General features: G+C 30.0%; 52 protein-coding genes and 3 pseudogenes. 39 read left to right on the top strand and 16 right to left on the bottom strand.

The window, feature by feature from the left end; all coding sequences use genetic code 11:
- Nucleotides 1–209: 209 nt before the first annotated feature.
- From ACF91D_RS25795 to ACF91D_RS25780, 4 genes are all read left to right on the top strand, one after another.
- A complete protein-coding gene (locus tag ACF91D_RS25795) occupies nucleotides 210–590 on the top strand; it encodes a plasmid mobilization protein (RefSeq protein ID WP_119605236.1) in 381 nt (126 codons plus the stop codon).
- Nucleotides 572–1561, top strand: a complete 990-nt coding sequence (locus tag ACF91D_RS25790; protein ID WP_107545149.1) for a relaxase/mobilization nuclease domain-containing protein — start codon at nucleotides 572–574, stop codon at nucleotides 1559–1561. The genes ACF91D_RS25795 and ACF91D_RS25790 overlap by 19 nt, the downstream gene beginning before the upstream one ends.
- Before the next feature lie 28 nt (nucleotides 1562–1589).
- The gene (locus ACF91D_RS25785; RefSeq protein ID WP_318758374.1) at nucleotides 1590–2042 is read left to right on the top strand and encodes a DUF334 domain-containing protein; all 453 of its coding nucleotides are present in this window, start codon (nucleotides 1590–1592) and stop codon (nucleotides 2040–2042) included.
- A gap of 310 nt (nucleotides 2043–2352) precedes the next feature.
- Entirely contained in the window at nucleotides 2353–2721 is a 369-nt protein-coding gene (locus ACF91D_RS25780) for a hypothetical protein (RefSeq protein ID WP_119605234.1), read from the top strand.
- 195 nt (nucleotides 2722–2916) lie between these two features.
- Here the strand turns inward: ACF91D_RS25780 and ACF91D_RS25775 are convergent, their stop codons facing one another.
- The 3 genes and pseudogenes from ACF91D_RS25775 to ACF91D_RS25765 all read right to left on the bottom strand — a co-directional run bounded on the left by ACF91D_RS25775 (nucleotide 2917) and on the right by ACF91D_RS25765 (nucleotide 5043).
- Entirely contained in the window at nucleotides 2917–3126 is a 210-nt protein-coding gene (locus tag ACF91D_RS25775; RefSeq protein ID WP_142921741.1) for a hypothetical protein, read from the bottom strand.
- Between the two features lie 626 nt (nucleotides 3127–3752).
- Nucleotides 3753–4055, bottom strand: a pseudogene (locus tag ACF91D_RS25770) (protein rep); the annotation flags it as partial.
- 16 nt (nucleotides 4056–4071) lie between these two features.
- Nucleotides 4072–5043: a replication initiator protein A gene (locus tag ACF91D_RS25765; RefSeq protein WP_119605232.1), complete on the bottom strand. Its 972-nt coding sequence runs from the start codon at nucleotides 5041–5043 to the stop codon at nucleotides 4072–4074.
- Nucleotides 5044–5451: 408 nt separating this feature from the next.
- Between ACF91D_RS25765 and ACF91D_RS25760 the strand changes: the two genes are divergently transcribed.
- Both ACF91D_RS25760 and ACF91D_RS25755 read left to right on the top strand, forming a co-directional pair.
- The gene (locus tag ACF91D_RS25760) at nucleotides 5452–6186 is read left to right on the top strand and encodes a DUF536 domain-containing protein (RefSeq protein ID WP_107548787.1); all 735 of its coding nucleotides are present in this window, start codon (nucleotides 5452–5454) and stop codon (nucleotides 6184–6186) included.
- A 347-nt stretch (nucleotides 6187–6533) separates the two neighbouring features.
- Nucleotides 6534–8390 carry a hypothetical protein gene (locus ACF91D_RS25755; protein WP_259338872.1) on the top strand — a complete coding sequence of 619 codons (1857 nt, stop codon included), beginning with the start codon at nucleotides 6534–6536 and terminating at the stop codon, nucleotides 8388–8390.
- 164 nt (nucleotides 8391–8554) lie between these two features.
- On the opposite strand, the gene ACF91D_RS25750 is transcribed toward ACF91D_RS25755, so the two are convergent.
- Complete coding sequence (locus ACF91D_RS25750; protein ID WP_107548801.1) at nucleotides 8555–10651, bottom strand: amidase domain-containing protein; 2097 nt, start codon at nucleotides 10649–10651, stop codon at nucleotides 8555–8557.
- 216 nt (nucleotides 10652–10867) lie between these two features.
- Between ACF91D_RS25750 and ACF91D_RS25745 the strand changes: the two genes are divergently transcribed.
- From ACF91D_RS25745 to ACF91D_RS25720, 6 genes and pseudogenes are all read left to right on the top strand, one after another.
- Nucleotides 10868–13717, top strand: coding sequence for a YhgE/Pip domain-containing protein (locus ACF91D_RS25745; RefSeq protein ID WP_327621105.1), 2850 nt, complete (start codon nucleotides 10868–10870; stop codon nucleotides 13715–13717).
- Nucleotides 13718–13743: 26 nt separating this feature from the next.
- Nucleotides 13744–14199: a MarR family winged helix-turn-helix transcriptional regulator gene (locus ACF91D_RS25740; protein WP_069792840.1), complete on the top strand. Its 456-nt coding sequence runs from the start codon at nucleotides 13744–13746 to the stop codon at nucleotides 14197–14199.
- A gap of 252 nt (nucleotides 14200–14451) precedes the next feature.
- Nucleotides 14452–16025: pseudogene (locus ACF91D_RS25735) on the top strand (ATP-binding cassette domain-containing protein); the annotation flags it as partial.
- Between the two features lie 57 nt (nucleotides 16026–16082).
- Complete coding sequence (locus tag ACF91D_RS25730; protein WP_392437951.1) at nucleotides 16083–16757, top strand: IS6-like element IS257 family transposase; 675 nt, start codon at nucleotides 16083–16085, stop codon at nucleotides 16755–16757.
- A 328-nt stretch (nucleotides 16758–17085) separates the two neighbouring features.
- Nucleotides 17086–17412 (top strand): hypothetical protein, encoded by a 327-nt coding sequence (locus ACF91D_RS25725; protein ID WP_392437949.1) that lies wholly within the window; start codon nucleotides 17086–17088, stop codon nucleotides 17410–17412.
- A 22-nt stretch (nucleotides 17413–17434) separates the two neighbouring features.
- Nucleotides 17435–18040, top strand: coding sequence for a hypothetical protein (locus ACF91D_RS25720; protein WP_392437948.1), 606 nt, complete (start codon nucleotides 17435–17437; stop codon nucleotides 18038–18040).
- A gap of 144 nt (nucleotides 18041–18184) precedes the next feature.
- Here the strand turns inward: ACF91D_RS25720 and ACF91D_RS25715 are convergent, their stop codons facing one another.
- On the bottom strand, nucleotides 18185–18538 hold the full coding sequence (locus tag ACF91D_RS25715; RefSeq protein WP_021339554.1) for a winged helix-turn-helix transcriptional regulator: 354 nt from the start codon (nucleotides 18536–18538) through the stop codon (nucleotides 18185–18187).
- A gap of 153 nt (nucleotides 18539–18691) precedes the next feature.
- Between ACF91D_RS25715 and nfsA the strand changes: the two genes are divergently transcribed.
- From nfsA to ACF91D_RS25695, 4 genes are all read left to right on the top strand, one after another.
- Complete coding sequence (gene nfsA, locus ACF91D_RS25710; RefSeq protein WP_021339555.1) at nucleotides 18692–19432, top strand: oxygen-insensitive NADPH nitroreductase; 741 nt, start codon at nucleotides 18692–18694, stop codon at nucleotides 19430–19432.
- A 207-nt stretch (nucleotides 19433–19639) separates the two neighbouring features.
- Entirely contained in the window at nucleotides 19640–20974 is a 1335-nt protein-coding gene (locus tag ACF91D_RS25705) for an NtaA/DmoA family FMN-dependent monooxygenase (protein WP_392437945.1), read from the top strand.
- 127 nt (nucleotides 20975–21101) lie between these two features.
- Nucleotides 21102–21464, top strand: a complete 363-nt coding sequence (locus tag ACF91D_RS25700; protein ID WP_021339557.1) for a ribosomal-processing cysteine protease Prp — start codon at nucleotides 21102–21104, stop codon at nucleotides 21462–21464.
- 232 nt (nucleotides 21465–21696) lie between these two features.
- On the top strand, nucleotides 21697–22245 hold the full coding sequence (locus tag ACF91D_RS25695; protein WP_107360281.1) for a recombinase family protein: 549 nt from the start codon (nucleotides 21697–21699) through the stop codon (nucleotides 22243–22245).
- On the opposite strand, the gene ACF91D_RS25690 is transcribed toward ACF91D_RS25695, so the two are convergent.
- On the bottom strand, nucleotides 22242–22415 hold the full coding sequence (locus tag ACF91D_RS25690; RefSeq protein WP_182475320.1) for a hypothetical protein: 174 nt from the start codon (nucleotides 22413–22415) through the stop codon (nucleotides 22242–22244). The two genes, ACF91D_RS25695 and ACF91D_RS25690, sit on opposite strands and share 4 nt — an antisense overlap.
- 251 nt (nucleotides 22416–22666) lie before the next feature.
- Here ACF91D_RS25690 and ACF91D_RS25685 point away from each other — a divergent pair, with 251 nt between their 5' ends.
- Together ACF91D_RS25685 and ACF91D_RS25680 are read left to right on the top strand one after the other, a co-directional pair.
- A complete protein-coding gene (locus ACF91D_RS25685) occupies nucleotides 22667–22891 on the top strand; it encodes a hypothetical protein (RefSeq protein ID WP_107360280.1) in 225 nt (74 codons plus the stop codon).
- Nucleotides 22892–23451: 560 nt separating this feature from the next.
- Nucleotides 23452–23982, top strand: a complete 531-nt coding sequence (locus ACF91D_RS25680) for a hypothetical protein (RefSeq protein ID WP_119609944.1) — start codon at nucleotides 23452–23454, stop codon at nucleotides 23980–23982.
- Between the two features lie 932 nt (nucleotides 23983–24914).
- Here ACF91D_RS25680 and groL read toward each other — a convergent pair.
- Nucleotides 24915–26528: a chaperonin GroEL gene (gene groL / locus ACF91D_RS25675; protein ID WP_119609946.1), complete on the bottom strand. Its 1614-nt coding sequence runs from the start codon at nucleotides 26526–26528 to the stop codon at nucleotides 24915–24917.
- Between the two features lie 53 nt (nucleotides 26529–26581).
- The gene (locus ACF91D_RS25670; RefSeq protein ID WP_107365971.1) at nucleotides 26582–26866 is read right to left on the bottom strand and encodes a co-chaperone GroES; all 285 of its coding nucleotides are present in this window, start codon (nucleotides 26864–26866) and stop codon (nucleotides 26582–26584) included.
- Between the two features lie 166 nt (nucleotides 26867–27032).
- Here ACF91D_RS25670 and ACF91D_RS25665 point away from each other — a divergent pair, with 166 nt between their 5' ends.
- On the top strand, nucleotides 27033–27227 hold the full coding sequence (locus tag ACF91D_RS25665) for a hypothetical protein (RefSeq protein ID WP_107360276.1): 195 nt from the start codon (nucleotides 27033–27035) through the stop codon (nucleotides 27225–27227).
- A 103-nt stretch (nucleotides 27228–27330) separates the two neighbouring features.
- Nucleotides 27331–27729: a plasmid mobilization protein gene (locus ACF91D_RS25660; RefSeq protein WP_107360275.1), complete on the top strand. Its 399-nt coding sequence runs from the start codon at nucleotides 27331–27333 to the stop codon at nucleotides 27727–27729.
- Nucleotides 27730–27821: 92 nt separating this feature from the next.
- Here the strand turns inward: ACF91D_RS25660 and ACF91D_RS25655 are convergent, their stop codons facing one another.
- A complete protein-coding gene (locus ACF91D_RS25655; RefSeq protein WP_157947239.1) occupies nucleotides 27822–28199 on the bottom strand; it encodes an Hsp20/alpha crystallin family protein in 378 nt (125 codons plus the stop codon).
- A 129-nt stretch (nucleotides 28200–28328) separates the two neighbouring features.
- Here ACF91D_RS25655 and ACF91D_RS25650 point away from each other — a divergent pair, with 129 nt between their 5' ends.
- Both ACF91D_RS25650 and ACF91D_RS25645 read left to right on the top strand, forming a co-directional pair.
- Nucleotides 28329–28481, top strand: coding sequence for a hypothetical protein (locus tag ACF91D_RS25650; protein WP_157947238.1), 153 nt, complete (start codon nucleotides 28329–28331; stop codon nucleotides 28479–28481).
- 142 nt (nucleotides 28482–28623) lie between these two features.
- On the top strand, nucleotides 28624–29037 hold the full coding sequence (locus ACF91D_RS25645; RefSeq protein WP_107545142.1) for an Hsp20/alpha crystallin family protein: 414 nt from the start codon (nucleotides 28624–28626) through the stop codon (nucleotides 29035–29037).
- 522 nt (nucleotides 29038–29559) lie between these two features.
- On the opposite strand, the gene ACF91D_RS25640 is transcribed toward ACF91D_RS25645, so the two are convergent.
- The 4 genes from ACF91D_RS25640 to ACF91D_RS25625 all read right to left on the bottom strand — a co-directional run bounded on the left by ACF91D_RS25640 (nucleotide 29560) and on the right by ACF91D_RS25625 (nucleotide 33554).
- Entirely contained in the window at nucleotides 29560–29655 is a 96-nt protein-coding gene (locus tag ACF91D_RS25640; RefSeq protein ID WP_002441941.1) for a type I toxin-antitoxin system Fst family toxin, read from the bottom strand.
- A 147-nt stretch (nucleotides 29656–29802) separates the two neighbouring features.
- Nucleotides 29803–30615 carry a hypothetical protein gene (locus ACF91D_RS25635; protein WP_119624644.1) on the bottom strand — a complete coding sequence of 271 codons (813 nt, stop codon included), beginning with the start codon at nucleotides 30613–30615 and terminating at the stop codon, nucleotides 29803–29805.
- Between the two features lie 1099 nt (nucleotides 30616–31714).
- Nucleotides 31715–31990, bottom strand: a complete 276-nt coding sequence (locus ACF91D_RS25630; RefSeq protein WP_232161511.1) for a helix-turn-helix domain-containing protein — start codon at nucleotides 31988–31990, stop codon at nucleotides 31715–31717.
- Nucleotides 31991–32630: 640 nt separating this feature from the next.
- Nucleotides 32631–33554 (bottom strand): replication initiator protein A, encoded by a 924-nt coding sequence (locus tag ACF91D_RS25625; RefSeq protein WP_232161510.1) that lies wholly within the window; start codon nucleotides 33552–33554, stop codon nucleotides 32631–32633.
- A 444-nt stretch (nucleotides 33555–33998) separates the two neighbouring features.
- Between ACF91D_RS25625 and ACF91D_RS25620 the strand changes: the two genes are divergently transcribed.
- The 10 genes from ACF91D_RS25620 (at nucleotide 33999) to ACF91D_RS25575 (ending at nucleotide 42534) form a co-directional block, all read left to right on the top strand.
- A complete protein-coding gene (locus ACF91D_RS25620) occupies nucleotides 33999–34769 on the top strand; it encodes a DUF536 domain-containing protein (protein ID WP_232161509.1) in 771 nt (256 codons plus the stop codon).
- Nucleotides 34770–35018: 249 nt separating this feature from the next.
- Entirely contained in the window at nucleotides 35019–35828 is an 810-nt protein-coding gene (locus tag ACF91D_RS25615; protein WP_392437937.1) for a DNA adenine methylase, read from the top strand.
- Between the two features lie 11 nt (nucleotides 35829–35839).
- On the top strand, nucleotides 35840–36607 hold the full coding sequence (locus ACF91D_RS25610) for a DNA-methyltransferase (RefSeq protein WP_392437936.1): 768 nt from the start codon (nucleotides 35840–35842) through the stop codon (nucleotides 36605–36607).
- 12 nt (nucleotides 36608–36619) lie between these two features.
- Nucleotides 36620–37477: a type II restriction endonuclease gene (locus ACF91D_RS25605; RefSeq protein ID WP_392437934.1), complete on the top strand. Its 858-nt coding sequence runs from the start codon at nucleotides 36620–36622 to the stop codon at nucleotides 37475–37477.
- Between the two features lie 101 nt (nucleotides 37478–37578).
- Nucleotides 37579–39279 carry an AIPR family protein gene (locus ACF91D_RS25600; RefSeq protein WP_392437932.1) on the top strand — a complete coding sequence of 567 codons (1701 nt, stop codon included), beginning with the start codon at nucleotides 37579–37581 and terminating at the stop codon, nucleotides 39277–39279.
- Between the two features lie 160 nt (nucleotides 39280–39439).
- A complete protein-coding gene (locus ACF91D_RS25595) occupies nucleotides 39440–39655 on the top strand; it encodes a hypothetical protein (protein WP_392437930.1) in 216 nt (71 codons plus the stop codon).
- Between the two features lie 51 nt (nucleotides 39656–39706).
- A complete protein-coding gene (locus tag ACF91D_RS25590) occupies nucleotides 39707–39955 on the top strand; it encodes a hypothetical protein (protein WP_392437928.1) in 249 nt (82 codons plus the stop codon).
- 65 nt (nucleotides 39956–40020) lie between these two features.
- Nucleotides 40021–40695, top strand: a complete 675-nt coding sequence (locus ACF91D_RS25585; protein ID WP_001105987.1) for an IS6-like element IS257 family transposase — start codon at nucleotides 40021–40023, stop codon at nucleotides 40693–40695.
- Between the two features lie 175 nt (nucleotides 40696–40870).
- The gene (locus tag ACF91D_RS25580; RefSeq protein WP_238536969.1) at nucleotides 40871–41215 is read left to right on the top strand and encodes an SdpI family protein; all 345 of its coding nucleotides are present in this window, start codon (nucleotides 40871–40873) and stop codon (nucleotides 41213–41215) included.
- Nucleotides 41216–41982: 767 nt separating this feature from the next.
- Nucleotides 41983–42534: a recombinase family protein gene (locus tag ACF91D_RS25575; RefSeq protein ID WP_002508689.1), complete on the top strand. Its 552-nt coding sequence runs from the start codon at nucleotides 41983–41985 to the stop codon at nucleotides 42532–42534.
- Nucleotides 42535–42621: 87 nt separating this feature from the next.
- Here the strand turns inward: ACF91D_RS25575 and ACF91D_RS25570 are convergent, their stop codons facing one another.
- Nucleotides 42622–43659, bottom strand: a complete 1038-nt coding sequence (locus tag ACF91D_RS25570) for a 2,3-butanediol dehydrogenase (RefSeq protein WP_002508690.1) — start codon at nucleotides 43657–43659, stop codon at nucleotides 42622–42624.
- A gap of 179 nt (nucleotides 43660–43838) precedes the next feature.
- On the opposite strand from ACF91D_RS25570, the gene ACF91D_RS25565 reads away from it, so the two are divergent.
- The 4 genes from ACF91D_RS25565 to arsC are packed head-to-tail and all read left to right on the top strand — an operon-like array spanning nucleotide 43839 to nucleotide 46515.
- A complete protein-coding gene (locus ACF91D_RS25565; protein ID WP_119605239.1) occupies nucleotides 43839–44438 on the top strand; it encodes a recombinase family protein in 600 nt (199 codons plus the stop codon).
- 60 nt (nucleotides 44439–44498) lie between these two features.
- Entirely contained in the window at nucleotides 44499–44813 is a 315-nt protein-coding gene (gene arsR, locus ACF91D_RS25560) for an As(III)-sensing metalloregulatory transcriptional repressor ArsR (RefSeq protein WP_119605238.1), read from the top strand.
- Complete coding sequence (arsB, locus tag ACF91D_RS25555; RefSeq protein WP_099265891.1) at nucleotides 44813–46102, top strand: arsenite efflux transporter membrane subunit ArsB; 1290 nt, start codon at nucleotides 44813–44815, stop codon at nucleotides 46100–46102. The genes arsR and arsB overlap by 1 nt, the downstream gene beginning before the upstream one ends.
- 17 nt (nucleotides 46103–46119) lie before the next feature.
- Entirely contained in the window at nucleotides 46120–46515 is a 396-nt protein-coding gene (gene arsC, locus ACF91D_RS25550) for an arsenate reductase (thioredoxin) (protein WP_029379010.1), read from the top strand.
- Nucleotides 46516–46679: 164 nt separating this feature from the next.
- On the opposite strand, the gene ACF91D_RS25545 is transcribed toward arsC, so the two are convergent.
- Nucleotides 46680–46886, bottom strand: coding sequence for a rhodanese-like domain-containing protein (locus ACF91D_RS25545; RefSeq protein WP_338091929.1), 207 nt, complete (start codon nucleotides 46884–46886; stop codon nucleotides 46680–46682).
- Between the two features lie 146 nt (nucleotides 46887–47032).
- Between ACF91D_RS25545 and ACF91D_RS25540 the strand changes: the two genes are divergently transcribed.
- The 3 genes and pseudogenes from ACF91D_RS25540 to ACF91D_RS25530 all read left to right on the top strand — a co-directional run bounded on the left by ACF91D_RS25540 (nucleotide 47033) and on the right by ACF91D_RS25530 (nucleotide 49169).
- Nucleotides 47033–47476 (top strand): MarR family winged helix-turn-helix transcriptional regulator, encoded by a 444-nt coding sequence (locus ACF91D_RS25540; RefSeq protein ID WP_369965484.1) that lies wholly within the window; start codon nucleotides 47033–47035, stop codon nucleotides 47474–47476.
- Nucleotides 47463–48806 (top strand): dihydrolipoyl dehydrogenase family protein, encoded by a 1344-nt coding sequence (locus ACF91D_RS25535; RefSeq protein WP_099265889.1) that lies wholly within the window; start codon nucleotides 47463–47465, stop codon nucleotides 48804–48806. The genes ACF91D_RS25540 and ACF91D_RS25535 overlap by 14 nt, the downstream gene beginning before the upstream one ends.
- Nucleotides 48807–48821: 15 nt before the next feature.
- Nucleotides 48822–49169, top strand: a pseudogene (locus ACF91D_RS25530) (glutathione peroxidase).
- 428 nt (nucleotides 49170–49597) lie between these two features.
- Here ACF91D_RS25530 and ACF91D_RS25525 read toward each other — a convergent pair.
- Nucleotides 49598–49693, bottom strand: a complete 96-nt coding sequence (locus ACF91D_RS25525; RefSeq protein WP_014287283.1) for a type I toxin-antitoxin system Fst family toxin — start codon at nucleotides 49691–49693, stop codon at nucleotides 49598–49600.
- Nucleotides 49694–49899: the final 206 nt, after the last annotated feature.

Here is a 49899-nt window from a genome sequence, read left to right as displayed (position 1 = left end):
CAAATACTCATGAGTATTTGCTATTTTTTCACAGAAAAAATCACAGGGGGCTTGGGGGATTCATCCACCAACAAGCAGGGTATCTAGGCACAAAGTGGCTAGCATTCCCATTGCTTGCCAAACCTCTGAAACGATGTGAGAAAGATTGTATTATGTTATAATACAATCAACGGAACAACGTGTCTTTCGTTAGAAAGCGAGGTGGGATTATGAGCGAACGTAAAACAATGATTGAAGGTAACGAAGCTGTCGGGAAAAACCAAATCCCCGACCGCAAGGCACCGAAACAAATTAGTTTTCGTGTGAGTGAATCCGAATATTCAAAGTTACAGGCTTCGGCTGTAACTTTGAATATGAGTGTGCCTTTGTTTGTTAAAAACAAAGCACAAGGGGCTCGATTAGTGGCGCCCAAATTAGACAAAGTCACGCGCCAATCGATGGCCAAAGATATGGGTAAGTTGGGTAGCAACTTAAACCAAATCGCGAAAGCTTTAAATACGTATGGCGAACGCGCAAATATGGAACAAATGCAACAAGATATCGCCATCATGCGTGAGGAGTTGAATCATATATGGCAACAACTAAAATAAGTGCTACGAAATCAACATCACGAGCCATTAACTATGCAGAAAAACGCGCTGAGGAAAAAAGTGGTTTAAATTGCGACATCGATTATGCGAAAAGTGCGTTTAAAGCTTCTCGCGAAGTTTACGGTAAAACAGACGGCAACCAAGGTCATGTGATTATCCAGTCATTCAAACCAGGAGAAGTGACCCCTGAACAGTGTAATGCACTCGGTTTAGAACTAGCCGAAAAAATAGCGCCTGATCATCAAGTGGCGATTTATACGCATAGTGATACCGATCATGTACATAATCATATCGTGATTAATGCCATCAACTTAGAAACAGGGAAAAAATTCAATAATAATAAACAAGCACTTAAAGACGTCAGACAAGCAAATGATGTGGTATGCCGACATCATGGTTTATCCATTCCCAACAACCAAGCAGAGATGCGCTACACCCAAGCTGAACAAAATCTCATAGATAAAGGGAAATCATCATGGAAAAATGATATCCGATTAGCCGTTGATGAAACACAAGCGACAGATATGGAAAGTTTTCAAGAACAATTACGTCCGAAAGGCATCATTGTTGAACGTGTGACGGATAAAACCATCACTTATAGACATATAGAAGCAGATAAAAAAGTACGTGGCAGCAAACTAGGTGATATTTATGACAAAGGAGGCATTACACATGGCTTTGAAACCGAGAAACAACGTAGAAGAAGAAAATACGAATCAAAATCAACAACTCCTGAACGAACTCCAACAGATCAATCAACGCATAGACAATCTAGAACAACGCTTAACTGGTCATCTTTCGACCAATCAACCCAAGCCCTCTTCAATGAACGAAAACGTCGTGAACGAGCTGAAAGAGCAGAACGCGAAGCTCGGGAACAGGATGATCGAGCTCGAGCAGCGAGAGCAAAACAGATCGAATCAGAACCAACAATTAGTAAGCGAACTAAAGGCTTCGACCTCGAACTTTAAAAACTACTTAGATAAAACAGAAACCAAAGTGATTAAAATTTCCAATCAAATGTTAGCAAAAATTGATACCAAACATATAACTGAGGATGTCGCAAAGGCGTTTAGACAAGAAAAAGATGGGATGTATGAGGATCTTAAAGGGATTCGAATGGCCAACCAAGAACATCATGAAGTATTGAACAACAGTTTAAAAGAAAATCAAAAGTTGAATAGTACGTTTAAATCAAGTATCAAAAGTATGACGCATGGTATTGGTGCCCTATACTTCGTTATTTTATTAATGGCCTTAGTTTCCATTGTGACTGGTCCGATTGGAAACGTTTTAGGTATTGATATCATGTACAGTGCCTTACATCATACGATTACACATACACAATCAGTATGGGGCTACTTATGGTATATCGCTTATATCGTCCCTTATATACTCTTTATTTTAGTTTTATGGGCTTGTTTAAGTCTTTTAAGACTATTTGAAAAGTAAAAGTTAAAAAATTATTAAGTCAGTAAATAAATAGGCATTCATCGATTTTATCGATGAATGCCTATTTCAAAAAGAACGTTATTTCTATATAATATCAAGACAAGAAGAAACTCGTTTTCACTCGTTTCAAAAAAACAAAAAGTGTATCCAATAATTGAATACACTTTTTAAATCTAATAAGTCTTAACATTTCTTAATTTATACGCTTTCGAAGAAATATTAGGTAAAGCATATGGAGCAATTATGTGAGAACCTGGATCATATATAGATTTTTTACTAGCTCCATATTTATAAGCAGGAGGTTTTAATAATGAAATACTTAAAAAGCATTATTCCCTATATATTAGCCATTTTACCTATCGAATATATAGCCTTATCAATGGACTATTACACAGGTCAAATCTGGGGATATATAATATTTACAATCATTTCAATCGGAATAGGAATATATATATATATATTCAAATTCAAAAAAATCATATACATATTATTAGTAAAAGTATTAGGTATGCTGCTTTCATGGTCATCTACAAATTTATTTATAAATATTTATAATTCAGGTAGTTACTTCAAACCATTTAACGCATCAAGCTTTTCAATATTATTAAGTATTATAAGCTTAATAATATTATCCCTTACTTCCTTGTTAATCTATTTCTCATCCTCTAAACGCGATTAAATAAAATTTAAGTAATAAATAATCTAATTGCTTTATTCCAATTGCTTTATTGACGTTGAGCCTCTGAACCCTTAACAATCCCAAAACTTGTCGAATGGTCGGCTTAATAGCTCACGCTATGCCGACATTCGTCTGCAAGTTTAGTTAAGGGTTCTTCTCAACGCACAATAAATTTTCTCGGCATAAATGCCCACACTACTTTTTATCTAATTCATGCCCAAACATCGCTCCAAATATAACACCACAAAAAATTCCTAATGATATACCAATTACAGTTCCCATTAGAAAAGTTAATATTGCAGATAATATTAACGAAAATATTATTGGAAAAATTAATGCATTTATATTTCTTTTTAATAAACCAACCAAGTAATACTCATCTCCTTTTAATGCTAATTCCTTCAAAATCATTCATTCTTTACCAATCACACACATAATAAAAATCAATATAACTGTTGTCGAAATGAAATTCTTAAAATAATAAATATCAGCCAAAAAAACATAATCCGATATAGTTAAGAGTAAAAAAATAATAATAAAAAATACAAACGCTAAAAAGAAATCCTTAAACAATAAAATCACCTAATTCTCTATATAAAATTTTGAAAATCAAAAAACTTAGCATAAATACGTCAATTTCCTTTGTCTACTCAGTAGACCCAAATAAATAATTTTAAATATCCAAGGGCGCACTTACACACCCAAAAAGGTGTGGTGCTAAAAACAAAATTTGCGTGTGATAATCCAATAACATTATTTCGCATTTTAAGGGGGCATTTTAAAGATTTAGGGGTAAATCATATAGTTTTATACCTAAAAAGGTATATAAGCTCTTAAAACGCAAATATGAGCCAAATAAATATATTTTAATTACACCAACTAAAATTTGAGCAAAACCAGTGACTAATTTTTTAGACACTGCCCAGTTATATGCAAATTTAAAAATTAACATGAAAATTGGGCAACCATGCCGATTGAACGCTATAGTTCCCGCAGGGGCAAAAAAACATAAAAAAACGCTAGCTTTTAAGCTAACGTTTCAAATCTTTTAAGTAATAATTTTGTTTTTCAAAATTCCAAATTGCCGTAATTGAATGTGCTTTTTCTTCTTCGTCTGTTGTTTTATCTTCGTCACTTGTATTAATCAAATTGCCATCTTCAGAATCGTCTAAATTTAAAATTTTATGTTTTTGTTTAAGCAAACCACCATAACTCAACATGCGTTTTCGGTATAAACCTTTTTCCAAATCATTTACGATTTCTTGATTTCTTTCATCATCATCAGTTAAAAAATCAGATGACTTAACCGAATATTTTGAGGTTTCTTTGATTGCTATAAGATTATCTAAATTATTGGTTAAAGATATTATGTTGTTTCATGTTTTGACGACGCATATTAAGTGCGTGTATTTCTTCAAGTTCAACTTTAATCGATTGCATTAAATATCCTTGCATAGCTTCAACGGTTTCATTTTTTTGTAGCAGCATCGCTTTAAAACGTTTCAACACACTTACAATTTCAAACTCAACATCTTCTAAACGATAATAGGTATCATGTGTATTATTAAATGATTTCTTCCCTTTGAGTAATATACTTTTAATAATTCGTATTTCTCTAATTTCAAATTTACTTAAATAGCCTTGAAGTTGTTGCGGCAATTCTTCAAGGACTTGGAACTTAAGCGCCTCATTATTAAATTCAGTTTGTTGATGATTTGTATGATCCGAATGATCATGACTTATTGAATTATTATATATATCATTCATATCATACGTATCATTATTCTCAGTCTCTATATAATCAGTATTACTTAAGTCAGTATCATTAGGGTCTAATTTTTGGGATTCTGGACTCCCATTTTTTGGGATTCTGGACTCCCGTTTTTTGGGATTCTGGACTCCCAAAAAATGGGAGTCCTTGCTATAACTTGATTCATCCTTGTTTACAGTGCTATTTTGTATTTCTTTTTCAATATTTATATTTGTTTCAATTTCATGAAGGTATAGTTTGTTTGGTCGATTAAAGCCAGTTTTAACTTGTTCTAATAAACCTACTTCTTGTAATTCTTTTTTAATTTTAGTTATTGTATTTTTACTTTTATCTAATACTTCTTGAAGATTTTCATTTGTAAAAATAAAATATATATCTCCATTTTGATCTATCCAATTATTTTTAATAGATAAACTTACTCTATCATTAAGAATTGCATAGGTAACTTTTGCACTATCACTTAGCTTTTTATATTTTTCATTGATAAATAATACTTTGTGTAGCATATAGAAATTTTGACTGGCCTGATTTTTTATGTTTTTTCTAGACATAATAAAAACCCCTTTCCTATTCTAATTTTGGATAGAGGTAATAAAACATTACAAGAACACATAAATTTTTTGCTTGCACTTTGATGATATAGTTGTATATAATACAGATATCAAAATATTTATAAACGTGCTGCAACGTTTTATTACCAAACCCCGACTATTACCAGTAGTTGGGGTTTTTGTTGTATTAAGGTTATTATAGCACTTTGAATAAGCTTATAAAAGAGGGAATGTAGGGTTATCAAGGGTTTATAAAATCTTGATAAATACCATCAACCTTTTATAAATATTTGACAAAAGGTTGATGGTATTTTCGTTTTTTCATTTATCAATTGCTTTATTAACAGTCATGATAAGCTTATAATATTTTAAAAAGGATTGATAAATATTTTAAAAAGGGTTGATGGTATGAAAAGTGTGAAAATGTTGAGTGAAGAATTAGGGGTTAGTAAGCAAACGATTTTCAATAACATTAAACGATTGAATATAGAGACAATAAAACAGGAAAACACTTCGTTTATTAAAGAAGATGGCGACATAGAGAAAATCATTCAAAGAGTAAATAAAAATAAAAAGAAATATGGTTTTGAAAGTGCTACTGAAGACAAACAAAAAAAAGAGTCGGATAATATTAATGTTGAATCCAAAAGTGATACTCAAATAGTAGAAATCCTTAAAAATCAGATTGATACTTTGAATGATCAAATTGAAAAACAAGAAAGTCGTCATGAAATAACAATTGAATTCTACAGAAAAGAGTTGCAGGAAAGATCAAAATTGCTTGAGAATCAGCAAGTTCTAGCATTAGAGAGTAATAAAAAGATTCAAAAGTTAGAGAATCAATTAGAGGAAGAGAGACAGCTTAATTATTCCTTTGATACATCTGTTAATGATAGACAAAACGTCGATGCACAAGAAGCAAAATATACTAATGATTCTGTAAATATTAATCAATATCAGGAAAAAGAAACAGAGGTTCCACACAAGGATATATCTGAAAGTAAAAGCGATAAAATTATGCAAGAAGAAGCACAAAAAAAAGATGTTCCATCTAATCCAAATGACAACGATACTGATATAGACGAAAAGGGTGAAGAAACGAAATCTAAAAAAGGCTTCTGGAGCCGTTTTTTTGGTGGCTAATAATAGTTTAAAAGATCATATTCATTAAATAAATGCTACAAGTTGAATAACTTGTAGCATTTATATTTGTATCATCGGAACTTCTGATAATCATTTTCATTTTTAAATGTAAGTTAATTTATCAATAAATTTGGACATAAAATTTATTTTTTAATGATATAGTATAGCAATATTGCTATTTGAATAAAGTTATATAACCTATATAATGAGGATGAATAATTAGAAGAAAGGTGAATTTAATGAAAAAGTTAAGGTATAATAATTTAAGTAATAAAACCAGATTAAATCATCAATTTAAATTTTCTACTATGGCCCTCATTATTAGCACTTCTTTGATGGGGTATAGTATGACTTCGACACCATCAGTAGAAGCAAAAGATAAGGCTGATTTAAATATTGAGACACATTCGAATAGTGAAAATACGCTAGAAAAACGCATTCAAGAAGGTAAAGAGAAAATTGATAAATTAAAAAACATCAAAGATAGTCAGAAAGATGCTTCTATTAAAGAAATTACAAAAGCTAAAAGCATAGAAGAAGTTGAAGCAATATTGAAGAAAGCAAAAAAAGTTGATAATAAAACCATTGAACAGAATAAAGTGCAGAGTCGTTTAATTGAAAATGACAAAAAGGAAGTATCTGAAGATAAGAAAAGTGTGAAAAGTGAGTTAGATAGTAAAAAATATATAGCTTCTTCTGTTAAAGAAAAGTCTAACCATATTAAAGAACAAGATAGTATTGACTTGTTCGATCAAGAAGGCCTGCAAGATAATACGTTTGATGCTAATTTAAATCAAAGAGATACAAAGCAAGATATATCTCATTTAGTTGATATGGGTAAACTAAATGAAGAAAGTAAAGATATAGCAGATATGAATGATAGTGAAGAAAATAAAAATACAACTTCAGAAAATGACAAAAGCGCTGTTAAAGAAAACAACCAAGACGGTTTAGCATTTAAAGATACATCTAATACTGAGAGTAATCAAATGCAACAATCAGACGAAATTAAAAAAGACATCGATAAAGTTACGACAAACCATTCAAAAGTAAAAGATAATTTAGATTATTATGTCGAAAATAAAGAAAATAATTTAAAGATATTGGATTCAAAGCTTTCTGAACGAGACTCAATATCTGCTAAAAACAAAGAAAAATTGAAAAAAGAAATAGAAAAAACGCAACAAAGTCTAAAGAAACAAAATGACGTTGTATTAAATCATTTACAATCTGTAAATAATAAAGAACAAGCTGTAAAAGATATTGTTAGTGGTACTTTTGATGAAAAGAGTGCACAATCTATTTTAGAACGTATAGATACAAAAGGTAAAACAGATCAACAAATCGCGAGTCAAGTTGTTAGTGAGTTAGATAACTTATCTACTACTACGAGTGATGATATTTTAAAATCTATGTTTGATAAAACATCTGATAAGCAAGACCTTATTAAAACGATACTATTAACTAAATTTGATCATATAGATACATCAAAAATCGTTGGTGAAATAATGCGTAAAAATCCGAGTAACGAACAAATTGTAGCTTTAATCAAACATCATTTTGGGGACAATGTTACAAGCGATGATATTTTAGAAAATATATTGGACCAATCTCATGATAAACGTAAAGCTTTAGAAACAATGCTAGCTACGAAATTAAATGATGCTAAAGCTAAAGCGCTTGCTGACGTTATTGCCAAAAAAGAAGATTCTAAGCATAACTTATTAAATCTAATGAAATCGGGAATTAATAATGAGTTGAATGATTTATTAAAGGCTGATAAAGATATAAGTAAATTTAAAGATGATATGCATGGTTTGTTTGAACCATTAAAATATACGCCAAGTTTATCAAATAAATTTGATGGGAGTTTGTTAGACAGAGATGAACAGATGCGAAAATTAAGTGGAAATTCAAAATTACTTGGTACACCAAGTCTATTTGACGATTTATTCAATAGAAATAGTATATTAGATGGAATTAAGGATATATCTAATCCTTCGCCTGGGCGTGCTTTATCTCTAGGTGATTCCTCGGGTAGCTTTTTAAGTGGTTTATTTGACAATAATGGTGATTTTTCTTTACCTGATACAGGAACAGTAGTAAAAAAATCAACGATTCCATTAGGGATTCTACTTTTCATTATAGGTGGTGGATTAATATGGTTCACCAAACGAAATAAATCGAAAAATTGTAAATATTAAATTATAACGTATTTAGTACGAGTTAATTCATATAGTATATTTAAAATGCTCCATTCAAAGTTCCACTTACTAGTGTTCACTTTGAATGGAGCATTTGTATTTTGAATGATTAAAAGTTAAATTAAACACTTTAATAAATAAAATAAAGGGAATATTTAAATTTACTAGTTATTACCTGTAATGTAACTCAATTCAGTTGCAGCATCTGCATCAATTGTTCTATAAGAAACGATACCAAGTCCTTTAATGTTTGCTTCTGATATAACGATAGAACCATCATCGTTAACTTTTTCTACAAAAGCTACATGACCGTAGATCTGGTCTGCTCCTTGTTGACCTGCCTCAAATACAACGGCAGTGTGAGATTTTGGTGTTGAAGAAACAGCATAATCTTTTCTTTCTGCTCGATTATTCCAGTTTCGTGCGTCGCCTAAATCACCACTCACATATTTGTCGAACTGTGCCATGCGATTATAAACATACCATGTACATTGCCCATGAGGATAAGGAGAGTCATTTGTTGTTTCTGAAAATGGTTTGAAAGCTGAATCATAATCATCGTTGTTCGCTTTGTAGTTATCTAAATCAGGCATTTTTTTATTATCAAACTGTGTTAAGTCATAGTGGTTGATAATACTATTTAATTTGTCCGCGTATTGTGAATCAGTCGCGTATGTGGTAGCCAAATGCATTGTTGCTGAACGGTAACTATAAGCTTCACTTTTCCATGTTGGTTTATAAATGTCCTGATTACCATCGATGCCCTGTTTGATTAAATTGGCATAATCTTCCAATGATTCTTTTTTGCTTGGATAGCTACGGAAGTTTGCTGGAATTTGGAACGTATGGTTGCCATTATCTTCGAGTGTATTAAATGTAGCCGACTGACCTTCATAAGCTCCTTTTATTCCAAATAAATTGAAATGTGGTGAACTAGCAAGATCGCTAGTGCCTGAGTCAGATTCTAATATGGCTTGGGCAATCATAACAGATGCATAAATATCTTCATCTTGACCTATGTCGTGAGCGTCTTGTGCAACTGTTTTAATAAAATCTCGTGTATTTTTACTTTCAGTAATTGTTATATCGTTAGAATTGTTATTATCATCCGATAAATTTGGCAATTGTTGGAAAGTTGCAGTAGATCTGATGTTTGATTGGTTTATGTCGTTTTCAAATGATTGAGCGGGCTTTTCTTTTTTAGCTAATTGTGATTCAGAAGGTAATTGAGGGTTAGCATTTGTATTCGATGCCTGTTTCTCAGAATTATTTTCCTTACTTTTACTATTTCCATTTGATAAATCATCTTTTTTAGCATCATATTGTTTTTTGTTATTTTTAGCATCTTCACTATACTCGTCTAAAATTGCATCTAATACTTTATCGTCAGATTTTGTATCTGATTTATCAGCATTTTCGTTATCACTGTTGGCATTATCGTTTTCAGTAGCAAGTGTGTCATTATCTTTGTTGTCTAAATCATCAGCATCATTATTTGCTTCTTCATAAGATTGATCTTGTTGGGAGGATTGTTTTGACTCACCATCATCTTTTTTTTGATTTTTATCAACTGGAAGTTTGTTTGATTCAGATTTATTATCTATATCATCGTTCTCTGACTTCTCAGATGACTGTACATCATCAATGTCATCTTGGAGTGAACCCTTATCACTATTTTTTTCTAAATTGTTAGTATTTGATTCGTCACTATCATCCGAATTTGTCGTTTTTGGATTTATTTGATCTATAGATGTATCATCATTTTTACTCTCATTCTTCTCGTTTTGTACATTGTTATTCTCTATAGTAGAAGTTTGTTTCACTTTATTATTAGAAAACAGTTGATTTAATAATTCAGATAGCCCATCCTTGTCACTCTTAAAAGGTTCTGGCTTGAAAACATTCAAACTATCATAAGACGATGAATCATTAAATGAATTTTCAAATGAACTCGGTATTTTTTCGTTGGATGATTCATTATCAGAAGTTTTGTGTCTTTTATTATTAATATCTTCTGTAGTCCTTTCATCTTTTGTACTATTTAACTTACTCTTACGGTCACTATTTTCCTTTTCATCATTTCCATTTTTTGATGAATGTGATTGCTTAGCTTGCTCCTCATCTTTTTCCTTATACACGTCATTTGATTCAGAATTTGTGGCACTTTTTTCTAAAGATTCGGCACTAACATCGTTGATAGAAAATGATGGAATAAGTAAAGATGTTGAAAGTAAAAAGACTAATAATTTTTGTTGCTTCATGAAAATACCTCTTTTCTAAAATAGATTACTTTGCTATGTACAAACTATGGTTTGTCTTGGTACACTATAGACAGACTTGGACTTAGTTGATACTTATCAACCATGAAACGGATAGTCTTTGCTAATGGTTTCAGTATATCAACTTATATGAAATTAACAAATAGTAATTTTAAATTATGTGAAAAAATCAATAGATACAGTTTTAGAGGTGTATAAATGAAGAACGCAATAAAATTATTTATAATGGATTTGAAAAAGATTGTTAAGACGCCTGCTGTTTTAGTGATTTTAGGAGGTTTAGCACTTCTTCCTTCTTTTTATGCTTGGTTTAACTTAGAAGCGACATGGGATCCATACGGTAATACTAAAAATATTAAAGTAGCTGTTGTAAATGAGGATAAGGGAGATAAAGTTAAAGATAAAAATGTGAACGTGGGCAATAAAATTACCAATAAACTAAAGAAAGATGATAACTTTGATTGGCAATTTGTAAGTCGAAAAAAAGCCGATCATGATTTGAAGATGGGCGATTATTACGCAGCCATTTACATACCAGAGAAGTTTACGCACCAAATTACCGGCACACTTCGAAAAAAACCACAGCAAGCAGACGTAGAATACAAAGTGAATCAAAAACTTAATGCGATTGCGCCTAAAATGACAAATGCAGGGACTAGTGCCATTGTTCAAAAAGCAAATGAACAATTTAATGAGACAGTAACAAAAGCATTATTAGATGAAGCAAATCGACTTGGCGTGAAACTTGAGGAAGAAATTCCAACCATAAATAAAATTGAAGATGCAGTATCTAAAGCTAATGATTCTATACCCAAAATTAATGATTTTGCTGATAAAATAATATATTTAGATGAAAATCAGGATGAAATTGACAATTATGCTGATGAATTTAGAGGGTTAGGAAATCATAAAAGTGAAGTTATAGATGCTGCAGATAAATTAAACCAAGTTAATGCGGCCATTCCGACATTAAATGAGCGAGCTAAATTGATATTGGCATTAAATGACTACATGCCAAATATTGAAAATGCCTTGAATGTTGCATCTAATGATGTACCAGAAGCTTTTCCAAAAATTAATCGTGGTGTAGACCTTGCAAGCGCAGGGGTTGACGCAGGGTTACAAGGCCTGAATGAAGCGCAAGGATATTTACCTGCAGTGCAACAGCGTGTCGAAGGCTATCAAGAAGTCGTTGATAATGCACAAGAAGCAAATCAAAATGCTAATAATCGATTACAAGAAAATGTTGAAACTGAGCAGCAAAGTTCTAAAGGGTCAGATAGTTATTCAAATATTAAAACTTCGCAAATAAGTAATGGTAATAGCGACAATGCTGAGAATAATCAAAATGGAACAGCAATAAGTAGTGAAGATGTAAGCGCAATGGAATCTTCACTATCAAAATCATTATTATCTTTATCCAATTATACCGACAAACAAGCGGAAAGTAGTCAAGAAGATATTAATGCGCTAAAAAATGTCACTTACGGTATTATATCTACAGATAAGCCAAAAGATTTCAAAGAAACTTTAGATAATATTAAATCTAGACTTGAAGTAACAAGTAAGTCCAATCAAAAGTTTATAGATATATTATCAGAGCTTGAAGATAGAGAAAAGGTAGATCTTTCTGATGAGATTAAGGAATTAGAATCAGCAAATAATAGAATTAATAATTTAATTAAGACACAAAATCAACTTAGTGAAGCACTTTCGAATGGAAGTTCTGGTAAAGAAGAAGCAGTAGAATTACTTAAAGAAATTCCACGCGTGAATAGTAGCTTAGATGATTTAAGAAACTATATTAAGTCAGAACTAAACCAAAAATTATTAGATGTATCTAATGATGTGATGTCATTATTAGATGACGGCGATATAAAACTATCAACTGTTCAATCGAAATTAAACACAATTGATCAAGTTATAAATTCAGGAGAAAGTATTTTAACTACTGGTAAGGATAGAATTGAGACGATTCAAAGTGCACTACCAGTCATTGAGCAAAGATATATGGATGCAATGTCTATTGCTCAAAATTATTATCCACAATTTAAACAAAGTGTTTCTAACGCAGCATCATTTATTGAAAATGACTTGCCAGGTTTAGAACAACAGTTATCTGATACAACAGCAACTGTGAACAATACAATACCTACACTGTTTAATCGGTATGATAATTTGGTAGATATTTTAGATACAAATCAACCACGTGCAAAAGAAAGCTTGCACAATTTGGCAGATTTTGCACGTAATCAATTACCAGATGTTGAAAAAGATCTGGCTAAAGCGAACAAACTATTTGACGAGATTGAAGACGACGATGCAGTGGATAAAATGGTAGACTTATTGAAAAATGATTTGAAAAAACAAGCTAATGTAATCGCAAATCCAATTAATATAGATCAAAAAGACATATTTCCTGTTAAAGACTACGGTTCAGCAAGCACACCATTTTACACAGCATTAGCAATATGGGTAGGAGCTTTATTACTAGTAAGTTTATTAACGACAGATAATAAACATAAATCATTAGAGCCACATCTAACGACAAGAGAAATTTATCTAGGAAAGAGTGGGTTGTTTTATACGTTGGGTATTATCCAAGCACTCATCGTATCGATTGGAGATGTAGTGATACTGAAAGCGCAAGTTGAATCTGTTGTATGGTTTATTGCTATAGCAGTATTCTCATCACTTGTATTTATTTCAATTGTATATACTTTAGTGTCATTGTTAGGAAATCCAGGGAAAGCAATTGCAATCATCTTCCTTGTACTACAAATAGCAGGTGGTGGAGGAACCTTCCCTATCCAAGTTACACCAGAGTTCTTCCAAGTCATTCACCCTTATTTACCTTTCTCTTATTCAATAGATGCTTTAAGAGAAGCAGTTGGAGGACCTGTACCTGAAATTTTAACTAAAAAATTAGTGATCCTTTCATTATTTGGTATAGGATTTTTATTAATTGGTGTTATCTTTAAACCAATTACTGATCCACTGATGAGAAAAGCAACTGAAAAAGCTGAAGAAAGTGATGTAATGGAATAAATGATAGTTTAGTAAGGAAGGTTAATATGGAGCATAAAGAGGGAAACTTAGAAATAATGATTAACCAATTCTATGATGCTACAGCGAATATTAATAAATCAATTACTAACATGGTTAAAGAATTGGAACCAGGTCGCTACTTATCTTATGAACAAATAGAAACAATGCATTTTATTCACCATAATGAAAAAATATCGATTAACGACTTAGCAAATAAGCAATGTATTTATAAGACAGCTATATCAAAACGTGTTAAGAAGTTAGAATACAAAGGTTATGTGCAACGAGTTTATTCTAATGATAAACGTATTAAATTAGTTAGTTTGACGCATAATGGAGAACGCTTATTAAAAGAAATAAAAAACAACTTAACAAAAGAAATAAAATTACTTTTATTAAGCTGTTTTGTTAGAGAAGATTTTGAAAAATTTATGTATCAGCTCATGAATTTTGAAAACACATTTTTAAAAAAGTACTACTAGAGTAAATTAATTTAGATATTTGAAAAATGAAATTTCAATGTTTATTTGTCACTTTACTTGGTATATGAGTATGATTTCACTTAATATTTGAAGTCGCTTCTTTAGTAACTAAATTTAATAAAAAGGCATAATAATTTCTAATAACGATTACTTATGTTAATACCTATGATTATTACTTTTAATTGTATCTAGAAAGTCAATGCTCTAACTACAAATTGAAGAAACTAGTTTATCAAGATTTAATTCTATTTCATTCAATTTACCACCTACTTTAGGGGGAACTACTGGTTAGACAGTTCTTTCAATAATTTAAATGAGCTCTTAGATTGGAACAAATCTTTAAATGAAGGTGCTATTAATTTTCCATCTTTTGGACCTGATAAAGAAAGAGGGAAAGCTTATCGTGATAGTGGTCTGTTTGATAATGATAAAAAATTAAAAGCATATACAAAAGAAGAATTAGATTTGTTTTTGTATCAGGAGCCAATAAAATTAAAAAAACCACCTGAAGAATGGCGGAAATCAGCAAAATATGTGGGACTTATACCTAGGTTTAGAAGAATATTCTTGGGAGATAAAGAATTTAACAAAAAACGTTATGCTAAACATCTTAACAATGTTGTGGAAAATAAAATTTGTCCAACTTGTAACGGTCAACGTTTAAATTCGAAAATTTTGAGTTGTAAAATTATGGGGAAAAATATTTCAGATTTCACACAAATGACTGTAAAAGAAAATTTAGCATTTCTTAATAAATTAAATAATTCAACAGCCCAGTTTATTATTGAACCACTCCGAAAACAATTAGAAGCACTTGATTATATAGGATTAAGTTATTTAACTCTTGACCGTGTAACCACTTCTTTATCAGGTGGAGAAGCACAACGGCTTAAATTAATACGACATTTAAATAGTTCGCTATCTGATTTGGTTTATATCATTGATGAACCAAGTGTTGGTTTACATCCAGAGGATATTGCAAAAATAAATGAAATTTTGAAATCTTTAAAACATAAAGGTAATACAGTATTAATTGTAGAACATGATCCTGATGTAATTAAAGAAGCAGATTATATTATTGATATGGGGCCAAGTTCAGGGGCGCAAGGTGGAGAGATAACGTTTAAGGGAACATACAAAGAATTATTGTCTTCAGATACATCTACTGGGGAAGCACTACGTATCAAACATCACTTAAAAAATGAGATACGTGAAGCAAAGAGTTTTTATCATCTTGGACCAGTGACCCAAAACAATTTGAATAATGTGACAGTTGATATACCCAAGCATGTTTTGACAGTATTAACTGGAGTAGCAGGTTCTGGGAAAAGTTCACTTGTTAAGGCAGGTTTTGCAAAAAATGATAATGCAGTATTTATGGATCAAAAAGCGATACAAGGTTCCGATCGGTCTAATTTACTAACTTATTTAGGTGTTTTTGATAGAGTCAGAAATTTTTTCAGCAAAGAAACTGGATTAAATAAATCTATGTTTAGTTATAATTCGAAAGGAGCTTGTCCCAATTGTGGTGGTAAAGGTTATATTGAAACAGAACTTGCATTTATGGGTGAATTTTCACAAACATGTGAAGTGTGTCACGGTAAACGTTATAAGCCAGAAGTGTTGAATCAACTATAGATGGCTATTCCATTGCTGATTTCCTTGAATTGACTGTTGACGAAGGTATAAGATTTTTTGATAAAGAAAATGAAATTCAGTCTAAGTTACAAGCTATAAGTAAAACTGGATTAAATTACGTAACCCTTGGCCAACCTCTATCTACATTATCAGGTGGTGAAATTCAACGCGTTAAATTAGGCCAATATTGGTTCTGTTGCAAAGTTGAATTTATAGTATAATTTTAACAAAAAGGAGTCTTCTGTATGAACTATTTCAGATATAAACAATTTAACAAGGATGTTATCACTGTAGCCGTTGGCTACTATCTAAGATATGCATTGAGTTATCGTGATATATCTGAAATATTAAGGGAACGTGGTGTAAACGTTCATCATTCAACGGTCTACCGTTGGGTTCAAGAATATGCCCCAATTTTATATCAAATTTGGAAGAAAAAGCATAAAAAAGCTTATTACAAATGGCGTATTGATGAGACGTACATCAAAATAAAAGGAAAATGGAGTTATTTATATCGTGCCATTGATGCAGAGGGACATACATTAGATATTTGGTTGCGTAAGCAACGAGATAATCATTCAGCATATGCGTTTATCAAACGTCTCATTAAACAATTTGGTAAACCTCAAAAGATAATTACAGATCAGGCACCTTCAACGAAGGTAGCAATGGCTAAAGTAATTAAAGCTTTTAAACTTAAACCTGACTGTCATTGTACATCGAAATATCTGAATAACCTCATTGAGCAAGATCACCGTCATATTAAAGTAAGAAAGACAAGGTATCAAAGTATCAATACAGCAAAGAATACTTTAAAAGGTATTGAATGTATTTACGCTCTATATAAAAAGAACCGCAGGTCTCTTCAGATCTACGGATTTTCGCCATGCCACGAAATTAGCATCATGCTAGCAAGTTAAGCGAACACTGACATGATAAATTAGTGGTTAGCTATATTTTTTTACTTTGCAACAGAACCTATTAAAATTACTTGTTAACGGAAATAAAATTTATGAAATTTAAGATATATATGCTAGTGATAATACGTATTTAATACCAAATAAATATTATCTAACTTCGGAGACTATAGAATTTTTAAACCAATCAGATTCTTTATACACATATAATGACCAAAAATATTATAAAGTTCATATAAATGAATCACAGAGCATTGTAGCCATACCGATTGTTAAAAAATATTTTGATAGAGAGAATGCAATACTAATACCTTTTGAAGTTGAAGAAGACTTGAATACTACCATAAATAAAATTGCTAATGGTAGAGGTGGACTTGAACATCAGACAATAGACGATCAATTAGGAACTTTGAATAATTGTATAGAATATCTATTGAAAAAAGAAGGTAAGTTCAAAGAGATATCGCCTAATTTATTTTACGGTTTTATTGATAATACAGATGTTATGCAGTATAGAAAAGACACACATATATTTAGACATGCTAGCAATGAATCCTTAGACGAAAAAAGTAAATGGAGTAATGATAAAAAGCGATTTTATATCAGATTAGGTATTATACTGATCACAGCAATATATGATGATATTTATTGGTTTTAGAAAATTGAATAGGAGAAGTTTTATGAAACAAAATTCAGAAATAAAAAACAAAGTTATTTTGCGTGTAATAGCTATTATTATGCTAATTGCTACATTTATAGTCAATAAATTACCAATTGAATTTCACGAAAAGGTTATAGGATCTGTGATCTGTATAATATTGATGTTTATAGTTCTATATTTGAGCAATTTATTTTCATTTAATAGAATAGATATAAAAACATATGAAACTATGAAGCAGGATTTAAATAAAATTGGCAGAACATTAAATAATATACAAGAAAATGACAGTAATGTAAGTAAAGTAGAAGTCTATGAATTTTATAACTTTTCTCAATATTATTATCAAAAAAGGGCGGTAGTAGGTTTTTCTAACATATGGGCAAAAAGAAAATTAAAATCTTTGTGTATATCATTGGCAGAGCTAGGGGATTTTATTGATAATAATCATATAGATAATGCAGGCGGATTAACTATGAGGATTAGATTTACAGGTAGTATTTCAGGTATATATGATCGTAGTAAACATGATACAGAAGAAGAAAATGAAAGAAAATATATTGAGTTATTTAAAACAACTTTAAAGCGCTATATAGATTTTAAAAGTTATTGTGAAAAAAGATTATAACTAAATCAAAAACAATCGTTTTTGATACAAAACCTCTTAATTCAAATTTAAGAGTGTCACTTTGCTTGATATATGAGAATGATTTTACTTAATAAATGAGAAAAGGAATACAAATATTTAATTGTATTCCTTTTCTCATTTAGATTAAACTCTTCCATATTCTTTACCATATTCTTCCATCATATCTATAATAGGCATGAGTGCTTGACCTTTATTAGTTAAGCTATATACAACTTTAGGTGGCACTTCTGCGTAAACAGTTCTATTAATAATCCCATCACTTTCTAATTCTTTTAACTGTTTCGTTAAAGAACCTTGAGATATACTTGTTAAAAATTTCTTTATTTCTCCAAATCTACGTCCTTTCTCCTTTAAATACCATAAAATTAAATTTTTATATCTCCCGGATAAAACATTTTGTGTGTATGCTATGCCATGCATGTCTCTATGTTCCTCAATAAATGATTCATCAAATCCATAATTACATATTTTAACCATATAAACACCTCCAAATCACAATAGTACGAATTTTAATACTATGTCATTATTTATTACCTACTTCTCAAATGAGTGTAATAGTTTTAATATACTATATATCAAAACTTTTAGAAATGAAAGAAGGATAATTTATGAATGAAAGAAGGATAATTTATGAATGAAACAATAAAATTATTAAAACAACATAGTTCTATAAGAAATTTTGAAAATAAAGCGATCCCTGAAGAACAGGTTAATGAAATATTTAAAGCTGCAAATCAAACGTCTTCTTTTAGTTTGTTACAAGCTGTATCTATTATTCGCGTGACTGATAGTTCCTTACGCAAAAAAATAATGGAACTCAGTGGTAATCAAAATTATATTGAAGAAGCTTCAGAGTTTTGGATATTTTGTTCAGATTTCAATCGTAATCATAAAATAGCTCCTAATGTAGATGTAACATATGCAGAGTTCTTGCAAATAGGAGCAGTCGACGTTGGATTAATGGCTCAAAACACATTAACTGCAGCTGAATCATTAGGATTAGGCGGCGTTTTTATTGGTGGGATAAGATTAAATATAGAAGAAGTGACAGCTTTACTTGATTTACCAGAATATGTTATTCCATTGACGGGATTATGTATTGGTTATTCAGCTGGTGAAAAACCTCAATCAAAGCCAAGATTACCTAAAAAAATAGTAATGCATGACAATAATTATAATGCTTTCAATATAGAAGATATTGAAGATTACGATGAAGAAATGAAAAATTATTACGAAAATAGACCTATAATAGCACCTTTTACTGTAAAAAAAGTAAAAGGGTGGAGTGAACATATAGAGGAGCATTTACAACGAAGCATTCAACCTAATATGTTGGAATATTTAAATAAACAAGGATATGCCAAAAGATAATAATGAAAAGATGAATATTTAAATATGATATGATAATTTTAAAAATAAAACGCACACAACCTTTATAAAAACAGACTAAACAAGTAATACAAAATCATATAAATTCTTCATCTTCTTTATGATATTTCTAATATATTGTTTTAACGATATATTCATAGAACTAACTTAGGGAATTAATACAATTACTATATTTGAAAGGAGATTATAATGAAAACAAGGCACATGAGTATCGGAATTGCTATGTCAGACTTCTATGGTAATCATAAAAATGCTTGGCGTTCTGAGCAAACAGACCCATTAGCATACATTAACATTGAAGAACAAATTAAATATGCAAAAATTGCGGAAAATGGAGGTCTTGATTATATTTTTATGCCAGATAGAGTTTTTTTACACACTGGTTTTACGGGTATTATTAATTTTCCAATTGATCCTATTGTCCAAATTTCGGCAATTGCTGCTCACACAAAGCATATTGGATTAATCCCAACATTGTCTACTTCCTTTAACGAACCTTACACAATAGCTCGACAGCTTCGAGCGTTAGATCTAATCAGTGGAGGTAGAGTGGGATGGCAAGTCGTTCCTAGTTTTGAACCTGAAGCATTTGCTAATTATGGCCAAAATGTACCTAAAAGTAGCGATAAATATGGACGACTTCATGAGGTAATTCAGATTACACAAGCTTTATGGGGAAGTTGGAAAAAAGAAGCAGGAGAGCCTAATCAAAATACAGGCGTATTCTTAAATAGTGAGTATATCCAGCCAATTAATTTACAGGGAAAATACGTAGGGGCTCGTGGTCCTTTGCAAGCACCACCTTCACCACAAGGACAACCAATTTTAGTAATGCCTGCAGCTAGCAATTCAGGAATTAAGCCAGCTGGTATGTATGCTGATACAATCATTGGAATGCCAAATACTATAGAAGAGTCTGTTCATTTACGTGAAATTTTCCGTTCAGCAGCACAAGAAGCCGGAAGAAATGCGGATGATATTAAATTCATGGTTTTTTTCACGTTTGGAATAGGTAAAACACATCGAGAAGCATTAAATCGTAGACGCGAAATGGAAAGTTCCGAAGATTTTCCTGAACGCTTGAGACATCTCTCAATGCTCTTAGGTGTTCCGATTTCTGAAACAGATATAGATGAACCATTAACCTCTATTCATCTCAGCAATCTAAGACAAAATCCTCAGTTTAGTAAATCTGCTCAAGCGATTCGACTCGCTAAAGAAGGTTATTCACCACTAGATATTATTGCTCATGGTGTTCTAGATAATACGCCAGGTGTGGTAGGAACTGCTGAAGATGTAGCAGATTATTTACAAGAATGGTTTGAATCAGAGGCAGCCGATAGTTTTGCTTTAGCTGCCGATCGACTTAGTGATGCTTTATCTGATTTTGTAGATCAAGTCATTCCTATTTTACAAAAGCGTGGCTTCCGTCCAGAAGGTTACATGGGTAACACACTCCGAGAAAATATGAATATAGATTATCAGATAGGCGTTGATCCACGTATTTTAAATGAAACAGAATAAATTAAGGTATCATTGCAAGTCACACAATATGTCAGGCAGAAGTAGATACTGTTTGAAACCTATATGAAATTAGATTCAGAGCTCATTTACGTTGTTATAGATCCTAAATATTAATTGGTGAAAGGAAATGGATATTGTGGTACATGTGAATATATTAAAGAGTACAATTAAGAGTAGAATCTATGGTTATGAAGTTTTGGGGCATGCTGATTACGACGATTACGGCTATGACATTGTATGTGCTAGTATATCAACATTAATTTTTACAGCTATTAATAGCTTAGAAAGCGTTGCAAAGTATAAAGAAAGTGAATTAAATATTAAAATGGCAGAGAATGGTTATATGTCTTTCTCTTTGCTTATTAATGATAACGATCCAAGATTAAATATTGCCAATATTATATTAGAAACGACTTTTATAGGGTTGAATTCTATTGAAGAAGAATATGGACAGTATATAAATATAAAAACAGTAATTAATAATATTTAAAGTATTTCTAATTTGAGTGTACAGAAAACATTCGTTTTTGACACAAAACTTCTTAACTATAAATTAAGAGGTTTTTCTTAGATATTAAAGTCTATAAACTTGTGTTATAATCAATGTATCATAAATATCAAAAAATACGAGTTTTTAGACGATGAGAGACGTGTTTATTTGCATCGAGAACTAGATTTCATTAGTAAGTACCCATAAAACGATAAAAAGAGGAGGTATTCAAATGGCTAAAATTGGTTATGCGCGTGTATCAACACAAAATCAAAGTCTTGATGGACAGATTGATACACTTGAAGAATATGGTTGTGAACGTATATTTAGCGAGAAAGCGAGTGGTCGTAAAACTAAAAGAACGGAACTTGATAAGTGTTTAGACTATTTACGTGAAGGAGACATCCTAGTTATCTATAAACTAGATCGCCTTGGACGTACAACAAAACAGTTAATTGAATTATCGCAATGGTTGGATAAAAACGGCATTGATTTACACATTATTGATATGAATGTATCAACTAAAGATGCGATGGGCAAAATGTTCTTTACAATGATGAGTGCATTCGCTGAACTTGAAGCTAATTTATTAAGTGAACGAACTAAAAAAGGGTTAGAAGCAGCAAGAGCAAGAGGGCGAAAAGGTGGCCGACCATCATTACCAGATCACAAAAAGCGTGAGATTAAATTCTTATATAACGAACAGAAGCTTACAGGTGAAGAGATTGCTGAACAAACAGGCGTAAGTCGCTCTACAGTATATAGGGTGATTAAGGATTAAATTCGATGAAAAAATATATTATTTAAGGCTCTTATAGATATATCTAAATCATTTATAAAAGCGTCTTCTGCAAAATCTATAATATCCCATTCTAAAGTTGCGTCTTGCCAATTTTTACTTTTTGAATAAGCGAGTACTTTTTGTTGCAACTTTAGAAATTTATTTTCCAAAATAACATTCCCTATCAATATTGTATGTGTTTCTAATCAAGTATACTTTTTATCGATTCCGATTAAAATGCTTTTTAATATAAAAGGCTTCAATAAAAAAGGTATTGTAGTGTTATAAGTGGAGGATCCTTTATATTCGCTATGTTTTTCTGGTTATGGATTATTAGACTTACTTAACTCGTCAATTCAAAGTTCATAGCAAGATATGTTATGTATTGAATTGGGGTATTAATATATAAAGGGGGCTAAAAATGGATGTACAAGGTTTATATACTGACCTAAATAATCATATAAATTATCTTACTAACATTGATTGCAAGGATACATGGGATAATGAAGAAATGTTGAGCATACAAGGAGATATAGCCTATAAATTAGACCAAATAGTTCAAAATTATGATAGCTTAAGTAAAGAAGATGCAAGGAGTTTATTAAGTGAAATTGCTTTAGTAAATCGTTTATTGGCAGATTCTTAATGAATAGTATATTCACTTTCAGTTCCTATAATTTTTTATTAGTAAACCACCTTTTCGGTCGAAATGTTGTTATATCAACGTTTTAACGACTAATCGAAAAGGTGGTTTTATTCATGAAATATACATCGTTGATTTGACGGGCTTTTGAGCGTTAACTGTGGTTAGCGTTTTGTATTTTTATTCAAGGAATTTCATCATTAATCAAAACACTACCTAATATAATAATAAAGTCTGTTTTTTTAATATATGTCTTTTTATTAATAAAAAGACACCTATTACCAAAGATTTAGGATTTATTTAATAAAATATGTATAAAAATATAAAAAACCAGCCGAATTAACGGCTGTTCCATATCTATTATGTTTGCATTTATAATTTTATAAAAACACCTCTAATTTTAATGAAGTTTTAACCCTAAATAACTTGGGTAATTTTAAATAGGCTTTTAATTTATCAAATTTCTTTTTATAAACCCAAAGTTATTCTTTTCAACCGTTTTTAATTAAACGGTTGTTTTTTATATAATTAACTATATTTTAATAAATTATAAGGGTGATACTATGATAAATATTATTTCAGCAATTGGTTCTTTAGGTACGTTTATTATGGCTATATTTTATTTCATTTCTGTATCTATACAGCTTTATCAAATGAAAATTAGCTTTATCCCTGCGCTAGGATTCAATCAAACTTTATTGGAATTAAATAATGATAATGAACTAATAATGAATAATATAAAAACGGATAATACAAAGCATGAAGATTATTTGAAATTGTATAATTTAGGAGGAGGAGCTGCAAGAAAAATTAAAATAGAAGTTATATTAAATGAGGATCAAACTATACAAGAAAAATTTATTAACATGTTACCAAGTGGTGAAAGTTATTATTTGCCTGTTAATAAAGAGGTATTTGATGAATTTGAGCAAACTATTCAAAATAACGGATATGAAACAAACTTACGTATTAAATTAACTTATTATCATAATATTAGTAGGAAGCCTAAAGAAGTAATGCTTCATGCAAAAATAGATGCATTTAACACTTATAGTGACAAAAGTATTTATGAGTTACAATTTACAGAAAGGTAATGATTATTATAAAATATTTTTTGTATTGATGTTTATATTTTATATAAATAGGTTATATGGCATGATAGATAGGTGTACTATCTCAACGTTAATTAATATTTTCATTCTCTAACGATAATAATTTTTTTGTTTTTTGACCATGCTTTTGGGAGAGCGTGGTTATTTTTATTACTCACCATATTTTAGTTTCTTCTTTTGAACTTTTATGTTCATCGTAATTAAATTTTAACATATCCCTAATTCCATATTCCTTGAAAATTTATCTTTTAACATAGCTTTTTTAACATAGCTTTAGTTATATGTTTTTTAATATTATTTATAATGGATTGATAAACATATAATGCTTTTTCAAAATCTGTAGTATTCATAATTATGACCTTTAGCCTTTTTTATTATTAATTCAACTCTTCGACACTGCTATCTAATTTTATTGTCCAAAATATCTTTAGTTAGCTTAGTATGTTCAACGCCTCCAACATTACCGTATCTACAGCTATTTCTACCTCATGTTCTTTCCCTTCATCATTTTTATACGTCTCAATTGAGTTTTTGAGATTGTTATATTTAAAAACCTTATGAAAAGAAACTTTATTAAATGAAAAACTATGACGGTTTATAAATAATGATTCACATAATCGATGATTCTTAGAAAACATATTAAAAAGGACCCCTTGTTGAATATGGAGTCCTTTAATCATTTCAAAATCAAATATTGCCTTAATATAGAAAATATTATGGGTTAAATGAATATTAGTAATACTAATATTTGTTGCAAAAAACATTTAATTAAAGGTAATTCTTGATTAATAATTCATTTTATGACGAACTTTGCGCTTACTTAACCTAAAATGTTAAAACTACTCTGTTATTAGAAGAAACATATTCATAATAATGATTATAATTATCTTCACAATAATTTAAATTTCTGTAAATCACATCATATTAGGAGTTGGCATAATATTTTGATTATTTTCATTTTCTGGAATATTAGCAACTACTGCTTCTGTTGTAAGGAACAGAGATGCTATGCTTGCCGCATGTTGTAAAGCTGAACGTGTTACTTTTGTCGGGTCTACAATACCTTCTTCAATCATATTAACCCATTCTCCTGTTGCTGCATTATAGCCAATACCTGGAGCTTTATTTTTAAGTTTTTCAACAATTACTGATCCTTCAACCCCAGCGTTTTCTGCAATTTGTCTCATTGGTGCTTCTAAAGATTTTAAAACAATATTTATACCAGTAGATTTATCACCTACTGCATCAATATCTTTTACTTTATTATATATGTTAAGTAATGCTGTTCCGCCTCCAGCAACAATACCTTCTTCAACAGCTGCTCGTGTTGAATTTAAGGCGTCTTCAATTCGTAATTTTCTTTCCTTTAATTCTGTCTCTGATGCAGCGCCTACCTTAATAACAGCTACGCCACCAGCTAACTTGGCTAGTCTTTCTTGCAGTTTTTCTTTATCAAAATCAGATGTTGATTCTTCTATTTGATTTTTAATTTGTTGTATACGATCATTCAATTTTCCTTTGTTACCATGACCATCTACAATAGTTGTGTTATTTTTAGTAACTTCAACTTTATTAGCCGATCCTAGCATATCAATTGTTGCATCTTTAAGTGTTAGTCCCAAATCTTCGGTAATGTATGACCCACCTGTTAACACGGCAAGGTCTTCTAACATTGCTTTTCGTCTATCTCCAAATCCAGGAGCTTTAACAGCTACTGCAGTAAATGTACCTCTCATTTGATTTATAACTAAGTTTGTTAGTGCATCACCTTCCACTTCTTCAGAAATAATTAATAGCGATTTGCTTTCTTGAGCTACCTGTTCAATAATCGGCAATATATCTTTAAAAGAATTAATTTTTTTATCTGTTATTAAAATGTATGGATTGTCTAATTCAGCCGTCATTTTATCTGAATCAGTAACCATATATGGAGATTGATAGCCGTTATCAAATTGCATACCTTCTACTACTTCTAATTCTGTTTTAAAACTGTTAGATTCTTCTACTGAGATTACGCCATTATGACCTACTTTATCCATAGCTTCAGAAATATATTCACCAATTTCTTCATCTGCAGCTGAAATTGTTCCTACTTGTGCGATTTCAGATTTATTTTTTACACTATGAGAAATTTCTTTTAATGAATCAACCGCAACGTTTACAGCTTTATTAATACCTTCTCGTACTCCTACAGGATTAGCACCACTAGACACATTTTTAAGGCCTTCTTTAATCATAGCGTGTGCAAGAACAGTTGCGGTAGTAGTACCATCACCAGCAACTTCATTTGTTTTATTAGCAACTTCTTGTACTAACTTAGCTCCCATATTTTCATAAGAATCTTCAAGTTCGATTTCTTTAGCTATAGTAACTCCGTCATTTGTAATAAGTGGTGAGTTATTCTTTTTATCTAATACAACATTACGTCCCTTAGGCCCCATTGTAACCCTTACTGCATTGCTTAATTTATTAACTCCATTTAACATAGATTGTCTTGCATCTTCTGAAAATTTTAGTGATTTAGCCATTACAAATAATACCTCCTAAAATTATTTTGATATATTAAATTAGAAATAACTGTTTATTCAATAATTGCTAAAACATCATTTTCACTGATTACTAAAAAAGATTCATCATTGTAATCAACCTTAGTACCAGCATAATTTTTATAAATAACATAGTCTCCTACATTTACTTCTGGCTTTTTTCGACTTCCATCATTTAATAGGAAACCTGGGCCAATAGCGATAACCTCTCCTTCATAATTATTTTCTTGTGCGGAATCGGTTAATACTATTCCACTTTTTGTTGTTTCTTCATTTTCTTTTTGTTTAATAATAATTTGGTTGTTTAATGGTTTAAGCATATTTTGCCCTCCTTAAAAAATAATGTTAGCACTCTAACTACCTAAGTGCTAACATTATTTTAATCAAATTTAGTCAAATTTTCAATAATTATTGACAAAAAAAACATAAAATGTTAGTAATAATTATAGAGTTATCCTATGATAATTTTAGAGGAGTTGATATATTATGTTTAAAGAAAAACTTGTATATTATTCTCCAAAGTATTTAAAAAATAATATTATTTCTAAAAATAAAAATCATATGAATAACACAGCTTACAACGACCCTTTCATTGAATTTTCATTTCATTACGATTGGAAATCTTATAATGATTCACTTAATATAAGTAAATATATAAACACTATAAACAAAGAAAAATAATTGATTATCATAAGATAACTCGAAATAAAAGCATGGAGTAGCGTTAAAAATTACTGTGTTGGTGATTTGTCGCCTCTAATTTCAAGTAATGGGAGAACTTAAATTGAATAGAACAAACCAAAAGGCTATAACTTTTAAATTAACAAACGAAGAATACAAAAAAATCCAAGACTTATCAGCGTATTGTCATATGTCTCCGACTGAATATGCTAGGCATCAAGCACTCGGAAACCAAATAAAGCCCACGATATTACATCAAGAAACTAATGTTGATAAAGGGGTTAATTTTATTTCGGAGGATAAATATGAGAAACAAGTGTCCTATTCAAAAAAACTCAAGCGCGCTTATAATCAAGCAACGAATGAACTTGAGTCAGAACGACTTAAAATCAATACCATGAATCGTTTACTTCCATATGTACAATCCGATGGATCAATTGATACTAACGAATACCAAAAAGATAGAACCTTGATTTGTAATCTAAAGCAATTAGGTTATTGATAACTCGTATTATTAATTTCACCTTCTCAAAACATATTAATTATAATGCTTATCCATGCTTAAAGCCCCACCTATATTAGGTGGGGCTTTCTTTAATGAACGTTTATACTTTGGACCACGTCTTCTCCTGGCATTAATTTAGGTAACCTCACTTCTAAAATACCGTTTTTATATTCAGCGTATATCTTTGGAACGTTAACATTATAAAAAGTAAATTGTTCAAATAGAGGGACTTTCTTTTCCTCTAAATAATCATATTTCTCTCCTCGAATGGTTAATATATTATTAAAAAATTTTAAGTTCAAAAGGTTTTTAGACGAATTAGGAATTTTAGCTTTCAAAATGTATTGATCATGTTCTTCTTTAACATCACTATCGATAGAAACATTAAAAATTTCAGTTGCTAATTTTTCTTGGAAGTTTTTAAAGTAATGATTAAAAGTTTCTAAATTAAATGCTTTATTTGACATAATAATCATCCTCCCTAAAAAAGTAAATTTAATGTTGACAAAATAATAATAACATGGTATATAGTAATTGTAAATTATCATATGGTAATCAAAGATACGTGTTTAAATCTTTGTAGGAGTGTGATAATTATGATTTTAAACCAAGTAGTTCAACAATTAAAACATGGTAAATTACCTAATTTAGAAGATAATAATTATTTTGATTTATTCAAAAATATGAATTTTGAAAACTATAATAAATTAAAAAATTCGCTAGATCATAAAAAAACTAGAGTTAGCTAGAATATATCATATAGCATTCTGATTACCATATGATATAACATTTTTTTGAGGAGGCGATGTCCTTAATTTAATTTTTGTATCTTGTTATTAACATTTAAAATATTTGAAAAATTAAGCATTAAAAATTAGAGGGGGATTCATTATGAGTAATTTATTACCAAATAATAACTTTTTTGATTTATCACCTTCAAAATTTTTTGAAAACTTTGCAAAACCAATTTTTCCTAATTTTCCTAATACAGATATCAAAGAAACCTCTTCAGAATATATCCTTGATATTGATTTACCTGGCATCGCAAAAGAAAATATTAATTTAGATTATCACGGTGACACTTTATATGTAGAAGCTAAACAATCGGATGAAAACAATGAAACTGATCAAGAAGGAAATATCATTAGCCAAGAAAGAAATACAGCATATATAAATCGAACATATACCTTACCCAATGTAGATGAAAACAATATTAGCGCAAAATATACGAATGGTGTATTACATTTAAATTTGAAAAAAAATGAACAACATGTAAAATCTACTAAGCGTATAGAAATTGAATAAATACCAATTGGATGACCTCCTGTGACTAAAAGGCAGTCATTCTATAATTTAGAATGACTGTCTTTTTAATTTATAAATAGTTAAGTTATTTTTTGAATCATACTTTTAAAAAAACATTGTGTTAAAAATTAAACAAAGAGATATAAATCACATGAAAAGATTATTATTTATTTTTAGCCATGGACTATAGTTATTTAGGAAAGAATACTAAAAAGAAAAATAGAATGTAAATTATCGTGTAGTTAATTATTAGCTAATTAATTGTTTTCCTTCTGTATTTATCTCTAATTTGTGGAACACATTATTAATCACTAAACAAAATCGATAATTGATATGTATTCAGATAATATCAATCCAGTTTTAGTCATATATTTTTCAATTTATATTTCACGATTTCAATTTTGCATTCTTCTCCACTATGGTGTTATAATACCTTTAACGAAGATTATATGCATATATGCACCAATCCCCTCACTATTTGCGGTAGTGAGGGGATTTTTTGATGCGGCTTAACGTCGCCTTCTATTTATTGCGTTTACTACTAAGCCAGTAAGTAAAATACGCAACTGCACAGCCACTAATGACTGGTGCAATGATGTGAACGAAGATCATAAGCATATTAAGCACCTCCTTCCGTCGAAAATACCGCCGGAAGTTAAGGCGACTCTATTATTATATCATCTGTAAACACGTAAGCATATGCACTTCCGATAAGTTGAATTATGTTACGTGAGTATCCTGAAATACTTTATTATTTTTTCGATACTAGTTCTTCTTAAATATATTATAGAAAATAACACCTACAATCCAATAGAGCTCAGTGATCAGTATAGCTGGTAATGTAAATATACCTATATACATAAATAAATCAGAACTTTGTTGAAGATGATGTAAATCTCCTATAATATCTTTTATTGTCCAAAATGAGTAAATAGTAGGAATGACAAATATAATAGTACATATAAGCACTTTTATTACTTTTGGCTTATCTCTAACATGCAACGCAAATTTTTTTATGTCCTCCATTGTTATCCAAGTTTTCTTATAAGGTGTTTCGAACTTTAAATTTTGTATATCTGTAATATTCTTCTCTGTTTGAAAACCATCAGCATCTTTTAAAATTAATTTGTCCCTATTATTAATATTCACTCTATCTATAACTTCTCTTCTTATAATTTGATTATCTATAATTTCGATAAAAAATCTTTTGCTTCTTCGCTTCCCTAAAAAAGGAAGTATGACTATAGGGAACAACATTGAATAAAAGATAAGTAAAATTAAAAATGAACCTATATGACCCCAGTTAGTTATATACTCTATAACTTCTTTTTTAGGATATGCGTTAAGGGAGTAAGACAACATTGATAATAAGTATAGTAATGCAAACAATGTTACTAGAATAAAACGTGATATATTATTGATTATCGTTTTAAATTTTTCAGTATTTTCGCGTTGATATAAAGCATTTTGATTCCATAGATTGATTATACTAGAGAATAAAAGCACCAAGAGCATAGGCCAGATACTTTTTAAATCGTTAAACATTTCCATCCAATAATCTAAACCCTTGAGATTCAAAAACATCCCCTACTTTCTGTAATTCATTTATTTCAAGACTTATTCTTTTTTACTAATTATGAATTATTATTTGGAAATTTTTCAATTTCGCGTTCTTAATTACAACAAAACACTACTTAAAACCTAACACCTTTCAATCAAATCACTAATCATTTATTAACTAAATATATTCAAAAATACATTAGATTCCATCTCTTTTTTTTTATTAAAAGTGTCTACTATATATTAAAAGTAAAAAAAGAAGTTAATGTAAAATTAAATCAAATATTAATTATAATATATTAATATTTGCGTCGTTAAAGTAAGTTATGGATAAAGAAAAGGGATTCAAATATTAAATTCGACATTCACTATTTGAGTAATTGTATTTCAATTTTAATAATATTTTTTGGGAGTATCGGGAGTATTTTTCTATAAATTGCTAACTAAAAAATACTCTATTTTAAAATGAAAGGCGCTATAAAGGCATTTTAAATACTCCCAATACTTAAAAAAGTGGTACCAATCAAAAAAATGGGAGTACAAAATTTTACACATTATTATAGGATATATTAATGTGTCTGCATTTCCATAAAACGTTGATATAACAATGTTTTATGAGAATATTTAGAGCAAGCGAATGCAATGAGTGGTAAGATTGAAACTCCAGCTATGCTGGATAACACCGTAGGTGGTACCGTTTCTCCTTATGCTCATTTCTTATAAAATTTTTAGGGAGTATAAAATGGAGGATATGTCTCGATAAAAAGCATTTTTGAATTTGAATAATAACAATATAATCACGTAACTTATTAAATAATAGGTATGAAAACTCTTAAAGCTTAGCGCAAAAATAATGTTTTTGATTGAGCGTTAACTATACCTACTCAGAAGTTTTAAAAAACTTCTGATCCTTTAGGCTTTCCAAAATCGATTTCTTTTTCTTCGTAACGACTGCCGTTTTTATAAAAATCTTGAATTTTTTCTTTAAGTGATTTTTCTTTTTTCAATACGATCCTCTCCTAATCTTCAATAATTTAGAATCATAAACGAATATAAACTGTTATTTATTCAAAGCATAGGTGAACTTTGCAGTATTAAATTCTTGTATATTATTTGATTATACAAATGAAATACGTAATTCTTTTCCTGTTACATCAGCTATTTCTCTCAAAAGAGACATCGTTGGAAGTACATCTCCATTTTCGATATTTTCAATCGTTGTTTGAGGTACTTTTAGTTTTTGAGCAAGTTCCACTTGTGACCATCCAATATCTTTTCGTAAATTAACAATAGCGATTGCGAATTCTAATTTCTCTCCTTGTTCTTTGTACAACATTTCTAATTCTGAGTTGTTATTTATATCTTCTTGAATCAATTTAGAAATTAATTCCATTTAAAACGACTCCTTTTTAGAAAACTTTATCACACGAATTATTAAATACCTTTATTTTGAATTTTAAGGGGGTATTTTAAAGATTAAGGCTTGTTATACATAGTTAATTACCTAAACATTTACATAAGCTCTTAAAACGCAAATATAAGTCAGATAAGTATATTTTAATTTCATCAGCAACTTTTAAATCAAAATTAGTACTAATTTTTTAGAAAACGAAGTATCAAGCTCAATATTTCAGGTATAGATGTCAAAACTAATTCTCTTTTATCTTCTTCCGCATGTTTTTCTTTATTGTTCATCAAATCGCTCCATAATCGTTTCAATTCTTTCAAAATGAATTTTAAGTCTATACGTTTTCATAAACTATGTGATTTCTACTTAGATTTTGATGCAATATCGTAGACCTCCATGTCATGAAATACTACTTTTGCGCCTTGCTTGATATCATCAATATGCGAAAATCCATTTACTATAATGACAAAAATAAGCATAACCAATAGGCATTTAAACCAAGTGTTAACTGTCATAGGCGCTTTTCTTTTATGGAAATACAACCCCGTAATAATCCTACGATAATGGCCACTAAAAGTCCCGTTGCTAAACGCGCCTTTGTGCTTGAATATACTTTGTTGTTAAGTTATTGATTGAAAATATTATGTTGATTCATATTTTGCCGACGCATATGAAGCGCATGTATTTCTTCTAATTCAGCTTTAATTGACTGCATAAGATAGCCTTGCATCGCATCAACGGTTTCATTCTTTTGTAGCAGCATTGCTTTAAATCGTTTTAACACACTTACAAGTTCAAACTCAACATCTTCTAAACGGTAAAACGTATCATGTGTATTATTAAATGACTTTTTGCCTTTGAGTAACACACTTTTAATAATACGAATCTCTCTAATTTCAAAATTACTTAAATAATCTTTGATTTGTTGCGGTAGTTCTTCGAGGACTTGAAACTTAAGTGCATCATTATTAAATTCGGATTGTTGGTGATTTGTATGATTTGTATAATTGTTGTATGTATCATTCATATCATACGTATCATTATTCTCAGTCTCTATATAATCAGTATTACTTAAGTCAGTATCATTAGACTGTGAATTTGGAAGTTCTTGACCATTTAAATTCACAGTTCTAGAACTTCCAAATTCATTGTTCTGGAACTGTGAATTTGGAAGTTCCTTGGTATGATTAGCTTCAACATCATAATTGGGTTTTAATAAATACAATCTATTGGGTTTATTAAGGCCAACACGTTCTTGAGTTAGTAAATTAAAACTTACTAACTCTTTTTTCAATTTTATGATTTTTTGTTCTGCATAACCTAAGTATTCGCACAAATGTTTATTACTGAAAATAAAGTAAATGTTATTATTTTTATCTACCCATTCATTTTGGATGGATAATTCAAAACGATCTTTTAATAACGCATACATAATTTTGGCTTCTGCTGACATTTTCTTAAAATATGTATCTTCAAATAAATATTTAGGAAGTTGATAAAACCTTTCAGTTTTCACTTGTGATAAATTGTATTTCTCAAAATTGGGCATAATAAAAACCTCATTTCTACTTTTTTGAATTGAGGTAATAAAACAATTTTTACGTAAGTTATATGTTTTGTGCTTGCACTTAGATGATTAGATATATATAATACAAGTATCAAAAAAATATATAAACAAACGAATGCGAATCGTTTTATTACCGAGAGTCGATGCTACGCCAATAGCATCGACTCTTTTAATATTCATAAAGTAATATTAACACTTTTAAGGTCGTATATAAAGCGTTTTAAGTGTAGTTAAAAGCACATTTTAACCTCAAAATAGTAGAATTTATTAATTTGGTGCCTAATTAGGCACCAAAAATGCCCAATTAGGCAGCTAATTAGGCATTTAGGTAGTAAAATAGGTAGTAAATTTAGGCAGATAAAGATGAAAAAATATTTGTTAGGTGGTAAAATTTAGGTACTAAATTAGGTACCTAAGGGGGATGTTATGAAAACTATTAAAATGGTTGCTGATGAATTGGGTGTAACTAAACAAACTATTGTTAATAATGCTAAAAGCTTAAATATATCTTTTGAAAAAGAAAATGGAATTAATTATATTAATGATAATGATTGTTTGAAAATTATAGAAAAAATCACTAAGAAAGAAAGTACAACGCAAAATAAAGAATCAGTAAAAAAAGAAATGTTTGATGAAAATACTGCAGAAGTTAGAAAGCATATATATAATAATTCAAATAGTTCTGAGACATTAAAAACAAAAGTAAATGAATTAGAAAAGCAAATAGAAATTTTTGAGACTAGAGCTAAAAATGATGAAAAATATATTGATAATCTAACTAAACAACTAGATCAACAAAATAGCAATGTTAATAAATTAAATAAACTGTTGGAGAATCAACAAATATTAGCTTTAGAAAGTAATAAAAAGATTCAAAAACTAGAAAACCAATTAGAAGAAGAAAGACAGCTTAATTATTCTTTTGATTCAGCGACTAATGATAGACAAAACGTTTATCCGCAAGAAGCAAATTTTACTGAAGAATCTCAAAATATCTATCAACAACAAAAGAAAAGTCAACCAATAGAAACAGAAGTAAAACATAAGGATATAACTGAAGAGAAAAGAGATGGCAGTACAAACGAAGAAGTATTAGAGAAAGATGATAAACCATATGAAGAAATGGAGAGTGCGCCTGAGTATAATGAGACAGAACCACCTAAAAAGGGGTTTTGGAGTCGCTTGTTTGGTAGCTAATATAATTAATTAGGCACTAAAAGGTGATCACCTTTTAGTGCCTTTTATATAGTGAGAACTTCTGATAATCATCGATTATGTAAAGCAAATATTAATGAATTTATACTAACTGTACTGTAAGATATCTAGAATTTTAAGTATCAATATTGTGAGACATGTTATAATAATAGTTTAGTGAAAAAGTCATAAATACTATGATATAACTAAGTATATAGTGTTTATATAATACAATTTGAAAGGAAAATTTACATGCAACCATTTGTAAAATGGGCTGGAGGTAAAAGACAGTTCATTAATAAAATTATGGAAAAACAGCCAACGAATTTTAACAATTACTTTGAACCGTTTGTTGGTGGAGGTGCTGTACTATTTGCATTGCAGAAGAAAAACTCCCATATTAATGATATAAATACACATTTAATACATACATACAAGATTATAAAAGAAAACCCTGTTGAACTAATGGAACTTTTAAATTCTTATGATGTAATACAATTAAACGAAGAAAAATATAAAGAAATTAGGGCATTATATAATCAACACATTATTAATAATGTATATAATACTGAGACAGCAGCTTTATTTATCTTCTTAAATAAACATGCTTTTAATGGGCTGTTTAGAGTGAATTCTAAAGGGTTATTTAATGTTCCATGGAATAAAAAAGAGTATGCAGCTTCGTACAATAAGCATAATATTCTTGAAGTTTCCGAATTTCTTAAAGATATAAAGATAACAAGTGTTGATTTTGCTGATGCAGTTATAGATGCTAAAAAAAATGATTTTATATTTTTTGATAGTCCTTATGCTCCGTTGAATCCAAATAGTTTCTCTGCTTATGATAAAACAGGTTTTAAAATAGAAGATCATGAAAGGTTAGCTAAATTGTATAAGGAATTAACTGCAAAGGGTATTTACTGTATGCTTACTAATCATAATACTGATTTTATTAGAAATTTATATAAAGATTTTAATATAGAAGAAATTAACGTCAGAAGAAGTATAAATTCAGATGCTAGTAAGAGAGTGGGAAAAGAAGTCATTATAACTAATTATTAAGGAGGGAACTTATGAATAAACAACCATATTATTCAGAAGAAAATATTGATTTGTATTGTGGAGATTCTTTTAACATATTAAAAAAATTAGAAGAAAAATCAGTAGATTTAATTTTTGCTGATCCTCCGTATTTTTTATCTTCAAATGGAATAACTAATTCTGGTGGGAAAATGGTATCTGTTAATAAGGGAGATTGGGATACTTCATTAACTTTCAAAGAGAAACATAAATATAATAGAAAATGGTTAAGATTGTGTAAAAATCTGATGAAAGATGATGGGACAATATGGGTATCTGGCACATTACATAACATTTATTCAATCGGATTTGCCCTTGAAGAAGAGGGATTTAAAATATTAAATAATATAACTTGGCAAAAAACAAACCCACCTCCTAACTTGGGATGTAGAAATTTTACGCATTCTACTGAAACAGTGATATGGGCTAAGAAAGATTTAAAAAAAGTAAAACATTACTTTAACTACGAAGAAATGAAAAAAGTAAATAATAATAAGCAGATGAAAGATGTATGGTCAGGTTCATTAACAAAAAAATCTGAGAAATCATATGGTAAACATCCTACGCAAAAACCTTTGTATTTACTTAGAAGAATTATCACTGCTTCATCAAAAATAGACTCTATAGTTTTAGATCCCTTTTTAGGCAGTGGTACTACTGGGGTTGTATGTAAAGAATTGAACAGAAAATTTATTGGTATAGAATTAGAAGAAAATTATTTAGAAATTGCAAAGAAAAGAATTGAAAATACTGAAATTTAGGGGGGCACAAACATGAAAGAAAGAAACTTTGAAGAATGGCTAAACCATTTCAAATCAAGTATTGCAGATTATAAATATTATGTAGATTTTGAGAAAGTTAAAGCAAATGTAAATAAAATAAAAGTAGAATTAAATATTCTAAACTCATTAATAGGAGAAGGTGATATAGAAAATAAATTCTTGGAGATTGTTCAAAAATATCCTGAAACATTAAAATGTATACCAATTTTACTCGCAATAAGACAAAATGAAATCAGTATTAAAACTATAGATAAAGATGATGTATTTAATTTTAAAAATCCCAACCATAGTCCTGAAGAATATGCTATATTCATGGCTGAAACAGGGTTGTTTGATTTAATACAAAATCATTTAATTAGTAATTTATATGATTATGTTACAGGTGTTGAATCTGGCTTAGATAGTAATGGTCGTAAAAACCGTGGTGGTCATTTAATGGAAGACTTGGTAGAAGAACATATTAAACTTTTAAACACAAAATATTATAAAGAATTAAGAACAGACGATTTAATTAAGAAATATGATATTGATTTATCTGCAATTACAAACCAAGGTAAAACTATCAAAAGATTTGATTTTGTAATTCCTTACGAAAATAAAATATTCGCTATTGAGACAAATTTTTATCAAAGTGGGGGCTCTAAATTAAACGAAACTGCTCGTAGTTTTAAAAATATCGCTATTAGTTCTGAAAATATTCCTGATTTTGAATTTGTGTGGATTACTGATGGGCGAGGATGGAAGAGTGCTAAAAGTAATTTGGCAGAAACATTTTCTATAATGGAACATTTATACTCAATTCAGGATTTACAAAATGGGGCTCTCAGGAAAATGCTATATGAAGAGTAGACATGATCGACTTATCTATATAATGTTCAAAACTATTCATTATATAAACTAGATAAAGTTTTGTGTTATATATTGTGTTAAAAATTAGAAAGGAAGACTTTATGGCGAATATTAATGATTTTAAAAATGTAAAAAAAAGAGCTAAAAACTACGCAAAATATCTGGATATAAATAATGAAACATATGAAAAATTTTCAGAAAAGTTTGGGTTTTATTTATTAATTCTAGAATGTATAACAACAGTAAAAGATATTGATGAATTAACTGATATGATAATTGATACAGAATTTAGAAGCGAAGTTTTTCAAGAAAAAAATAATGATTTGGGAATAGACGCAGTAAATATTAACGAAGAAGATCGTATTATACAATTATTTAATTTTAAATTCAGAAGTTCCTTCAAAAAAAATAAAGGGCAAAATTTAAAGGATATGGTCGATTCTTCAAAATTTTTATTACCAATAGATAATGAAAATACAAATAATATAACTCATAGAACCAAAGTTAAGATAGATAATATTATAAAAAAATTAAGTTCTGAAGAGATATGGCGATTAGAATTATATATGGTTTCTAATGAAAATGAACCATTACAAACAAACGACCCAATTGTTGAACAATTTATGGCAAGTTACGGCATGGAAGTAAAAACCATTACTTTAAACGATATAATATCATATATATCAGAATTACCTGAAGATTTAACAGCGAAATTTGTGTTGGATAGAGATTCCGTAATGACCTATGAAATGAATCAGTTATCTACATCAAAATCATATTTGATTAAACTTTCATTGGCTGAATTAATCAGAATAACATGTTCTAATGAAGAGATTAGAAACAATAGCTTAAATAATTATAGCAAGTTACAAAATCAAGAATTGGAGTTAAGTTTATTATTCGATAACGTTCGTGGTTATTTAGGAAACACAAAATATAATAATAATATTATTAAAACTATTGAACAATGTCCAAATAGATTTTTTATGTATAATAACGGATTAACAATAACAGCAAAGAATATAAAAGCCGATTATATAAATGGAAAGAAAAAATTCGAGTGTGAAATTAACGGTTTTCAAATAGTTAATGGAGGTCAAACTTTAAGAAGTATCTATGAATTTTGCAACAAAAAATTTGATGAAGAAAAATTAGCAAATGCAGAAATTCTTATTAAAATATTTCAAACAGAAAAAAATAGAGAATTGACTAATGATATAGCAGAATATACCAATAGCCAAAATTCTATATCTCCAATGGACTTGAAATCAGTAAATAATTTTCAAATACAGTTAGGATCATTTTTGAAGTCACATCAAATCCTGTATGTTCGTAAATCAGGAGATGTAGGAGAAACAAATATAAATTATAATAATAGAATATCTATGGAAAAAGTGGCTCAAATATTATATACATATATGGGCAATCCTGATAGAGCAACTAATCAAAAGAAAGCGTTATTCGAAAAATATTATGATGAAATATTCGATGAAGATTCTTTAGATTTTGAATTAGTTTTAAATTTGATAAATCAATACTATAGTATTGAAGGTGAATACAAGAAGTCAGATAAGAATGGATTTCATCAAAAATATTTATATGTTCTATTTATTACAAATAAAATCATGAAAGATGAAACTAAAGTGCTAGCTAGTAAGTCAGAAGTAGATAATATTAAAAAAGCGATAACTTTACTGGAACAATATGTTACCCACTATAAAAAAGATGAAGATATTAGTTCCGCTAGAAAGTTAATTCAAAAAGGGTTTAAAGATTTTATATCTCAAAAGTTATTAAAGTGAGAACAATAATGAATATACTAGATTATAATTAAAGAATTACTTGATTTTTGTGTAAAAGAAGGTTGGAATGAAGATTTTGTAATGGATATTATAACGAAATGTTTCAACAATAATTTTGGAGAAATTTTTAATAATGACTTGATAAAATATACAGACATGTTTGAACAAAGTCGAAGTAAATGAAAGTGTTTCTTTAGATGAAGAAAACGATTTGTACATTGAACGTTCTTCTGATTTAAAAAAATGTTACGAACTGATGGAAACAGAAACTGCGTTTAAAGTGTTTAACGGAAATAAAAAAGTAGACGCGTTGACGAAGTGGAAGGATGGCACTGTCGATTATTTTCACATGATGATAACAAATACCATCAATTAGATTATGTAGAAGATTTAGTTAGGTTTCTTAAATAACATAGGAGGATAAGTTATGACACACTATGAACGAGTAGAATGGGTTTTGTTTCAGTCGAAGGTATCAACGAGAGAATTGAAGAAAGTTACAGGGATTTCAAGACAGACGATACTTGATTATCGAAAAGGTAAAAAAGACATTTTATCTAACATGAAATACCGAGTGGCTTTGAATTTAGAAGAAGCGTTTGATGAAGTTAAAGAAATTGACGAAAAATGTCAAGATTGGCGATGGAACAAAGAAACAGGTGAAGATAGATATTAAAAAATTTCCGGTTCTGTTGCAAAGTTGAATTTATAGTATAATTTTAACAAAAAGGAGTCTTCTGTATGAACTATTTCAGATATAAACAATTTAACAAGGATGTTATCACTGTAGCCGTTGGCTACTATCTAAGATATGCATTGAGTTATCGTGATATATCTGAAATATTAAGGGAACGTGGTGTAAACGTTCATCATTCAACGGTCTACCGTTGGGTTCAAGAATATGCCCCAATTTTATATCAAATTTGGAAGAAAAAGCATAAAAAAGCTTATTACAAATGGCGTATTGATGAGACGTACATCAAAATAAAAGGAAAATGGAGTTATTTATATCGTGCCATTGATGCAGAGGGACATACATTAGATATTTGGTTGCGTAAGCAACGAGATAATCATTCAGCATATGCGTTTATCAAACGTCTCATTAAACAATTTGGTAAACCTCAAAAGGTAATTACAGATCAGGCACCTTCAACGAAGGTAGCAATGGCTAAAGTAATTAAAGCTTTTAAACTTAAACCTGACTGTCATTGTACATCGAAATATCTGAATAACCTCATTGAGCAAGATCACCGTCATATTAAAGTAAGAAAGACAAGGTATCAAAGTATCAATACAGCAAAGAATACTTTAAAAGGTATTGAATGTATTTACGCTCTATATAAAAAGAACCGCAGGTCTCTTCAGATCTACGGATTTTCGCCATGCCACGAAATTAGCATCATGCTAGCAAGTTAAGCGAACACTGACATGATAAATTAGTGGTTAGCTATATTTTTCACTTTGCAACAGAACCATTTTTTGTTACATAATAACGAACATTAAAATTTATAGAGATCAAAATCAAACAAAATTTTCTAATGTAAAGTTCTTAAATCAATTACTTAACCCTTTAATCCATGGGTTTATATATTTGATTTCAGTTGTGATGATTCTTAGTGCATTAGGACAATCTATATCAGTAGAGTTTTTAGTTCCTATTTTTGTAGGTATTTTACTTATGATTGTAGGAAATTATTTGCCTACAGCACCTAGAAATGGTTTGTTTGGTATTAAAAATAAATGGGCTAGAAGTAATGAAATAGTTTGGAAGAAGACACAAAGGTTTAGTTCACGTATTTATATCGTTGTAGGTTTTGTTTTATTATTATTAGGTATATTCAATATAATTAGTTCAATTATTACTATTAGTTTATGTATTATCTTGGTTCTATTACCACTCGCTTATTCATATTATATGTATCAGAAAGTAGTTTAATGTTAATTTGAAAAGATATATGAGGATAATTTAGTTAGTAAATAAAAGCGTAAAGAGTGTTCATTTAATAGAACGTAAAAAGCAAAGTGTTTATATATTATTGTTTTAAAATCCCTTTAATATTTTTGATTAGTGTCATATTTGTATAAACTTATTTTGATTTAAGCGACATAAATAACTTAATAAAATAGAACTTAAAGGTACAAACTGACTTATGTTTATGAACCATTAAAGTGTAGGGGAATCTTTTGGGATTCCTAGACAACAGGATAAGGGTGAACAATGCCATTTACATGGCACCTAGCATAGCTAGGGTTTTGCATACTTAATTTTCATTTATATAAATATTGCTATGACAACACTTATAGTAAATTAAAGAAAAAAATAAATTGAAAAAGTAAAGTGTCATTAAGTGGCATTATGAAACTGTTCACGATTTTCTATAAAAGCTGTTGTAAAGGTATCTATACGGGGTGGGGATCTTTAGAATTCCAGAAGAATCCTAAAAGATTCCTTGTTATAGCAATTTTTTGTATTTTTTCAATCTTGATATTTTTTATTAACGTTCGTTTTTGACACAAAACCTCTTAACTATAAATTAGGAGGTTTTTCTTGGATATTTAAGTCTATAAACTTGTGCTATAATCAATGTATCATAAATATCAAAAATCATGAGTTTTTAGACGATGAGAGACGCGTTTATTTGCATCGAGAATTAGATTTCGTTAATAAGTACCCATAAAACGATTAAAAGAGGTGGTATTCAAATGGCTAAAATTGGTTATGCACGTGTATCAACACAAGATCAAAGTCTTGATGGACAGATTGATACACTTGAGGAATATGGTTGTGAACGTATCTTTAGCGAGAAAGCGAGTGGCCGTAAAACGAATAGAACAGAACTTGATAAATGCTTAGATTATTTACGTGAGGGAGATATTCTAGTGATTTATAAACTAGATCGTCTTGGACGTACAACGAAACAATTAATTGAGTTATCACAATGGTTAGATGAAAACAGCATTGACTTACATATTATAGATATGAACGTATCAACGAAAGATGCGATGGGCAAGATGTTCTTTACCATGATGAGTGCTTTTGCGGAACTTGAAGCTAACCTACTAAGTGAACGTACGAAAAAAGGACTAGAAGCTGCGAGAGCAAGAGGACGAAAAGGTGGACGCCCTTCATTGCCCGACCATAAGAAGAGAGAGATTAAATTCTTATACGATGAACAAAAACTTACTGGAGAAGAAATTGCTAAACAAACAGGAGTGAGTCGTTCTACTGTATATAGAATAATAAAAATGAAGTAGTAAAAACAAATAATCACAGGAAGAAAACTAATGAAAGGAGAATCTCTAATTTGAAGATTCTCCTTTCATTAGTTTTTATAACCTATATTATAATTTAACGAGAATTTTTGCTTGTGATTTATCGTTTACAAGTTGTTCAAATCCTGACTCTACAATATCATTTAACTCAATTTCATCAGTAACGACGTCTTTTACTTTTAAATTACCTTCGTTAATTAAGTCTATTGTTTGTTGAAATGTAGTAGGTGTATAAGCAATCGTCGAAGTAAGTTTTACACCTGTATTCGTTAATTGCATTGGATTCCATTCAATAGGATGGCCGAATATAGAAACTATAACAACAATACCTCTTGCTTTAGTAACATCTATTGCAGATTTAAGTGTTGGCGCTACACCAGCTACCTCAAATGCTACATCAACGCCATTATCAGTGTATTTACTAATAATATCACTTGGGTTTGATTCACCAGAATTTATCGTATGAGTAGCACCTACTGATTTAGCTTTATTAAGTCGTTCTTCCGATAAATCGAAAACAAATATTTTGCTAGCACCAGCTGCTTTGGCTGCTATAGTTGTTAATAAACCGATTGGCCCTGCACCAAAAATAGCAACAGTATCGCCAAATAGAACTTCTCCTTCTTTAATTGCTTGAACTGCAACAGCCGTCGGTTCTACAAGGGCGCCTTCTTTATCAGAAACATTATCTGGTAATTTATAAACATTCTCTTCTGGGGCGTTTGTAAATTCTGCAAATCCACCATCAGAACCTAAGCCTATAAATGAATAACCATCATAAAGATCAATATTTTCTTCTTTTTCACGATTTGAAACTGTAGGATTAATGACAACACGATCGCCTTTATTAAATTTTGTAACCTTAGAACCAATATCATCTACTACACCTGCAAATTCGTGGCCTAATGTAACGGGCGCTTTTTGGCCAAGGAACGGGTCAGGTTTGTCTGTTGAAATAAATATAGGGCCTTCTAAGTATTCATGTAAATCTGTACCACAAATGCCAGCCCAAGACACTTTAACTTTAACCTCATTATCTTGTAACTCTTTAGATTTTCGATCTTCAACTCGTACATCCTTTTGACCATACCAAACTGCTGCTTTCATTGATAAAACCTCCTTGTTTTAGTTAATTTAATAGTATGCCTTTTAAAAGTTACTTTCAAATAAACTAACCTTTTAATATAGTGTTTCTAAATTATTATATGATTAGAGTCTACCCTAAACGAACAATAAAAACCCCTTGTAAAATGCTGTTTCTGTTTGTATGAGAAAGGGTGTTAAAAATGATAGTTGGATATGCAAGAGTTTCGACCATTGATCAAAATTTAGATAGGCAAATTGAAAATTTGCAATCTTTTGGTGCTGAGAAAATTTTTACAGAAAAACAATCAGGTAAATCTATAGAAAACAGACCCGTCTTTCAAGAAGCTCTTAATTTTGTGAGAATGGGAGATCGATTCGTTGTGGAATCTATTGATCGTTTGGGACGTGATTATGATGAAATTATTGAAACTGTGAATTACTTAAAAGAAAAAGACGTTCAGTTAATGATTACAAGTTTACCTATGATGAATGAAGTGATTGGAAATCCACTTCTAGATAAATTCATGAAAGACTTAATTATCCAAATTTTAGCAATGATTTCAGAACAAGAAAGAAATGAAAGTAAACGTAGACAAGCTCAAGGTATTCAAGTCGCAAAAGAAAAAGGTATATATAAAGGAAGACCTGCTCTGTATTCTTCCAATGCTAAAGATCCACAAAAACGTTTGGTTTATTACCGAGTTGTTGAATTACTTGAACAAGGTAAATCTACAAGTACTATAGCTAAAGAAGTAGGTATTACACGCCAAACTATATATAGAATTAAAAACAGTAGATAAAAGAGAATAGACACAAATCTATATAGATGTTAATCTATTAACTGTCTAGGAGGTACATTCATGTCTTATAAAGAACTATCAACAATATTAAAAGTTTTATCAGATCCAAGTAGGTTGGAAATACTGGATTTACTATCTTGTGTGGAGTTATGTGCTTGTGACTTGCTAGAGCATTTTCAATTTTCACAACCTACGTTAAGCCATCATATGAAGTCGTTAGTAGATAACGAGTTAGTTACTACACGAAAAAATGGTAATAAACATATGTATCAACTTAATCATGAATTTTTAGATTATATTAATCAAAACTTAGATATCATTAATACATCTGACCAACGCTGTGCTTGTAAAAATATGAAGTCAGGTGAGTGTTAATGACAATTTTAGCAATTGTGATTTTTCTTTTAACTTTAATCTTTGTAATATGGCAACCGAAAGGTTTAGATATTGGTATTACAGCTTTAATTGGAGCTGTCGTTGCTATCATTACGGGAGTCGTAAGTTTTTCCGATGTATTAGAAGTAACAGGTATTGTTTGGAATGCTACCTTAACATTTGTAGCTGTTATTCTTATTTCATTAATATTAGATGAAATTGGATTTTTTGAATGGTCTGCGATACATATGGTCAAGGCTTCAAACGGTAATGGATTAAAAATGTTTGTTTTTATCATGTTACTTGGGGCAATTGTAGCAGCATTTTTCGCAAATGATGGTGCAGCTTTAATCTTAACGCCTATTGTATTAGCAATGGTAAGAAATCTGGGTTTTAATAAAAAAGTGATTTTTCCTTTTATTATTGCTAGTGGTTTTATTGCTGATACTACATCACTACCTTTAATTGTAAGTAACTTAGTTAATATCGTTTCTGCAGATTACTTCGATATTGGATTTATTGAATATTTTAGTCGCATGATTATTCCCAACATATTCTCTCTGATTGCTAGTATTCTCGTTTTATGGTTATATTTCAGAAAATCTATACCTAAAACGTTCAATACAGAAAATCTTTCAGACCCTAAAAATGTAATCAAAGATCCTAAATTATTTAAGCTTTCATGGATTGTATTAGCAATACTACTTGTGGGATATCTTGTTAGTGAGTTTATACAAATACCTGTATCAATCATTGCTGGTATCATTGCTCTTATCTTTGTAATATTAGCTCGTAAATCTAAAGCAGTTCATACAAAACAAGTAATTAAAGGCGCACCATGGAATATTGTTGTATTCTCTATTGGTATGTACCTTGTTGTGTTTGGACTAAAAAATGTAGGTATTACAACTATTCTTGGGGATATCCTAACAAATATTTCAAGTTATGGGTTATTCAGCAGTATCATGGGTATGGGCTTTATAGCTGCTTTCTTATCTTCAATTATGAACAACATGCCAACTGTTTTAATAGATGCAATAGCGATTGGTCAATCCAGTGCTACAGGAATATTAAAAGAAGGTATGGTTTATGCGAATGTCATAGGTTCTGATTTAGGACCTAAAATTACGCCAATTGGTTCTTTAGCAACATTATTGTGGCTACATGTCTTAACACAAAAAGGTGTGAAGATTTCATGGGGAACATACTTTAAAACTGGAATTATCATTACTATTCCAGTCCTATTTGTAACACTCTTAGGTTTATACCTTACACTAATCATATTTTAAGAAAAGAGGCTTTAATTATGGATAAGAAAACAATTTATTTTATATGCACAGGAAACTCTTGTCGTAGCCAAATGGCTGAAGGTTGGGGAAGGGAAATATTGGGTGAAGATTGGAATGTCTATTCTGCCGGTATTGAAACACATGGTGTTAATCCTAAAGCAATAGAAGCTATGAAAGAAGTAGATATTGATATATCAAACCATACGTCAGACTTGATTGATAATCATATTTTAAAACAATCAGATTTGGTCGTAACGTTATGTAGTGATGCAGACGATAATTGTCCTATTTTACCACCAAACGTTAAAAAAGAGCATTGGGGTTTTGAGGATCCAGCAGGTAAAGAATGGTCAGAATTTCAACGTGTTAGAGACGAGATTAAATTAGCTATAGAAAATTTTAAATTGAGATAATAATAAACACCTCTTATTAACTAAATAAGGGGTGTTTTGCCATTTAATGTACAAAATTTGTGCCATATAACTTCAAAAATGACAAATAATTCTATGTAATACTTTCTTATTTAGACATAAAAAGAGAGTGTACAGAAAATGGTTATTTTCTGTACACTCTTAAATTATTTTAATGATTCTGGAAAATCTTGATAGCCTTCTCTAATATTTACGACATTTTCAAATCCTTTGTTTTCTAAGATACCCACGGCGATTGAAATTCTAACACCTGACTGACAATGTACGTATATTTTTAATGACTTGTTCATCACTCTTTTAAATAATACCCTGAAACCATAAGTTTTACGCACTATTTTTAAAATCGAAATCAATTTGCACAATTGATGAAAAATTTTAAAAGTTAGTAATCAATTAAACAAACGTATGTGGTTCATTATAAGTTTGTTCAATTGATTAATCGTTTGCGATTGATTATTCTTTAATGAGAATAGGAGTGATTAAATTGATTGATGATGAAATGAAATTGGCACACCAACTATGCTTTTCTGCTTATAATGTTAACAAATTATTCAGCAAATTTTATGAAAAGCAATTAAGTCAATTCGGTTTAACTTTTTCTCAATATCTAGTGCTATTAACATTATGGGAAGAGAACCCTCAAACTTTATTATCCATTGGTAAAAAGTTGAATCTAGCAAGTAATACTCTAAGCCCATTACTAAAAAGACTTGAGCAAGCTGGCTGGGTTCAAAGAAATAGAGATGAAAGCGATAAACGTAACCTTATCATAACTTTAACGATAAAAGGTCTAAATGAGCAAGAAGCAGTACATGAAACTATTGCTAAATGCATTTCTTCACAATTTGATGTAGATGAATATATGAAAGCCAAAAGTATTATGGATAATTTAGAAGAAACGTTGAAAATTATTACAAAGGATGATTCAAATGAAACAATATGATGTTGTATTTTTAGGTAGTGGACACGCAGCTTGGCATAGTGCGCTGACTTTAAACAAAGCGGGGAAATCGGTTGCTATTGTCGAAAAAGATCGTATAGCAGGTACTTGTACAAACTATGGGTGCAATGCCAAAATTTTATTGGAAAACCCTTATGAAGTACTAGAGCAAGCTTCACACTATCCCAACATAATTAATACTGAAGCATTATCAGTGAATTGGGAAAACCTTATGTCTTATAAACATAAAATCATTGACCCTATGGCAAATACTTTGAAAGGTTTATTTGAACAACAAGGTATTGATATTATTGAAGGAGCAGGAAAATTAGTAGATGAGCATCACCTCGTAGTAGATGGTGAACAATATTACGGTGAAAACATAGTTATTGCAACAGGTCAACACAGCAATAAGTTAGATATTGAAGGGTCTGAATATACACACGATAGTAGAGACTTCTTATCCTTAGAGCAAATGCCAAATAGTATCACATTTATAGGTGTAGGTATTATTAGTATTGAATTTGCTAGCATAACAATTAAATCTGGTGTAGAAACTCATATGATTCATGTTGACGATGAACCGCTCAAAGGTTTTTATTCAGCACATATTGCTAAATTAATGGATAAATTGGCAACAGAAGGAGTTCAATTCCATATGAATGAAAATACTACTGTAATTAAAGAGCAAGGTGACAATTATACTGTATCAACAGAATCAGGATTAGAGATTACTACTAACTATGTGTTAGATGCTACTGGACGTAGACCAAATGTCAATGGTATTGGACTTGAAGAAGCTGGCGTTAATTTCACTACTCGAGGTATACAGGTAGATGAATATTTACGTACAAATACCCCTAATATTTATGCTAGTGGTGATGTGTTAGATAAAGTAATTCCCAAATTAACACCTACTGCAACATTTGAATCTAACTATATTGCTGCGCATATTTTGGGTATGGATAAAAATCCTATTACCTATCCTGCAATACCTTCAGTTTTATATACACTACCAAGATTGTCTAATATTGGAGTTTCTGTAGATGAAGCTAATACTAGTGAGGACTATAAAGTGATAGATATTCCTTTTGGTAAACAAATGGTGTTTGAATACAAAAATGAAACTGAAGCTGAAATGACAATTGTATTAAATAATGATAAACAATTAGTGGGAGCTGCTATATATGCTGATGATGCACCAGATTTAGTTAATTTATTAACTTTCATTGTAAACCAAAAATTAACGGCTCAAGATTTAAATAAAATGATCTTTGCTTTTCCTGGATCATCAAGTGGCGTTATAGATCAATTAAAATTAGCAATGTTATAAAAGGGGTGCTATAAAATAACTAGTAATATTTATGATATACGAGTTGTTAACAAAGATGGTAGTAGGTATTAAGTATTATATTAGTTAATACTGCCACAAAATGTGGCTTAAGTGGTCAATTTGAAGAATTAGAAGAATATTACCAAAAATATAAAGAGCAAGGGCTAATTATACTTGGATTTCCTTGTAATCAATTTGCTAAACAAAAACCAGGTACTGATGACCAAATAGCTAAAATATGGAAAGAAAATCAAATGGAATTTCACAAAATTTATTATTGCTAAAGATGGTAATGTAGTAAAAAAACTTGCTCCCAAAGACAGTCCTAAAAAAGTAGAAACTTTATTTCAGAATTTATTATAACTAAGCATCATTAATTGAAATGACACAATAATATAGCGTTTAATATCTAATTATGTTACTAGTAAACATATCCACAATCCTACTGAATAGAACGAAAAAAGCACAATACAAAGCTAAAGTTGATAAAAATGTACTGAAGCTATTACAATCAATAAAATAACAGAAATTTCATTATCTGATTCTATTGTTGATTTACTCCATTAATTTGTTTTAAAAGATTTTCATCCTGTGATGTAAATTAACTTTATTGATCATAATCACTCCTATTTTTAAATATATTGCATCCACATAACCTAAACAGATAAAACTACTTTGCATTCCTACCAATTATAGTGTTATAATGCAATCAACAAAGATTATCAGGCATGTATGCACCAAATCCCCTTACTATGGCCGTAGTAAGGGGATTTTTTGGTGTGACTAGTCGCCTATTCGTCATTACGCTTGCGTAGCCAATGCGCAAATAGCGCAACGAGACAACCACTTGCTGCTGTGGTCATGATGTTCACAAAGATTTCAGACATCGCGTATGCACCTCCTCTCTACGTCAAATTGACGCCTGAGAGATAGGCGACTCCATTATTATACCATCTGTAAATATATAAGCATATGCACTTCCGATAAGTTGAAATATGTTAAATAGAAATTAAGATACTTAATACCAGTACCTATTACAGTATACTATCGTTAATTTGGTGTTTACAGAAATACCATGTTACTATCACCATCT

It is taken from the genome of Staphylococcus sp. 231237_7MaSpsaltlick (genome assembly GCF_043107035.1).
This window is presented reverse-complemented; position numbering and strand designations above follow the sequence as displayed.

Bases quoted from the DNA above. Each gene is read 5' to 3' on its own strand.
- ACF91D_RS25795 (WP_119605236.1), top strand. From the start codon at position 210: ATGAGCGAACGTAAAACAATGATTGAAGGTAACGAAGCTGTCGGGAAA.
- ACF91D_RS25790 (WP_107545149.1), top strand. From the start codon at position 572: ATGGCAACAACTAAAATAAGTGCTACGAAATCAACATCACGAGCCATT.
- ACF91D_RS25780 (WP_119605234.1), top strand. From the start codon at position 2,353: ATGAAATACTTAAAAAGCATTATTCCCTATATATTAGCCATTTTACCT.
- ACF91D_RS25765 (WP_119605232.1), bottom strand. From the start codon at position 5,043: ATGTCTAGAAAAAACATAAAAAATCAGGCCAGTCAAAATTTCTATATG.
- ACF91D_RS25760 (WP_107548787.1), top strand. From the start codon at position 5,452: ATGAAAAGTGTGAAAATGTTGAGTGAAGAATTAGGGGTTAGTAAGCAA.
- ACF91D_RS25755 (WP_259338872.1), top strand. From the start codon at position 6,534: ATGACTTCGACACCATCAGTAGAAGCAAAAGATAAGGCTGATTTAAAT.
- ACF91D_RS25750 (WP_107548801.1), bottom strand. From the start codon at position 10,651: ATGAAGCAACAAAAATTATTAGTCTTTTTACTTTCAACATCTTTACTT.
- ACF91D_RS25745 (WP_327621105.1), top strand. From the start codon at position 10,868: ATGAAGAACGCAATAAAATTATTTATAATGGATTTGAAAAAGATTGTT.
- ACF91D_RS25740 (WP_069792840.1), top strand. From the start codon at position 13,744: ATGGAGCATAAAGAGGGAAACTTAGAAATAATGATTAACCAATTCTAT.
- ACF91D_RS25730 (WP_392437951.1), top strand. From the start codon at position 16,083: ATGAACTATTTCAGATATAAACAATTTAACAAGGATGTTATCACTGTA.
- ACF91D_RS25720 (WP_392437948.1), top strand. From the start codon at position 17,435: ATGAAACAAAATTCAGAAATAAAAAACAAAGTTATTTTGCGTGTAATA.
- ACF91D_RS25715 (WP_021339554.1), bottom strand. From the start codon at position 18,538: ATGGTTAAAATATGTAATTATGGATTTGATGAATCATTTATTGAGGAA.
- nfsA (WP_021339555.1), top strand. From the start codon at position 18,692: ATGAATGAAACAATAAAATTATTAAAACAACATAGTTCTATAAGAAAT.
- ACF91D_RS25705 (WP_392437945.1), top strand. From the start codon at position 19,640: ATGAAAACAAGGCACATGAGTATCGGAATTGCTATGTCAGACTTCTAT.
- ACF91D_RS25700 (WP_021339557.1), top strand. From the start codon at position 21,102: ATGGATATTGTGGTACATGTGAATATATTAAAGAGTACAATTAAGAGT.
- ACF91D_RS25695 (WP_107360281.1), top strand. From the start codon at position 21,697: ATGGCTAAAATTGGTTATGCGCGTGTATCAACACAAAATCAAAGTCTT.
- ACF91D_RS25685 (WP_107360280.1), top strand. From the start codon at position 22,667: ATGGATGTACAAGGTTTATATACTGACCTAAATAATCATATAAATTAT.
- ACF91D_RS25680 (WP_119609944.1), top strand. From the start codon at position 23,452: ATGATAAATATTATTTCAGCAATTGGTTCTTTAGGTACGTTTATTATG.
- groL (WP_119609946.1), bottom strand. From the start codon at position 26,528: ATGGCTAAATCACTAAAATTTTCAGAAGATGCAAGACAATCTATGTTA.
- ACF91D_RS25670 (WP_107365971.1), bottom strand. From the start codon at position 26,866: ATGCTTAAACCATTAAACAACCAAATTATTATTAAACAAAAAGAAAAT.
- ACF91D_RS25665 (WP_107360276.1), top strand. From the start codon at position 27,033: ATGTTTAAAGAAAAACTTGTATATTATTCTCCAAAGTATTTAAAAAAT.
- ACF91D_RS25655 (WP_157947239.1), bottom strand. From the start codon at position 28,199: ATGTCAAATAAAGCATTTAATTTAGAAACTTTTAATCATTACTTTAAA.
- ACF91D_RS25650 (WP_157947238.1), top strand. From the start codon at position 28,329: ATGATTTTAAACCAAGTAGTTCAACAATTAAAACATGGTAAATTACCT.
- ACF91D_RS25645 (WP_107545142.1), top strand. From the start codon at position 28,624: ATGAGTAATTTATTACCAAATAATAACTTTTTTGATTTATCACCTTCA.
- ACF91D_RS25640 (WP_002441941.1), bottom strand. From the start codon at position 29,655: ATGCTTATGATCTTCGTTCACATCATTGCACCAGTCATTAGTGGCTGT.
- ACF91D_RS25630 (WP_232161511.1), bottom strand. From the start codon at position 31,990: ATGGAATTAATTTCTAAATTGATTCAAGAAGATATAAATAACAACTCA.
- ACF91D_RS25625 (WP_232161510.1), bottom strand. From the start codon at position 33,554: ATGCCCAATTTTGAGAAATACAATTTATCACAAGTGAAAACTGAAAGG.
- ACF91D_RS25620 (WP_232161509.1), top strand. From the start codon at position 33,999: ATGAAAACTATTAAAATGGTTGCTGATGAATTGGGTGTAACTAAACAA.
- ACF91D_RS25615 (WP_392437937.1), top strand. From the start codon at position 35,019: ATGCAACCATTTGTAAAATGGGCTGGAGGTAAAAGACAGTTCATTAAT.
- ACF91D_RS25610 (WP_392437936.1), top strand. From the start codon at position 35,840: ATGAATAAACAACCATATTATTCAGAAGAAAATATTGATTTGTATTGT.
- ACF91D_RS25605 (WP_392437934.1), top strand. From the start codon at position 36,620: ATGAAAGAAAGAAACTTTGAAGAATGGCTAAACCATTTCAAATCAAGT.
- ACF91D_RS25600 (WP_392437932.1), top strand. From the start codon at position 37,579: ATGGCGAATATTAATGATTTTAAAAATGTAAAAAAAAGAGCTAAAAAC.
- ACF91D_RS25590 (WP_392437928.1), top strand. From the start codon at position 39,707: ATGACACACTATGAACGAGTAGAATGGGTTTTGTTTCAGTCGAAGGTA.
- ACF91D_RS25585 (WP_001105987.1), top strand. From the start codon at position 40,021: ATGAACTATTTCAGATATAAACAATTTAACAAGGATGTTATCACTGTA.
- ACF91D_RS25575 (WP_002508689.1), top strand. From the start codon at position 41,983: ATGGCTAAAATTGGTTATGCACGTGTATCAACACAAGATCAAAGTCTT.
- ACF91D_RS25570 (WP_002508690.1), bottom strand. From the start codon at position 43,659: ATGAAAGCAGCAGTTTGGTATGGTCAAAAGGATGTACGAGTTGAAGAT.
- ACF91D_RS25565 (WP_119605239.1), top strand. From the start codon at position 43,839: ATGATAGTTGGATATGCAAGAGTTTCGACCATTGATCAAAATTTAGAT.
- arsR (WP_119605238.1), top strand. From the start codon at position 44,499: ATGTCTTATAAAGAACTATCAACAATATTAAAAGTTTTATCAGATCCA.
- arsB (WP_099265891.1), top strand. From the start codon at position 44,813: ATGACAATTTTAGCAATTGTGATTTTTCTTTTAACTTTAATCTTTGTA.
- arsC (WP_029379010.1), top strand. From the start codon at position 46,120: ATGGATAAGAAAACAATTTATTTTATATGCACAGGAAACTCTTGTCGT.
- ACF91D_RS25540 (WP_369965484.1), top strand. From the start codon at position 47,033: ATGAAATTGGCACACCAACTATGCTTTTCTGCTTATAATGTTAACAAA.
- ACF91D_RS25535 (WP_099265889.1), top strand. From the start codon at position 47,463: ATGAAACAATATGATGTTGTATTTTTAGGTAGTGGACACGCAGCTTGG.
- ACF91D_RS25525 (WP_014287283.1), bottom strand. From the start codon at position 49,693: ATGTCTGAAATCTTTGTGAACATCATGACCACAGCAGCAAGTGGTTGT.